Genomic DNA, 55,649 nt, shown 5'->3' with positions numbered 1-55,649 from the left:
ATAACTCAAATGTTTAACGTTTAAAATTAAATTACATTGAGTTACAAGGGAATGTAGAAAAGGGTGCAAAACACTGAAATATAATCAGTTAAACCACACTGTTACCTTTGTCAATCGGTAACGAATTAGTAACCTAACCTAGTCAATTTAAGCCCCAAAACTATCAGACACCGACTTCCGAACTAAGACTACTCTTTTTATAAAGCCTTGTATAGCAAAGGTTTTAACCGTTTTGCTTAATTTTGCTTTTTACTAATCTTTTTTCATAAAAAGATACAACTTTTCCATTCCTTTGTAGCAAATTTCAATAATGAAATTCAGAATAATTGAAGACTAACTCATATAATATTCATTTTAATATTTTCAGCACGTTAACCTAAACAGGCAGATAGATGAAATCGCCTTTAAAGGGGTAGATAACAATGAAATTTACCTTTATATTCTGTAAGAAATAATTAATAAATACTTAATATAATATTGTCTATCTCTTTTGGCTTAACATCTATTTTTGCCTCTGCAATTTGAGATAATTTAAATATAAAGCAAAATTTATGTTAAAGAAGTATTTATTTAAAATTTTCATGTTTCTTACTTTTATGTCCATTTCCTCGCAGAGCGTATGGGCACAAAGTACGCAAGTAAAAGGAACTGTATCCTCAGAAGGATTACCCTTAGTGGGTGTGAGTGTGTCTGTAAAAGGGACAACCATAGGTACAATTACAGACTTGGATGGGAAGTATACATTAGACGTTCCTAACAAACAGTCTATTATACGCTATTCATTCATTGGATATGAAACAGTGGAGCGTGTTGCCAATGCAGGAATTATTGATGTAACCCTTACTGAAAATGCCCAGTCGCTAGATCAGGTTGTAGTACTAGGTTATGGAAGCAATGCCCGCAAACAAGATTTGTCTGCTGCGGTAGGTGTTATAAGCAATGCTGATGAATTAACCGTTCGTCCCGTAAGCTCTACCGAAAATATGCTTCAAGGTCAGTTGGCCGGCGTAACCATTAGCTCAAATGGTGGAGACCCTACTTCTACTCCTAATATCGTAATTCGTGGACAAGGTTCTCAACTAGGAGATAACGTACTTTGGGTAGTAGATGGCGTTCCGGGAATGGCTATTGCTTCGATGAATGACATTGAATCGATTGTAGTGCTTAAGGATGCTGCATCGGCAGCTATTTACGGAGCTCAGGCTGGAGCTGGAGGTGTAGTCTTAGTAACCACAAAAAAAGCAAAGAAAGGCGAGCCGTCTCTTTCGTATGAGGGTATATTCGGTACACGTGAGGCTACTAATCTCCTTCAATCTTTAACTGCAGAACAGCAAATCGAAATGCGTAAAACCTCTTTCAGTAATGCAGGTCTCACATTACCTATTGGTTGGGATACTAGCCGCAACCCATATGTAGGAACCACACGAACTGATTGGATGGATGAAATTTTTAGAACAGCCGCATATCAACGTCATAATGTAACATTGAATGTAGGAACAGAAAGTTTTAAAAACCGTATATCATTTTCTTCTGACAATGATCAGGGAACATTGATCAATACTTTCAATAAGTCAATCAACCTCCGCTACAATGCAAGTATGAAGCTGAATAAGTGGGTAACAATTTCTGAAGATTTTGTTTGGAAAAATACACAAAGTCGAGGAATTGATACAGGAAGCGCTTATTCGGGAGCTATACTTTCTGCACTATATATGCCTCGTAGTGCTACAGTCTATAATCCTTTAGACGGATCTTATGGTGGAGTTACGACTGAAGACCCTGCTTATATTGCAAAATATGGTTCAAACTTTGCTGATATTCACGGAGACGCCATTAACCCTGTTCGCTTACTACTTGCTGATAATAATTACAACAAAACAAGCAATACATGGACAAATACAACTCTTGAAATTGCGAACATAATAGATGGACTAAAGTTTACCAGCCGCTTTTCATATAATTTAGAAAGTAATTATTATAAAAACTTTACACCCATCCGTGATGAGATAGGTAAACCCGATATGTCAAACACTTTGAACGAATCCACTTATCGCTCGGATCAGTGGAAAACAGAAAATACACTGACCTATGACGGAATATTTGGCAAACATTCGGTAAGCGGACTTCTTTCTACCACAGCAGACCATTATGAACAACGTGAACTTAAGGTATCAGGATCAGGATTTGCTGATGAATCAGATTTCTTACAATATCTGGCTTTTGCTGGATCTACAACAGCTCAAGATTATCTAAACGGCCCCGATGCCAATGTCTCACTGATAGCACGTTTGGCTTATTCTTACGACGATAGATACTTCATCACCGGATCGTGGCGCCGCGACTATGCCGGACGTTTACCAAAAGAAAACAATTACGGTGATTTTCCTGCAACAACACTGGCCTGGAAAATTTCGAGCGAAAAGTTCTTTAAGAAAACAGATCTTCTAAGCCTACTCAAGATACGCGCATCATGGGGACGTGTAGGTAATATTTCTTCATTAAATAGGAATTATAAATCACTGATCCTCAACAAAGAAGAAAACACAGGTAATAATTCCGGTCAATATGGTGTTCCGACAGGTGGCAAATGGGGTACAAGTGTATATAAAAATACAGCTATTAATCCGGATCTGACATGGGAAACCTCAGAGCAAATGGACTTTGGTTTAGACCTAAGTATGTTTAGAGATCGCTTAGCTCTATCGCTCGATTATTTTGACAAAAAAACTTATAATCTGATACAGGATCAAACTCTAGATTGGCCTACAACAATAGGATTAGAAGCGATGAAAATCAATCAGGGAGAAGTGCGTAATAGAGGATTTGAAGTCCAGGCCAACTGGGCTGACCATATCAACAAAGATATGTCTTACTTCGTGTCAGGCAACTTCTCGACTTTGAGAAACTGGGTATCTGATATAGGTGTGAAAAATGCAGACGGAACACCGGGGGTATGGACAGATAATACTACATTCCGGAATCTTCCTTATTTGTATCAAACTGCGCAAGGACAGCCTTTGAATTCTTATTTCTTAATAAAGACAGACGGAATTTTCCAAAGCGATGCAGAAGCTGCAGCGTATGTAGATAAAGACGGAAAACGTATTCAACCAAATGCTGTAGCGGGAGACTTGAAGTTTGTAGACTATAATAATGATGGAGTAATCAACACTGCCGACCGTCAATATTGTGGAAGTGCAATACCTAAAACAACATTTGCTTTAACATTGGGCTTCACTTACAAGAAAGTATCATTGAGTGCTATGTTTCAGGGTGTAGGAGGTGCACAATCGTTATACGTAGGTAAATACATGACTTTGAGTGATGTTGAAGGCAACTTTAACCGCTCAAACGAAATATTGAATGCATGGAGTCCGACAAACACATCATCAAATATACCTCGTTTATCAAAATCAGACCCTAACGGTAACTTTGCTACTGCGTCAGATTGGTATTTGGAAGATGCTTCGTATGTGCGCTTCAAGAACTTGACTATTTCTTATGACTTGAGCAGCATACTACGCAAATCATCTTACCTTGCCCAACGCAACAGCAATATGTCTGTTTATGTGAGTGGAGAGAATTTGTATACATTCACCAACTACTCAGGAATGGACCCTGAAACAGGAGGATGGGATGCAATTAAATACCCGGTATCCAGAGTTCTATCTTTAGGAGTAAAACTTACATATTAAAATAATATTCAATACTAATTAAATAAACCGGCAGATCATTCTAATTACAGATTTGCATTAATAATCAACGTATATGGATAGTAAAAAAATTATAATTGCATTAGTCTTATTTGTTCTGGCTTTTAGTTCCTGTTCCGACTTTTTGGATGTTCAATCGGAAGGGAATCCTACTACCACTTCTTACTTTAAGAACGACCAGCAGGCTATAGATGCAATAACAGCTTTATATAAACCTCTTCACAGAGAAACATCATATGGTCGTGACCTATTTTGGGAACAAGGCGCTGCATGCGACATTGTTTGGGGACGTACACGTGGTTTTCCTACACTGGCTACTTTTGCTTATACGGGAGACGAAAGTCCTTTGAACAATAACTTCACTCTATTTTATGAAAATATTGCTTATTCCAACTGGGTAATTCAGGAGCTATTGAAAAAGCAAAAGAGTACAACCCTAAGCAATATCGAAACACGAAGCCTGGGTGAAGCATATTTTATGCGTGGAATGTCTCATTTCGTTATGGCATACAGATATGGAACCAACGAACAGGGAGCACCATTTGTTCGCTACGAAGATTTTCCGAGTGGTTATGATAACTCTATCCCTCCGCAACAAGCATCTGTTGTAGATAACTACAAGTACATTATTGAGGATATGGACAAAGCAATCACTTATCTTCCAAAATTTGAGGCATACGCCGACGAAGACAAAGGTCGTGCACATCAGGCTGCTGCAGTGGCATACAAAGCTAAGGTTTATGCCTATTGGGCAACATGGGACGAAACCCAATGGAAGAATGTAATAGATATGGTAAATTCGTTGGAAACAAATTACGGACGTGCACTAGCTCCTACATTCGCCGAAGTATTTTCTTCCGATTTTTCTAAATTTTGGAATAGTGAATATATCTGGTCTATCCCTTCGGATGGTGGAGCAAACGGTGGTGGCAGTGAGTTTCCCGGAGTTGTTCTCGAAAACAAAGGTTGGGGTATCTTTAATGGTTGGGGACAGAACAAACCATCATACGATATTTATGAAGAAATGTTGAAAGATGGAGTAGGAAACGATCGTCTGAAACGTTCTATCCTTGAATACAATCAGGAGTTCGAATTCTGGGGTACAACTCGTAAATTCTACTCAACATCAGATATAGAAGCCGGGTTTATGATCAATAAATACATGGATCCGTTCAAATATGCAAATGCGTCTGAAGCAGGTTATGTGAATACAAGTGGAGACTGGCCTACTGCACGTATCAATTTTCCACTTATCCGCTTTGCCGAAATGCTTCTATTCCGTGCCGAGGCTTATCTGATGACCAATCAGGCGGATAAAGCCAAAACGGATATTGATGCGGTACGTCAAAGATCAAATCTTGCCCTTCTCGATCATACACCAACAATGGCTGATTTGTATCATGAGCGTCGTTGTGAGCTGGCCTTTGAATTCACAGACCACCTATTCGATTTGAAACGTTGGAATCGCTCTTCGAATGCCACTATTAAGGCTTTAGCTAACAAAGAGTTGAATTCTCATCCACGTGTACGTAAATATGCTGATCGTGCTAACCCTGAATCAACATTTGAAATCGCAGATTATCAAGATTATAAGATAAAGAATCCATATCAGGATTATATGATGGTATTTCCTTATCCGGCAGTTCAAGTTACCAAATCGAATGGTAAGCTGATACAGAATAAAGGATATCAATGATCTTTTTGAACAAGAGTAATATTATCGATTGACAAGCTCTTCAATAATTTAACAGGCAAGACAATACGAGAAAATAATATTTTCGACTATTGTCTTGTTTTATTTTAAATCCGAAACTCAATTCGGAAACACCTCTACTCTACCCTACCCAACGACATTATAGGAACTTCACAAGACTCCGCAAAATCTTTATAAAATCTTTATACCGCATCTATTTTCTTTACAAAATCCTTACAACTTTCACTATAGCTTTGTATCGTACTTAAAATGAATATAAAATATGGAAATAACTTATATCATCGGAGCAATTATAGCTATCCTCATTCTAGGATATCTCATTTATGTATTAATAAAACCCGAAAAATTTTAATGATAATTGATATGGAAATCAATGATTATATACAAATCTTCCTTTTTCTATTTTTGCTTATAGCGTTGACACCTATATTGGGTTCATTTATGGCCAAAGTATTAAATGGAGAGAAAAATATATTAACTCCGATATTTAGCAAACCGGAGAAGTTAATATACAAAATATGCGCAATAGATACAAACCTATCAATGAATTGGAAGAAATACACCATGGCATTGTTACTATTTAACCTGATAGGATTTATCTTCTTATTCTTAGTATTAGTAACTCAGCAATGGCTACCACTAAATCCTCAGCAGATAGGGAATATGAATTGGCACACAGCATTTAACACTTCGGTGAGCTTTATAACCAATACCAACTGGCAATCATACTCAGGCGAAACAGGGCTGAGCTATTTCAGCCAAATGATAGGACTTACAGTGCAAAACTTCTTAAGCGCAGCAACAGGGATTGCTGTTTTGACGGCACTAATACGTGGAATAAAGGGGAAGACAACTGATGTCCTTGGTAATTTCTGGGTAGACATTACCCGTTCTACACTCTATATCTTACTTCCTTTATCCATCCTACTTGCAGTCTTATTGGCTGGACAAGGAGTAATCCAGAATTTTGATAGTTACACCCATGTCACAACCCTGCAAGGAAATACACAAGTTATACCACAAGGTCCCGCAGCATCTCAGATTGCTATCAAACAGTTGGGAACTAATGGAGGAGGCTTCTTCGGTACAAATAGTGCCCATCCGTTTGAAAACCCGACACCTTTTTCCAACTTTCTGCAACTTTTATCCATTTTGCTTATCCCTGCAGCTTTGACATACACTTACGGAAAAATGGTCAAATCACAGAAACAAGGCTGGGCGATATTTGCAGCTATGTTTATTTTATTGGGAGCAGGCCTTTTTGTCTCTTTATATTCCGAATTTCACCAATCGGACGTCTGGCACAATATGGCTTATATGGAAGGGAAAGAAACTCGTTTTGGAATAACAAATAGTGTGCTGTGGTCAACACTCACAACTGCCGCATCCAATGGATCTGTTAATGCGATGCATGACAGCCTCACTCCTCTTTCGGGAATGGTAGCCATGATAAATATGATGTTAGGCGAGGTCATTTATGGCGGAGCTGGTGCAGGCTTATATGGTATTGTCATATTTATTATACTCACTGTATTTATTGCAGGCCTTATGGTTGGTCGTACTCCTGAGTATTTGGGTAAAAAAATAGAAGCTTTTGAAGTGAAAATGGCTCTCATAGCAATACTTAGCCCTTCTATTGTTATTCTATTATTTTCAGCTATTGCATGTTCTATTCCGCAAGGACTGTCGAGCCTGAATAATGGCGGTTCGCACGGATTATCAGAAATACTGTATGCCTTTACTTCTGCCGCAGGCAATAATGGTAGTGCCTTTGCCGGACTCAATGCATCTACCATTTTCTATAATCTCCTGATAGCTTTGGGGATGCTTATCGGACGGTTCGGTATTATCATTCCTGTGCTTGCGATAGCAGGAAGTCTTGCTGAAAAGAAAATCATCCCGGTGTCTCAAGGGACGTTCCGAACTGATAATCTATTGTTTGTTGGATTACTCATATCAATTATTATGATCGTTGGAGGTCTGACATTCTTCCCTGCTTTATCGTTAGGGCCAATTGTAGACCATATCCTAATGCAAAACGGAGTTCTATTTTAAAAACAACAGAATAATGAAAAATCAAAATAAAAGTTTCTTAGATAAAAAGATATTGATAGAGGCTATCAAAATGTCCTTTATCAAATTAAATCCGAATTTACTAATCAAAAATCCGGTTATCTTTATTGTTGCTATCGGAGCTTTGCTTACAACCATCATTGTTTTTGAAGGAACGATAGACGGAGTATTCTCTACTTTCAACTTACAAATAGCAATATGGTTATGGATAACCGTTTTATTCGCTAATTTCTCGGAAGCTATTGCCGAAGGGAGAGGCAAAGCTCAGGCAGAGAGTCTGAAAGCCAATCGTTCCCGGACTAAAGCCCGCCTTCTGAAAGATGGAAAGGAAGATATTGTGGCAGCCGAAAATTTAAAAAAAGATGATGTTGTAATCTGCGAAACCGGGGATATTATTCCATCCGATGGCGAAGTCATAGAAGGAATAGCAACTGTAGATGAGTCAGCAATAACAGGAGAATCAGCTCCTGTTATCAGAGAAAGCGGAGGTGACCGAAATGCAGTAACGGGAGGAACAAAGGTATTAAGCGATAAGATCACTATTAGAATAACCTCCGATGCCGGAAATACATTTATCGACAGGATGATCGCATTAGTGGAAGGAGCGAAACGGCAGAAAACACCAAACGAGATTGCCTTGACTATTTTACTTTCGGGACTTTCTATTGTTTTTCTTCTTGCAGTGGCCACACTACCTTCTTTTTTCGGTTATAGTCTACATGCATCAGGGCTACCGCAATCAAACAATTTGAATTTGCCTGTACTAATTGCCCTTTTGGTCTGCCTTATCCCTACCACTATCGGAGGATTGCTGAGCGCAATTGGCATAAGTGGTATGGACAGACTTATGAAGCATAATGTAATAGCCACTAGCGGACGTGCAATAGAAGCCGCAGGTGATGTGGATGTTTTACTATTGGATAAAACAGGGACAATCACTTTGGGAAATCGTATGGCGACCGATTTTATTCCCGCCGAAGGTGTAAGCTTAAATAAAATAGCCAATGTGGCACAACTATCTTCTCTGAGTGATGAAACACCGGAAGGTCGTTCGATTGTAATTCTGGCTAAAGAGAAATTTAATATTCGGGGGCGTGACCTTGCGGGAATAGAAGCGGAATTTATCCCTTTCACCGCACAAACCCGAATGAGTGGTGTAGATATAACTGTTGATGGCAAGATACAAAAAATAAGAAAAGGCTCTGTAGATGCGATACGTTCTTTCATTTTTAATAATAACGGATTCTTCCCTGAAGATATAAAACAGAAGTCAGATGAGTTGTCACAACAGGGAGCCACTCCTCTGATAGTAGCAAGAGATAACAAGGTGCTAGGCATTATACACCTGAAGGACATTGTGAAAGGGGGTATTAAAGAACGCTTTACCCAATTACGAAAAATGGGAATAAAAACAGTGATGATTACCGGAGACAACCCGTTAACCGCCGCCGCCATTGCAGCAGAAGCCGGAGTAGATGATTTTTTGGCTGAAGCAAAGCCGGAAGATAAACTTAGAAAGATAAGAGAAGAGCAATCGAACGGTCATCTGGTGGGAATGATCGGTGATGGCACAAATGATGCTCCTGCTCTTGCCCAATCGGATGTTGGCATAGCTATGAGTAGCGGCACACAAGCCGCACGGGAAGCAGGAAATATGGTCGATCTGGATAGCAACCCTACCAAGCTGATAGAGGTCGTAGAAGTAGGGAAACAATTGCTTATGACCCGCGGAGCGTTAACCACATTCAGTATCGCTAATGATGTAGCTAAATATTTTGCAATCATTCCGGCAATAGGTGTTACATTATATGCCGGAATATCAGGTAAAGGGGCATTGTCCGTATTAAATATTATGGGTTTGTCTTCTCCCGAAAATGCAATTTTAAGTGCAATTATATTCAATGCCATTATAATTATATTTCTGATACCTCTGGCTCTGAAAGGAGTAAAATACAGAGCTGAATCACCATCTAAATCTATACTCCGTAATCTTTGTATTTATGGGCTTGGTGGTATTGCAACACCATTTATTGGAATCAAACTAATAGATATGTTATTACAAATATTCTGAACAAAAATGAAAAGTCAATTAATTATATCATTAAAAATATTGGGAATAATGACTCTGCTTTTAGGCGTTATTTATCCTTTGTTCATAACCGGAATTGCTCAATTAGCTTTTCCGTCAAAGGCCAATGGATCATTAATTGAAGTCAACGGCATATTGCGAGGTAGTGAACTAATCGGTCAAAAAACAGATACAGTGATCTATTTCAATCCCCGACCATCAGCGACAGATTATAATACGCTGGCATCGGGAGGATCGAACCTCAGCCTGACAAGTAAGAAGCTATACGAACTTGTACAATTGCGAAAAACAGACATCACAACAAAGAATAAATTATCTAATGAAACCATCATCCCGGCAGATTTGTTATTCGCTTCAGCTAGTGGATTAGATCCGCATATCTCGCCCGAGGCAGCAAAGATACAAATACAACGTATATCTGAAGCCCGAGGGTTTTCGGAAGGACAAAAGCAAAAACTAAACATGCTAGTAGATAAACTGACAGAGTCACCTCAATTTGGTATATTGGGATGCAAGAGAGTAAATGTTTTTATGCTAAATTTGGAACTGGATAAGTTGAAATGAAAATGGAAGAAAATCGTCCTGATCCTGATAAGCTTTTAACTTCGATAAATCAGGAAGAGGAAACCAAGAAACGTGGGAAGTTGAAGATATTTTTCGGAATGTCACCCGGTGTAGGCAAAACCTATTCGATGCTACAAACGGCACATATAGACTTGTCTAAAGGAGTTGATGTGGTGGTAGGATATATAGAGTCTCATAACCGACCGGAAACAAGCGCCCTACTAGAAGGTCTCGAAATTATCCCCCGTACAAAAATAGAATATAAAGGAACATCTCTTGAGGAGATGGATTTGGATGCCATTATTTTGAGACATCCTTATCTGGTTTTGGTAGATGAGCTTGCACATACCAATGCAGAAGGAAGCCGCCATGCAAAACGTTATCAGGATATACAAGAGTTACTCGACAATGGTATAAATGTATACACTACTGTCAATATCCAACATCTGGAGAGTAGAAACGATACCGTAGCCCAGATAACAGGGGTGACCGTTAAAGAGACCATTCCGGACGAGCTGTTTGAAATGGCGGATGATGTGGAGTTGATAGACATTACCCCAAATGTTCTTCTCGACCGTTTGGCAGAAGGCAAGATATACGGATTACCTGAATCGAGAGAAGCCGCAAAAAACTTTTTCAGGAAAGGGAATATAACAGCATTGCGTGAGATGTCGCTTCGCCTTGTTGCCGACAGGGTAGATAAACAGCTTAAATCTTACATGCAGCAGAAACAAATAGCTGGTCCGTGGAAGTCGGGGTTGCATCTGCTGGTTCTTGTAGGGCCAAGTAAATCTTCTGCCAAGCTGATACGATGGGCAAAAAATTTATCATATACGATGGGTGCAGACCTCGTTGCTCTGCATGTGGAAAACACACAGGTATTGAATGAAGAGCAACAAGAACAATTATCTAAAAATATTGATCTTGCCCGAGAGTTTGGTGCAGAAGTAATAATAACCTCAGGAAGCGATCTTGTTTCCACAACACTGGACATTGCACATAAAGAAAACATTACACATATTATTATTGGTAAATCGGGCAAACAGAGTTTCTTTTCATCACTATTTTCTCGTGACAACTTTGTAAATCGGTTACTGAAAGAAAGTGGAGAAATAGATATTTACGTTATAGAACCAGGCTTTGAAGCAAAACAATATAAAAGAAAGTTAGTTTCTTATCCGGATTTTTCATCGTCATACAAACATTACATCATAGCTTTTCTAGCTGTATTGTCTACTGTTTTGCTTTGCTTGCCTATTGTTAGGGAGACCGGCTATCAGTCTATATCTTTTATTCTGCTATTTGTAATCCTCATCCTATCCATGTTTTTCCGCCTAGGTCCTATCATGATGGCTTCGGCTGTAAGCGCAGTAGCATGGGATTTCTTTTTCATAACACCCCAATATACATTAAAGATAACTCAACCCGAGGATTTACTCGCATTCTGTATGTTCTTTGCGGTAGCATTAGTGACGGGAACACTAACAGCAAAAGTACGTAAACAAGAACGATTGACACGCAAAAGAGCAGAGAAAACAAATGCTTTGTTTCACCTGACGAAACAACTTGCAAATGCAGAAAACACAAAAAAGATTTTAGAGGTTTCTAAAGAAGATATAAACAACTATTTTGGCGTAGATGCATATTTTCTTCTTCAAGATGGAGAAGGCAGATTAAAGAAAAAACAACAAAATGCGAAGCCGGGAGACTTTACGGAATCGGAATATAGTATTGCACAATGGGTTTTCAAACATTCGAAAAAGGCAGGAAAATACACTGACACTCTTTCTTTAAGTGAATATACCTTCTATCCTCTGAAAGGTATGAAAACGAAAGCGGGAGTTGTTGCGATAAAACCTAAAAAGAAATTTAACGGAGAGACTGAGCTATTTTGGGATACATTCCTTACACAGATATCGAATACGTTAGAGCATCATGATCTTGCTCAACAAGCAAAAAAAGCAAATCTGCTTGACGAATCAGATAAGTTGTACAAAACACTATTCAACTCTATATCGCATGAGCTAAGGATTCCGATTGCTACAATTATGGGAGCATCGGACACTCTCCTTGCCGATTCACATCCCGAGAAAGTACGGAAGGAGCTATATAACGAAATACTAACAGCATCGGGACGGCTGAACCGTCTGGTAGAGAATCTATTGAATATATCGCGTCTCGAAACAGGGAAGATAACATTGCATACCGACTGGTGCGATATGAATGATCTCTTTAACAAAGTAACAGATAATCTACGAGACGAACTGAAACCTTACCGCTTGGATATTGTTGTACCGCAAACAATGCCTTTAGTCAAACTCGATTTCGGGCTAATGGAACAGGTATTGCATAATTTAGTTTACAATTCGTGTAAATACTCAACCCCGGGAACATCAATCCGATTAAAATCTTTCTATGATAATGAATATCTGATTATTCAGGAAATGGATCGGGGACCCGGTTTTCCTCCTGACACACTACCGTTTGTCTTCAATAAGTTCTTTAAAACAGAACATAAAACAACAGGAGGGTTAGGTTTGGGATTATCTATTGCGAAAGGATTTGTGGAAGCCCATAAAGGAACAATAAGTGTAGAAAACAGGCAGAATGGAGGGGCACGTTTCACAATAAAAATACCGACAAAAATATCTTACATAAACGAATAAGCAGGATGAATACAGATACAATTCTGATTGTAGACGACGAAACTCAAATACGCCGCCTGTTGGAAATAACTCTTTCGGCAAGCGGATACAAAACGATAGAAGCAAGCACGGGTAAAGAGGGTCTTCTGATGGTGGCTTCACACCAACCCTCACTTATTATCCTCGATTTGGGCTTGCCTGATATCGACGGAATAGATGTGTTGAAAAATCTGAGAGAGTGGTTCCATAAACCAATAATTATTTTATCTGTACGCAATTCGGAAGAAGACATTGTACATGCTCTCGATAAAGGAGCAAATGATTACCTCACAAAACCTTTTAGAACAGGAGAACTGCTTGCCCGCATACGAGCATCACTAAGACAGGGACAAACAGCAAACGACACTCCTATATTTCAGATCGGAGACCTCTCTGTTGATGTAGCAAACCACATTGCGAAGAAAAAAGATGAACTATTAGACCTAACGCCAACAGAATTCTCATTACTAAGTTTATTTGTTAAAAACCAAGGGTGCGTCCTCACCCATCAGTACATACTCAAAGAAGTATGGGGATATGGTTATGTAGAGCAAACCCAATATCTGCGTGTGTTTGTTGCCCAATTGAGAAAAAAGATAGAAGACAATCCCACTAAACCTACTCTATTAGTTACCGAATCAGGTATAGGATATCGATTCGGATTATAAATATAAGCCCCGCCTTTACAACTACCACTATTCGTTATTTAAATCATATTGTAAAATATCAAAATCATATTGTGTAATTTTTTAAAATTTCTATAATCTACTTTTGTGATGAATAGAAATTTTAAAACATGAATAACACTTTCAACTTTTTAGCTTTTGACTTGGGAGCAACTAGCGGACGTTCTATACTCGGAACGTTTGATAATGGAAAATTGGAATTGCGAGAGTTGACCCGGTTTGGCAATGATATATTACAGATACAAGGAAAGTACTACTGGAATATATATTCTATATACAACTCCATAAAGGAAGGCATGCGAGCAGCATCGTCTTTGGATATAGCTATTAATGCAATAGGTATAGATACATGGGGAGTCGATTTTGTCTATGTGGCCGAAGACGGAACAATATTGAGTCTTCCTCGTTCTTACCGAGATCCATATACAAAAAGAAGTCCTGAAAAATACTTCAAACTCATCCCAAAAGAAGAATTATACAAGCTTACCGGAATACAAATCATGAACTTTAACAGTTTATTCCAACTATATGCTGCCAAGATGGAAAAATCGGCGGCATTACAATCTGCAAAAGAGATATTGTTTCTTCCCGATGCGTTATCTTATCTTTTGAGTGGGAACAAAGCCTGTGAATATACTATAGCTTCTACTTCTCAGTTTCTGAATCCGTTGACAAAAAAGATAGAAAATAAACTACTAGAAGCGATAGAAGTACATCCATCTGTCATTCCTCCACTAATAAAACCAGGGAAAGTAGTCGGATTGCTTCGAGACTCAATAGCTAAAGAGTGTGGATTAAATACAATTCCGATAATTGCAGTAGCAGGTCATGACACTGCGTCTGCCATTGTTTCAATACCTGCAAAGAACAAGAAATTTGCATATATAAGTTCCGGCACATGGTCGTTGATGGGCATAGAAGTAGATGAGCCCATTATAAATGAGCAATCATATAGAATGAACTTCACAAACGAAGGTGGGGTTGAAGGTACAATTCGTTTTCTAAAAAACATCACAGGCATGTGGCTGCTGGAGCAATGCCGTAAAGAATGGGAACAATTAGGACGTACATACACTTACGATGAGATTATAAAAATGGCAAAAACAGCAAAAGGCTTTCAATGCTTTGTTGATCCGGACGATGCCGTCTTTGCCAATCCGGAGAGTATGATAGAATCTATTATAAAATTCTGTACTGACTCCGGACAAAGTGCACCAAAAGAAGATGCTGAATTTATACGTTGTATTTTTGAAAGCCTTGCTTTAAAATATAAATATGTATTAAGTTGCCTTTGTGAATTATCTCCTCACGCTATCGAAGTTTTGCATATTATAGGTGGCGGCTCACAAAATAAATTATTAAACCAGTTTACAGCTAATGCAACAGGTCTTCCCATTGTAGCTGGCCCGTACGAAGCTACAGCCATAGGAAATATCATGATGCAGGCCAAAGGATTGGGCTTGGTAAAGTCTCTTAAGGAGATAAGAACTATAATCAACGAGTCATTTACCCTTGAATCTTATGAACCACAAGACACTGAATTGTGGAATAACGCTTACGAAAAATTTTTGAAATTAATAGAAAAATAAAGAAGTGACCATGAAAAAAAATGAATTAGTATTAAAGTCTTTTGAAATAGCAAAAGAACGCTATTCGGAAATAGGCGTTGATGTAGAAGCTGCACTTAAGACATTACAAGATGTTGCAATCTCTATTCACTGTTGGCAGGCTGACGATGTAACGGGGTTTGAGAATCTGACAAATGTAGGAGGCGGCGGTATTCAGGCTACGGGAAATTATCCCGGTAAAGCTCGTAATATTGATGAGCTGCGTTCCGATATTGAAAAAGTGTTAACCCTAGTAGGAGGAAACCATCGTTTAAACCTACATGAGATATATGGCGAATTTGGCAATAAAGCAGTAGACAGAGATCAGGTCGAACCTTCTCATTTTACGGGTTGGATGCAATGGGCTACAGAAAATTCTTTAAAACTGGATTTCAACTCTACCTCATTCGGTCATCCTAAAAGCGGAGATTTAACACTTGCGAATCCTGACAAAGCTATTCGCGACTTCTGGATTGAACATACAAAGCGTTGTCGTGCTGTGGCTGAGGAAATGGGTAAATTCCAAAATGATCCGTGTATCATGAACTTGTGGATACATGATGGTATGAAAGACCTGACAGTAAACCGCTACAAATATCGTCAGATATTGGAACAATCATTAGATGAGATCTTTGCGACAGAATATCTCAATATGAAAGATTGTCTAGAGTCTAAACTTTTTGGTATTGCACTCGAGAGTTATACAGTAGGGTCTCATGATTTCTACCTGGGTTATGGAGCAAAGAAACAAAAAATAGTAACATTGGATACAGGCCACTTCCATCTTTCCGAAAATGTGGCAGACAAAATCTCATCATTACTATTATATACTCCCGAGATAATGCTACACGTAAGTCGTCCTATTCGCTGGGATTCGGATCATGTAGTTATACTGAATGATGATGTTATCGAACTGGCAAAAGAAATTATCCGGGCAAATGCATTGAATCGTGTACATATAGGTCTCGATTTCTTCGATGCATCTATCAACCGTATAGGCGCATACGTCATCGGCATACGAGCTACACAAAAAGCTCTATTGCAAGCTTTGCTTGAGCCAATAGCAACATTACGGGACTATGAAGCCAACGGACAATATTTTGAACGTCTTGCTCTTCTTGAAGAAGCCAAAGCTCTGCCTTGGAATGCTGTTTGGGACTATTTCTGTCTTAAGAATAACATTGCTGTAGGAGAAAATTATATTAGGGAAGTACAACAGTATGAAAAAGATGTAACAGCTAAAAGGATATAAAAATATCTGTAAAGCGAAAAAAGCATTCTTAGTATGAATACAATAATAGGTTTGGTTATAATTGCAATAGGGAGCTTGGGGCAGTCCAGTTCTTATGTTCCGATCAATAAAGTGAAAAATTGGTCATGGGAGTGTTTTTGGCTGATACAAGGTATTTTTGCTTGGTTGGTTTTTCCTTTTGTCGGAGCACTCCTGGCGATGCCGGACGGACTGTCCCTTTTCGATGTTTATTTACAGGAAAGCGTCGCTGTTTATAAATCTGTCGGCTATGGAATTCTTTGGGGAATTGGAGGTTTAACATTTGGTCTGAGCATGCGTTATCTGGGAATCGCTTTAGGGCAGTCTCTCGCTTTGGGTACATGTTCGGCATTCGGAACGTTAATTCCGGCTTTGCTCAAAGGGCAAGATCTGTTTAGTGGCGAAGGATTGGTTCTACTTACCGGAGTGAGTATTGCCATTGCAGGGATAGCCGTTATCGGGTATGCCGGGGCATTGAAGTCGAGCAACATGAGTGACGATGAAAAGAAAAAGGCTGTAAAAGATTTTGCCTTAAAGAAAGGTTTACTCATTGCGATATTAGCCGGAGTAATGAGTGCCTGCTTCAATCTAGGACTCGAAGCCGGGGCACCTATTAAGGCTCACATCCTCTCATTGGGCTCAGAAAGCTTGTTGACTTTGAACCCCATTATATTACTTGTCACTATTGGAGGATTTCTTACAAATGCATGCTACTGCTTGTTTCAAAACTATAAGAATAAGAGTTTCAAAGATTATACGACAATCACAGCATCCAACTGGATTAACAATCTCCTATTCTGCGCATTGGCAGGGCTATTATGGTATTCTCAGTTTTTCGGATTAGGAGTAGGGCAAAGCTTCTTCGAGCCGGGAAGTGTTATGATGGCTTTTTCGTGGAGCATCCTGATGTCGCTCAATGTCTTGTTTAGTAATATTTGGGGTATCATACTCAAAGAATGGCAAGGTGTAAAGAAAAAGACGATTGTAATACTTGTAACAGGGTTAGCGATTTTGATATTTTCGATAATTTATCCACAACTTTAAATAATAGAAAATGATTTTTAACATTAACGATAAGCTGAAAGAACAGCTTGATGAAGTAGCCGAAATTGCGGGTTATCTGTGGCAAAAAGGATGGGCAGAACGCAATGCAGGAAATATTTCAATAAATATAACTGATATTGTCGGAGATGAAAACAAAGACATACCGCCTTTGTCTAGTTTTCAGCTTCCTAAGAATATGATAGAATTGTCCGGTGACTTTTTCTACGTAACAGGAACAGGAAAACGAATGCGAGATGTGGCAAAAGACCCATTAAAAAATGGCTCTATCGTGAGAGTTTCAAAAGATGGCAACTCTTATGATGTTATCGCAGTAGAAAACGTAAAGCCAACATCTGAGTTAGCGTCACATTTTTCTATTTTATCTTCATTCAAGAAAAAAGGGTCAAAGAACAGGCTGGTATTACATACTCATCCAACAGATCTTATTGCATTGTCCCATATTCCTGAGCTGAAAAGCAGCGAGGCTTTGAACGATCTATTGTGGGGAATGCACCCTGAAACGTTTATCGTTGTACCTCGAGGGATAGGTCTTGTGCCTTACGAAGTGCCCGGAACTACAGCTATAGCACAACTAACACTTCCTGTACTCGACAAACATGATATTGTAATTTGGGAAAAGCATGGAGTATTCGCCGTAGGTGAGAATCTAACAGATACGTTCGATTTGATCGACACACTTTCGAAATCGGCACAGATATATGCATTTGCCAAAACTTGCGGATACACACCTGAGGGATTAACCAAAGAACAAATAAAAGGTCTGATAGAACCTTTTAATATACAGATTTGATACAGCTATAAGACTAATAATGAATCCATCCGGACTTTCTTACATAACAATATGAAAAAGAAAAATCTGGATGGATTCTATTTTAAGGGATAAAGAAATGATACAAGGATTATTATGACAGGTCGAAGGCTAAAACCCATTATTCGTTTTATCTTCCCACACTCCCTGAGTAAATCTTCTATGCTCTAAGGGAGTAATATTTGTTTTCTTTTTGAATGCAGTAAAAAAATACTCTTGATTTTCAAATCCCATCAGATAAGCAATTTCTTTCACAGGAATAGCGGTATTGGTCAATAGCTCTTTCGACTTTTGTATTTTTAGTTCCTGAATATATTGCAAAGGTGCAAATCCGGTGTATTCTTTAAAAACCTTACGAAAACTGGAATAGCTCATATTCAATTCGTTTGCAATATCTTTCGGTTTTATATCTCTGAAATTTTCAAGAATCAGTATTTTTGCTTTGTTTACATGATTAATAACTTCGGAACCTTCATAGGAATAATTCTTATCTAAAGAATATGCCAACCCTAACAAGTGGTTGACTATTCCGGCCAACATTTGTTGAAACCCTGATTTTTGTTCTGCTGCTATTTCAATTGCCTGTTTGTATAAAGCTACTATCTGATCGTTTAACCCGACCTGAAAAATTGGTTTCTTTTGATTGAAAAATCCATTGGCAACCCTATTATCAATATTTATTCCGTTAAAACCAATCCAATATTCATCCCAACCGATGTTTTTGTCCGGCATATAATTATGCCACTCTCCGGGAAACAGTAAAAATATAGTTCCGTCCTTTACCGATTGGAATCTTTTTGTTTCGATGCTATTAGAAATAAATTTTCCACTCCCTTTTGTTATATATAATAACTGATATTCATCCAGAATACGCCCCCTTTCTGTTGAGAACAAGTAGCGTGTAGGATGATTTCTTGGAGGATATACCGTCTGAGGCGTAATAGACTGATATCCCACAGAATTAATTGTCAAGCCCCAAAGCTGGTCGCTTTCATTCACTATTAAATATTTCAGATGAATTGAATTTTTCATGTAATATCAAAAAAGAATAAGGCAAAGATTATAAGTACAAATTAAAAGCAAAACATTTAGATTGAGGCACATTTGAGTATGAATAATGGTAAAAATATCATTTCTTACAATCTATATATCAATTTGTCTAATGTATCAGAGACCCATGTATATAAATAAACCCTAAAAGTTGTCAACTTTTAGGGTTCTCTCAAATAATAGTGGTTTTTCAATTTACATTCAATTGCGCCTTAAATATTAACCTCCAACAACGGGCTGTTCCACCCTTTAATATCCAACTTTATATTATTGTTACTAATAGTACCTTTATTTACCTTACATTCCAGGATTTTCTTTTGTCCGGGTAATATACTTATATAATTGTCGGACCAGAAAGCAGGGGTAATCATCTCTCCTCTGTTATCCTTTAATTTCAGATTTACCATAAATGCTATTTTATCTGATGGGTTTTTTATCTCTACAGTATAAATTATATTATCCTGCTCTGCCTTTTTGTTTGTCTGAATATCTAACTTAACTGTTTTTAAAGTAGATAAACTCTTGAAATCCGCATAACTTTTAGCAGGAGTATGCACCCAGTCGGTTTTATCCCACAAATATTCATCTGGCTTAGAATATAGGCAATAGAAATTATCAGCGACCACCTCACCTTGCTGATTCAATATTTCTAAAGCAAGAAATATATTTTCTTTTAGAGATCCTAGTTGTAAAATATTGACAGATGTATTTGTTCTGATATCTAATGGTATTTCTTTTTTCTCTTTAACGGTAGAGTTTATATCAAACACCTGTACAATAGCCTTGTAACCGCTTATATCTTTTAGCTGTTCATTAACGGCATATATACTATTATTTCCATAATTATAGATTAGCTGAAGCGGTAGATTCGCTTTCTTCACAGAATAATAAGCAGCCGTAGGCACTTTGTAATAATCGTACATTTGCCAATACAAAGATGGCCATGCTGAGTTTAGCATCCATTGAACAATACCTGTGGTTTTGCCTATATTTACTCTAAATGCTTCAAACATAGCTCGAGTGCCATCGTAATTGACAAGATTAGCCTTCATCAGATAATCTTCCAGATTTTTAGCCTGTCCGTATTTATTATTTATGACAGTTGTGAGTTCTTTCAACGAGTTCATTGCAGCTGTAGAGGTCGTACAATGGAAATTCCAAGTATCATTTAACGGCCACAATTTATCTTCGGGTATAAATTTTTTAATCGATTCTAAAACGGGAAGTTGTGCTCCTATTCCTGTTTCGGTATTGTAGCCAAATGAACCACCATAAAGAGTATCAATATACCAATAGTTTGGTCCCACATATTCATAAGGTCCGGCCATTTTAGTTCCTGTTTTACCCGACAGTTCGCTTGTTCTTTCTTTTGCTGCACCTACATAGATTCTGTTATCTGATTCTTTCAAGAATGCCAAATATTTTTCTTCCAATTTTGGTATCGGAAGCATATCGCTTCCCGGCATCCAAGATATAATACTCGGATGATTGCGCAACCATAGTACTTGTGTGGCGAAGGATTCAGCTATAAGGTCGATTTCTTTATCAGTGAGTATGCAACCATACATTTCATCACATGGTTTTCCATAATATGCCTCCCACTCCCATTGGCAACTCCAACCTACAACAGCCATTATTCCGTATTTATCACACAAATCATATATATTAGAGCTTGTACCCCAAAAACTTTCGAAGCGAATCATGTTCATATTCATATCTTTGACATACTGCACCTGTATTTCGTTGCTCTCAGGAGTATCGCGCAGGAATATATCATCTGTCCATCCGGCTGCTTTTAGCAAAACGTTCTTTCCGTTTAGTTTAAAACCTCTATATCCTTCTTTTGTCAGATAAGATTCTATTTGACGTATACCAAAGGTTATATCTTCTCTGTCTGATACAGTATTATCTGTTTTAAATTTTAAGTCCAGATTGTAAAGTTCGGGGCTACCCATATTATTGCACCACCAAAGCCGAGGATTTTTGACGTGTAACATTGCCGCCTCAACCGATGTTATCTTTACTTTTTTCTTTTCGTAAGGAGCCAAAGTAAGCGAATAAGAAAATTCTTTCGAATCTATTTCTCCAACCAAATCTCCTGAAATTTCCTGATCTGTAAGATTTTCAACTTCAGTTTCTATTGTAAGCCACGCTTCCTCTAACGTTTCAGTATTTACCTCAGGTTTCACATATGTATTATTCAATCTTACATTGCCTGTTATAGATAAATATACATCCCTGTATATTCCCATACTTTCGTCAGCCGGGCGAGGATTCCAATCGGCAAATCCTGTATTAGGATCTCCGGGGCGGGCTCTAAAAACTTCTACAGCTAAAACATTATTATCTGATTTTACATGTGGAGTTACATCAAAAGAGAAATGACGGTATGTTCCATATATAGAATCTTTTGAGGCTATTAATTCTCCATTCAGCCAAATATTTGCATAATATGATATTCCATCGAAACAAAGAGATACATGCTGATTATTATTCAACTCAGGCAATGCAAATTCATTACGATACCAGAACGCTTTATCAAACTGGGTTTTATCTATATCTTTAATATTTGCTCCTACAAAAATATCAGGAAAAACTCCATTTGCAGTAAGAACACCCATCACCGTAGATGGAACTGTTGCTCTATACCAATTCTCTATCGACTGTTGAGAACTAGATACAAAGTCTCCTTTACCTTCTATGCTATCAGACGATTGAATATACCAGTTAGTAGCTAGATTAATTTTTTGATGTATATTCTCCTCTTGTTCACGGCAAGAGTTTGCCGAAAAAAGAAGACATAGTAATATAAATACTGATAATAGTTTTTTGTAAATCATGGCATTTGACTTGAGTAATTTATCTGTTTTTCTTAGTAGATGAAAATATACAGAAAATTGTAAATATGGAGAAAGATACAGGGCTAAATGAATGAATCAATCTACTCCTAAAGATTGAGTTTTCTCCAATATACTATAGAATTTAGAAAAGCGGGAGAATACGAGTCTGTTCTCCCGCTTTAGTTATAAAGAACTAAAGTTTATCAATTAGATGTACAATAGTTACTTTTCTTGGTAGCCCACCATATAGGAGAAGAGGTTTTATCTCCACCTGTAAGCTGAGCAACTCCGGCTTCATATTTAGATTTATTATTCAGAGCCTCGCTTTGTGGATAAACCATTCGAGATATAAAGTTTGATGGGTTTTTGATATTTCCATCGTTTGGATATGTTCCTGCACCCGGATCTCTATATTCTGGAATATCCATTGCCGGTAAGTTGAGACGACGCTTATCATTCCATGATTCTCTCGACAAATCTATATAATGCGATATATACTTCTGAGTGATTATTTTTTCCAATTTTGTATTACCATTTCCTGAAGCATCGTCATAATTTGCAGAAGTACCAAAAAGATTTTTGTCATTAGAAGCTAAATAATCAACAGCCTGGCTATCTGATAAGCTCCATTTTGCAAAAGAAGCCTTCACTCCTTTCTCATACCAATCTTTAGCACTTCCTGCACCTGTTACAAAACCTCTTTCTACAGCTTCAGCCATAAGGAAACAAGCCTCTGAGTATAGGAATAAATCTGTCTTGCGATTATCATTCGGAATAATCCATGTACGACTCATTGCTGATACTCTATTTCGCTCACCAGCCGGTTCTGTTTGTATTCCGGCTTTTAGTCCCGCCCAAGTGTTTGTTTCAGGACTAGGATCAAAATAACGTTCACCTCTAGGATCTACTTTCTCTGGATGTATAGCAGCAGTTCCGGCATAAGCCATGCCTCCAATGCCTGTTAATATTTTCTCCATAGTTTTCATCATCACCTGACGATCCGACCAACCAACCTGATACATATAATAAACATATTGCTGTCCCCAAACTCCACTTACTCCGGGAAGAGCGGCATCATCGCCCGAAATCATAATACCTCCATCCGCATTGTATGCAGCTTGAGCTTGAGTCTTACATAATTCGGGATTAATCTCTGACATTTTTATAGCGAGGCGTAACCGTAATGTATTTGCAAAACGTTTCCATTTAGCTATATTTCCATAATATATCTGATCTTCTACTGTGAGGAAATCTTTAGATGAATCAAATAATTTTACAGATTCATCAAGTTCCTTAAAGAAGAATTCATACTGTTTATCTAAAGACTCATAATCAGGGTTTGTATCTTCCGGTGATTTAGGGAAAGGAGCCGGTCCATAAAAATCGGTAAATTGTGATTGCATATACACACGCCAGATACGACCTAAAGCGAGTGAATTTTGACGTCCTTCGTATTTCTGAGCATTAGCAATTACGATATTCAATGAAGCAAACCAGTCTGTATAGTAATTATTCCAATAAAGAGATAGCCAACCATCGTTAGGAGTCCAGACTCTGGCTGTACTATTTCCGCCAACATATTGAGCAAAAACATCCATCCCTAGTGCCTTGATACGCTGCTGTACATCTGCATCATAGAATACCCCTCCGTTACGTAAAGCTTTACCCAGGTTACCTTTGTCAAAGTCATACATATTCTCAGTAGCATCATTCGGATTCTCATTGATTGAATCAAAATTGGTACATGCTGTTCCCAGTAACCCTATCCCCAACAGGCATGCAAATATTATCTTTTTTGTTTTCATTTGTCTGTAATTTTTAAGATTTAGAATGTTACATTAAGGTTAAATCCATAGCTGCTCATTGTTGGCATAGAGCCAAATTCGATACCCTGTGCATTACTTGTGCTATATCCGGATTCTGGATCAAAACCTTTAGTTTTACTGTAAATCATCCATAGATTCCTTCCTACCAAACTAAGCTTAATCTTTTGGAATGGAGTTTTTGATAACATCTTTCTAGGGAACGAATATCCAAGACTCATTTCTCTCAAACGTATATTTGTAGCATCATATATCCATGGTTCTGTACCAGTAGCCAATTGTGCCCAATATTTCTCAGCAGTGGTCTCAATTGCGTTTGCCTGGCCTGAAGCAGTCACTCCGGCAACAACCATTTTATCACGTCCACTTTCTGTCATTTTCAGAGTTCCTGCACCGGTTCCTGATTGAATTGATCCCATAAATACATCTCCACCAAAGCGTCCATCGATCTGGAATGAGAAATCAAAATTTCTAAAGTGGAATGCATTAGAGATCCCCCCCATCCAATCGGGATTATAATTTCCTAATTTTACAAAATCAGAACCAAATGTAGGCAACCCGTTTTCATTTATAATAAGCTCACCTTTATCATTTCGGGCATATGCCTTTCCATAAATATCACCATAAGTGCCCCCGGCTGCAGCTACAATCTTTATACCTAAGCTTCCCAAAGAAGGGTCTTGCAATTCTTGTGTTTCAATACCATCAGCTAACTCTATAATTTTACTTTTATTTTTAGAGTAGTTTAATGTAATATCCCATGAGAAATCCTTAGTTTTCACAGGTGTACCTGTTAGTAAAATTTCCACGCCATTGTTTCTCAGCTTGCCGGCATTTACATATTTAAAAGAATATCCTGTTGATGCCGGTACATTCATTTTTAATATCTGATCTGTAGCATCTTTAGTATAATAAGCAAAGTCTAATCCCAAACGGTTATTGAATGCTCTTAACTCTAAACCTGCTTCCCATGAAGTAATTGTTTCATTTTTCAAGTCAGGATTATTTAAGATATTCGATTTCTTACCATTCAATATCGTTTCTACCTGATCTGTTTCAGGATTATATACATATGTTGTTCCTAATGTCAAATAATCTAGTAATCGATATGGATCAGTATCATTCCCTACCTCTGCCCATGAAAGGCGTAATTTACCAAAGTCAAGGAAACTTGGCTTGATATTCCATTTATTCAATGATTCGGTAAAGAGCCAGCTGGTACCTACCGAAGGATAGAAATAAGAACGGTTGTCAGCACTTAAAGCAGAAGACCAGTCGTTACGAGCAGTTACATCCAAGTATAGAGTATTATCATAAGACAATGAAGCTGTAGCATACAAGGAGTTGATAGCTTTTTTAGTTAAGGCACTTCTCGCTGAAGACTTGCCGGCATTAGCCAATGTATGAAAATCAGGAATAATCATTGGGCCTGTTTCTCCATAAATACCATCCGCGCGTCTATACATCAAGTTACCTCCGGCGGTAGCTAACAATCCTACTTTTTCTGACAACTGCTTGTTGAAAGTCAATAATACATCTGCATTTGCCTCATAAGATGTTTCTTTGTTCATAATGTATTGTCCTTGAGCAAACCAATAAGGAAGCCCTGTTGCATCTCTCATTTCATATTGAGTAGAGAAGTAGTCAATTCCATAACGAGCTTGTATATTAAGCCAGTCAGTAAACTCATATTTCAAGGATCCAAATCCAAGAACACGATCCCTTCTATCTGAGTTGGTATCTTTATAAGCAGCCCAATAAGGATTTCGTATCAGCCCGCTATATTGATCTGTCCAAGAAACAGGCTTACCTGAAAGATCTGCGCCATTAGCCGGATTCTTTGTATTCTCTGGGAATTTATAATCAGGGTAACGATTCAAGTCACTAAAATGTACTGAACGTGGCATTAATAAATAATTACGGAAAATATTGTCCGGGTCTCCAGCCAGTTTTATACGGTTTTCTGTCTTCTGAGTATAATATGTTATTTTAGCATCAAAAGACAATTTGTCTGTTAAGTCTGCTGTAGCACGAAGTGTTGCCGATGTTTTATTGAAAGAACTATTTGGAACAACGCCTTTATTTCTAAGATTCATAACTCCAACACGTATAGAGTTTTTGTCGCTACTACTACTTAAATCTAGACTATTAGTCCAAGTTGTTCCAGTTCGAAGAAAATCCATCAAGTCGTTATCTCCGGAAGAATAAGTTGTTGGATTTCCGGCTAAATCGGTGATTTGCGAACCATCCATTTTAGCCCCCCAACTTCCTACCGAGTTCTGAACATATTTTCCATTTTCTCCTTGTCCGTATGTATTTTGATATTTAGGAAGTTGCATTGGTCTTTCGAATGTCAAGTTTGAATTATATGAAATACCAATTCCTTTTTGATTTTTCCCTGTTTTAGTAGTTATCATTATAACACCATTACCCGCACGTGACCCATAAAGAGCTGCTGCCGCAGGACCTTTTAGTACCGAAATCGATTCGATATCGTCAGGTGAGATATCTGCCATACTAGAACCTTTATCTACACTATGATTGCCCCAAAAGTCGTCAGTACCACCAGTTGAGCTATCAATAGGAACACCGTCAACAACAACCAATGGCTGATTATTACCAGCAATAGAGTTTCCTCCACGTAGAACAATACGGCTAGACCCAGTAACACCTGTTCCTGACTGTTTTATCTGCAACCCGGCTACTTTTCCGGCTAAAGCATTTGCAACGTTAGCATCACGTGTTTCTGTTAATTGATCACCCTTTACTTCCTGCATAGCATATCCGAGTGATTTCTTATCACGCTTAATACCCAATGCTGTTACAACAACTTCATCAAGCATCTTTGAGTCTTCTTTAAGAGTGAAATCGACTGTCTTCTGACCATTCAATGGAATCTCCTGAGAGAGATATCCTACAAAAGTGACAACTAATGTAGCATTTGCCGGAACCGTCAAGCTATAATCGCCATCTACCCCTGTCATCGTTCCATTTGTTGTGCCTTTTTCTGACACACTGGCACCAATCAAAGGTTCTCCGGCCTCATCTAGGGCAATTCCTTTTACTGTAATTTTTTGAGTTTGTTGTGTTGTCTTGGGATCCTGATTAACGTCTTTCTTTTCAGAAAGGAGGATTTTCTTATCTCTTATTTCGTAAGAGATGTTTGTTCCAGAAAAAACTTTCTGCAACACTTGAGGCAAGTCTGTGTTTGTTACCTCAATGCTTACAATTCTATCTGTATTGACTACAGGCTGGCTATATGCAAAAGTATAACCTGTCTGTTCGACAATTGTTGATAAAACTTTTTCCAGCTTCGCCTGCTGAAGATTCATAGTTACCTTTTGTGCAGACACTGTTATCGTCGTACACAGAAACATAACCAGAAAAGCTAAAATTACACGTTTCATAGTTTACATTTTTTAAGGTTAAAAAATAGGTCCTTTACATAATAGACCCACAAGGATAAAAAAAGTATGACTAGGAAGTGTATTTTTTTATAATTTTATTTTAATAGGGCTATTACATACTGACAATCACCGTATTCCCATCAAGAGTAAATTTTACAGGAGAGATCTTTTCTAAGTCTTTTAAAATTTTTTCTAATGATACATTCTCCGAAACAATGGTATATGAGTAAATATAAGCTCGCCTGTCTTCTACTGTAAAAGAAACATTATACCAACGTTCGAGATCTGCAATAACATCTTTTAGAGGTGTATCTTTAAATGCGAGAATATCTTTTTTCCATAACGAAACAAAGCCTGTATCCTCATTTTTCGTAATTCTACATTCGCCTGTTTTTCTATCATAAGCAAGTTTTTCTCCCGGCTTTATATAGTATTGTCCTTTTGTAAAAGGGATAAGGCTTATATTACCATTATCCAAAGCTAAATATATTAGGTTACTGGTAGAATATGCCTTGACATTAAACTCTGTACCATAAACCTTTACCATATCATCATCTATTTGTACAATAAAAGGTCTGTCGGGGTTTTTATCTACTGTAAAATAGGCTTCTCCGCTCAAAAAAACTTTTCTGTCAAACAAACTAAATTTTTTAGGGTAACGCAAATGAGTATCCGAATTCAAATACGCTTTTGTACCATCCTGAAACATAACCTGTAACCGCTCACCTTTAGGTACATATACATCAACATACTCTGTTTTACCAAAAAGATCTACTTTTTTATTAACCTGCCATCCCAATCCGATCAACAAAATAAATGGTATGACAATAGCAGCAGCTCGGTACATTGTACGACGCAATTTTCGTCGCCTTTCCCTAGCAAGTATTTCATTAAACATTTTATCTGATGGAATTTCATGATCAACAAAAAGCTCTTCATAGCCTTCTTTTGCATTAAAAGAACGCATATCCATCTCATGAGACAGATACATTTGTCCTTCCTCGGTAGCAAACCATTCTACTACCGTTGCAGTTTCCTCGAGTGTTGCAATACCATCAACAACTTTTCTGATCGTTTCTTCAGATGGTCTTTCCATTTTTAATACGAATTATAATATAGTATGTTAGTATTTTCATATATTATTGACACATATAGCCTATGAAAGAATGATAAATAAAATACTTATTAACATTTTTCCTAAATGAGCTCTTAAAAGTTTAATTGACTGCGCATAGTGAGTCTTTACCGTATGGATAGAAATTTGCATTTTATCCGCAATTTCTTGATTCGATAAATCACCTTCCATTTTTAATAAACAAACTTGTCTTTTCTGTAGAGGCAACATTTCCAATGCTTTTCTGAAAAGCATCATTAATTCTTTTTGCTCAATAATATCCAATAGGTTATCCTCATAAGATTCTACAGATAAAGCTATCTCATAATTCTTTTTTATAGCAGTATTATTATCTCTGATCTGGTTTAGTATATAGTTCTTTGTAATGGTATAAAGAAAATTCTTTAGGCTGACTTTAATCTTAATATCCTTACGAAACTCCCATAATTTAGAAAAAACATGCTGAATGGCATCCTCCGACAGATCTCTATCTTTCAGATATGTATATGCTAATAGATACAATTGTTTATGATATCTATTATATACGATAGTAAAAGCCTCCTTATTGCTTTTCTGTATCAAAAAGAATAAGTCTGAATCGTCCATCTGTTGATCTATACGCGCATGTAGTTTTAGAGACATACTGAATTAAGAAAGGTTAACGATACAAATCTACTAATTTTATATATTCAAGACCAAAAAGCTCAATAGCTTTTGGCTGAAAGTTTCTATAATTGATCTTTTTATCTAAATTTGCAAAAGAAGCCGCTTAAAACTGTATCAACACTTTATTTTATTTAAAATGAGGATTATATATATATCATCGTTGTCTTTATTGTTTACCTCGTGTAACTCGTCTTGGTTTGTAAATATAGGCATAATTGGCATTATGGCAATGTTTGGGATTATGTTATTATCATTTGCCTTAATGTTTTTCTTGATAGCACGTCGGAAAAAGAAAGGAGAAAAGAGCTTAGTTAAATTTAATAATGACCTATATTTTGCATTAAAAAAGGTAGACACTCCTGAACAAAAGGTAGACATGCTAAATACCCTCATCGAACGAATAAATAATGATGAAAAATATAAAAAAGATACCGAATGGCGAAACAAGGTGTTACTAAAAACATATGTACACCTTGCGACAGCATATTATCAGATGGGAGATGAAATGCGAACATTGAATGTATGCTCCGATATTATAGACCTCGATCCCAAAGACGCAATGTCATACTACAACCGAGGCTCAATATACAGCAATATGGGACTATACGATAAAGCCTTACAAGATCTGGATAAAACGATAGACTTACAGCCCGATTATGCCAGTGCCTACAACAATCGCGGGTTAGTATACGAAAAACTTGAATATTACGACAAAGCCATACTTGACTATAATAAAGCCTTAAAGCTTGAAAATTCAGCAATAGCTTATTATAATAGAGGAAATACTTACTATGAAATGGAAGAATACAATAAGGCTCTACAAGATTACCAAACTGTAATAGAAATATTAAATGATAACGATGATTCTGATCTAAGAAAAGAGGTAGAAACAAGCATTAAGATTGTAAAAAGCAAAATAGACCAATAAATAAGTATTGGCCAACAACTTACCTTCACAATTCAGATAAATAAATATAGATATAATCTTTTCTATAAGAACTAGGATTATGCTGTAGATTGGTTCTGCGCAAAAGAAAGTCCGCGAAATCACCTTCGCAGACTTCCCAACCTTAACACAAACTTTACAAAACTACACAATAGAGTTGATTGCAGCCTGATTACTTGGTTCAAATGTATTTCAGGAACCAACTCTGTGTTTCTTTATATTGTATTTTTGATTGTAAATAACAAAGCGATCCTTCATTATTGAAGCGGTAATTTCACCTGACTCGATTGTATTTATCTCAAAAACGAATATTATCTCTATTTGCTCAGCAAAGATAGTAAATTTTACACATTAACAATAGATAATATCTATTTTTTTTCAAAATTAATCCTATTTTGAGATTTTACTTGCTTATTTCCTTTCTCAAGTATTCAGAAGTAAAGCTATTACCCTTTTTTACAATATCTTCAGGTTTCCCATAAGCAACCACAGTTCCACCTCCAATTCCACCATCAGGTCCCATATCGATGATGTAATCTGCACTTTTTATTATATCTTGATTATGCTCTATAACGATTATTGTATTTCCTCTGTCAACAAGCTTATTAAGTACTCCGAGTAAAACTCGTATATCCTCAAAATGCAGGCCGGTAGTAGGTTCATCCAATATATAGATGGTATTCCCTGTATCTGTACGGGCTAGCTCAGTTGCAAGTTTCACACGTTGAGATTCCCCACCGGACAATGTGGTTGAAGGTTGTCCAAGTTTTAGATACCCAAGTCCCACTTCTTGCAATACTTTAATCTTATGTAGTATATTAGGAACATTCTCAAAGAACTCTACAGCCATATTGATGGTCATATCCAAAACGTCTGCTATTGATTTCCCCTTGAATCGCACCTCTAGCGTTTCTCTATTATAACGCTTACCATGACATTCTTCACATTGCACATATACATCCGGCAAGAAATTCATTGCAATCGTTTTATAGCCGTTACCTCCACAAACCTCACAACGACCACCTTTTACATTAAAAGAGAAACGTCCGGCTTTATAGCCTCTTATTTTGGATTCTGGAAGATTGACGAATAAATTTCTTATATCTGAAAAAACGCCCGTATAGGTTGCAGGATTCGAACGTGGTGTACGTCCTATAGGCGATTGATCTACACTTATCACCTTATCTACAAGATCTATTCCCTCAAGCATCTTATAAGGTAACGGATCAGCCAAAGAACGATACAAGTGTTGACTCAGAATAGGTAGTAATGTTCCATTTACAAGACTCGATTTTCCACTCCCCGAAACACCCGTAACACAAATAAATGTATTTAAGGGAAATGAAACATCCACTCCCTTAAGGTTATGTCCGGTTGCACCTTTCAGTGTTATCTTCTTTCCATTGCCTTTGCGTCTATTCTTAGGTATCTCAATTTCAAGCTTACCATTCAGATAATTAGCTGTCATTGTATTGGTTTTGAGCATATCGTCGGGAGTACCTGCAAAAACAACCTTCCCTCCTCGCCTACCGGCATAAGGCCCCATATCTACAATATAGTCAGCTTCCAGCATTATGTCTTTATCGTGTTCTACTACAATAACAGAGTTGCCTGTATCTCGCAATTTTTTCAACGAATCTATCAGCCTTGTATTATCTCTCTGATGGAGCCCTATACTAGGCTCGTCGAGTATATAAAGCACATTTACAAGCTGAGAACCGATCTGTGTAGCCAAGCGTATACGTTGACTTTCACCTCCCGAAAGAGATACGGATGGACGATTTAGAGATAAATAATTAAGACCGACATCTAATAAAAAAGACAAGCGGGAAACGATCTCCTTTTTTATTTCCCCTGCAATCAGCTTTTGCCTTTCTGAAATATGCACATCCATATCTTGTATCCATTCGAAGAGATGCTGAATATCCATCTCGGCAAGATCGGCAATATTCTTATCATTTATTTTGTAATGAAGAGCTTCTTTACTCAATCGTTGCCCATTACAGTCGGGACAAACATCTGTTTTGATAAACTGTTCTGCCCACTTTTGTGCCGAAGCAGAAGAATCACTATCCTGCTGCATTTCAATATATTTGGCAACACCCTCAAAAGCGACTACATAATTAGAACTACCTAAAGATTCGTTCTTAATTTGCAAACGCTCTTCTGTTCCAAACATGATTTCATCTATTGCTTCTTCAGGAACATCTTTGATTGGTGTCTTAATAGTAACACCATGCTTCTCACAGATAGCCTCTATCTGCCAGAAAAATAATGAGTTTTTATATTTTCCTAATGGGGCTATACCTCCGGCATAGATACTCAATTGTGGTTTCGGCACAATCTTTTCCATATCTATTTTATTCACTACTCCCAGCCCCTTGCAACGAGGACAAGCTCCATGTGGCGAGTTAAATGAGAATGAATGCGGAGCTGGATCACTATAAGATAACCCTGTAGACGGACACATCAATTGGCGACTAAAATGCCTTACCTCCCCTGTATCTACGTCCTGTATCATAATCAGCCCATCGCCTTGCTTCATTGCTGTGCGCAAGCTTGTTTTGAGATTATCAGCAAATTTATTGGAAACAACCAACTTATCAATCAGGATTTCTACACTATGCATCTTGTATCTATCAAGACGCATACCGGGTATAATTTCACGAATTGCACCATCCACACGTACTGTCAGATAACCTTTTTTATTTATTTGCTCAAACAACTCCTTGTAGTGACCTTTTCTGTTACGAACAACAGGGGCAAGCAAATATACTTTCTTCCCAATATAACGTTCAAGGATAAGCTCTAAGATTTGGTCTTCGGTATATTTAACCATTTTCTCTCCGGTAAGATAAGAATAGGCTTCTCCCGCACGAGCATATAATAGGCGAAGAAAGTCGTATATTTCGGTAGTTGTTCCTACTGTCGATCGTGGGTTACGATTTGTTGTTTTCTGTTCTATAGATATTACCGGACTCAGACCTGTAATTTTATCTACATCAGGTCTCTCCATACCCCCCAAGAAGTTACGCGCATAAGCCGAAAACGTTTCTATATAACGCCTTTGGCCTTCTGCAAAAATAGTATCGAATGCTAATGATGATTTGCCACTTCCACTGAGTCCTGTAATCACAACAAGTGAATCTCGTGGAATTTCTACATCAATATTTTTAAGATTATGAACACGTGCGCCATATACATTTATGACGTCTTTTTCTTCGGGTATAGTTGTCTCCATCAAATTTCCAAACGCTCCTTGTCTAATTATGCATATTTTAATTAGTCATGCGAAATCCATGCTTTATCATGGACTCTTACCTTACTACCTTTCTTGTAGTATAATGATTCCTGTGTAGGAATAAGAATTGTATATGAACTTTGGCTTTTAGCCGAAATTGTTAATTTACGATCTCTCAGCCAGCTATTAAAATCTTTCAATTGTGCATATGTCAACCCTTTTTCTTTTGCAAAAGATGCCAGATCGGGAATCGATTCTGTTACTTCAACTTTTGTAAATTCAATCGGTTTGTACAGATCTTTTTCTGTGAGGATAAATCCATATTTAGAAGGATTTTCAAATAGCAACTTTATAGCCAACATTCGAAAATAATAGCGTGAAGTCTCAGAAACGAGCCACAGGTCAAGACTTTCGTCAACCTGTTGTTTATCCAGCTCTCCGCTGATACGCCCCTGTCCGGCATTGTATGACATTGCCACGCTTGTCCAACTGCCATATTTATTGTAAGCTTCCTTCAGATATTTACATGCAGCCCGAGTTGATTTTTCTATCGAATATCTTTCATCCACTTCAGAAGAAACCTCCAATCCATATCCGGGTGCGGTTTTTGGCATAAACTGCCATAGTCCGGCAGCGCCGGCTGAAGATACTGCTCTATGGTCTAAACTACTTTCTATTACCGCCAGATATTTAAAATCTTCAGGAATTCCATTTTCTTTTAAAATCGGCTCAATAATAGGAAAATATCGATTCGCTCTTTTTATAAGTAATAACGTCGTCGAATGTAAGTATGTAAATCCGTTTATCTCTCTATCGAACCTCTCATGAAGATCGTATCGGTCAAGCTTTATCTCCTCCCCCGCAAAATCAACCTTCTCGGGAATGTCTATAGATTTCGTCATGGATAAGACATAAGGAGCTTTAGACTCTGTTTCGCTATGGCTATTATTCGACAATAACACAAAGGCTAAAACACAGACACAAACAACTGGAATAGTGAATAATAATACTCTCTTCATTTATCGCTAGTTTTGTAATATTTCATTAAAAAAATAGCTATCAAAGGTACAATTTTATTTCTGGAAGTAAAAGTCCGAAAAACAGTGCTTATCTATAATTTATCTTAAAGCACCAATTTTTGAGCATCACAGCGCTTCCTGTTTTTAGTATTCGAATTTTCCTTGTTGACAAAAACAGTCCTTATAAACAGATTCCAAGTTCTTAACTTGTTCAGTGAAAATACCATAAACGGATGAACCTGAACCCGACATTGAAGCATACAACGCACCCTGTCGGTACAAACTATTCTTTATATCGCCTATAGCCGGATATTTAGCAAACACACTTTCCTCAAAATCATTCTCCATCAAACCTCGCCATTCTGCAACAGGTAATTTTACGATTTCCTTCAGAGACTGTTTTGGTTGTTTTGGTGAAATCAAAGCGAAAGCATCTTTTGTAGGGACATGTATCTCAGGCTTTATCAGTACAAAATAATAGTTTTTAAGAGACAATTCAATCTTTTCGAAAACCTCACCTATTCCTGTGGCAAATACGGGATGATTATATATAAAAAAGGGGCAGTCGGCTCCAAGCTGGACAGCCAATCTAATTAGTTCCTCATCAGACGCATTCAACTGAAAAGTTTGATTCAACAGCTTAAGCATAAACGATGCATCAGCAGACCCTCCCCCTAAGCCTGCACCAAACGGTATTTTCTTTAATAAATGAACTTCCACAAATGGAAAATCATAATGTTTTCGCATTAAGGACAATGCCCTCATCACCAAATTTGTTCCGGGTGATGCATCAACCTTAATTCCTGATTCGAAAAAAGTATCCTTCCCTTGCCCATCTTTTACAATGACTTCAAGAGCATCTTTTATCGCTAAAGGATAAAAAACTGTTTCAAGGTTGTGATATCCATCAGGTCTCTTTGATACTATATTCAACCCTAAATTTATTTTTGCATTGGGAAAGGTTATCATATTTCTGTTTTGAATATAAGTCTAATGATTTTTGATAATCTGCCTCAGAAGCAACACTTATGTTTATATAAAATAAACGAAGTCCTTACTTTTGAGGCAGATTTTTTTGATATAATTATTACACCAGTTTTTTTATTAAAGCCTCTTTATCTCCATATATATAGTCGATAACAGGAACCTCTATCATTGTATAAGCTCCCGGCGCTTGTTTCATTGTAGCTCTTGCCGAAGCAACTAGTACCTGAGCTGTTAAAGCAGGATTGTTGATCTTCATATTAAAGTCTAAGAGCTGATTCTGTGTTGAACCCGATACACCTTTACGAACCATATTCACTCCATGTCCCATATCTTTCAAGTTGTCTACATTTTCAACCTGCATCACATGTGTTTCATCATGTGCAAAATAGTCATCACTTTTTATTGCTGCCGCTACATCAGAAAAGTTATAACCTTCTTCGACCTCAATATATACCATACGACGATGAATACTAGTACCCAGTGGAATAGTCATCGACAATGCTGCCTTTACTCCCTTAATAGCTTTTACGGCAACAGTATGTCCCATACTCATACCCGGACCGAAATTAGTATATGTTACGCCTTTGGGTGCCATAAACTCAAACATGGAACGGATCATAGAATCTGTACCGGGGTCCCATCCTGCGGATATGATAGATACCGTATTATTCGCTTTGGCCACAGCATCCAGCTCACGGCGTAAATTTACAATACCACCGTGTATATCATAACTATCTACCGTATTGATACCCAATGCCAGGCACTCTTTAGCATATTCTTCAACGCTGCGAGTGGGAGTGCAAAGCACAGCCACATTCACGTCATTTAGTTCTTTTATTGATTTTACGACCTGATACTTTTTTAGTTCATCAGGCACATTTGATGGATCACGACGGACAATACCGGCTACCTCAAAATCGGGTGAAGCAATAATTGCATCCAATACATACTGTCCAATATTTCCGTAACCTACAATAGCTGCTCTAATTTTATTCATTGATATTGATTTATATTTGTTAGATTTATAACTATAATTTCTTATTAATCAGACTATATCTGAGTGGCTTCCTTCATAAAGTTGTATAACCATTCCATAGCATGAAAATCGTCTTTTATCAAATTGGCAAAATCAGGAGAAAACAATTCCTCTCCTACAGGTTGAGTCTTACTTACCCATATCCCTTTGCGTTGTATCCATGGTTGGAAATACTCGGGTAGATCATTAGGTATAGGTCGCTTATATTCCTCGCCATTTATTACATATCCCCGATCTAATACAGAAGCTTGAGTTACTCGCTGAAACTCCTCAGCATCATAAGTAACCTCGTCTCGGAAAGCATCCATTACTTTTTTCTTTGGCTGAAACAGCCCTAAGCCAAGCGTATATCCGGTAGCCGATATCTCCATAAAGTATCCCGGATAATCTTTCCATATATCGTTTGTTACGGGGATCTGAAAAGCCATCCACATAAAATCTTTATAGGGATCTTTATTCTTCGAAAAACGTGTATCTCTATATATCCTCGATAGGCATCGGTGGGGGCGCAATTCAAAAGACTGATCGATATTATGCATTGCAGGAGACAAAGCTGTAACCAATGCCTTTAATGGATTCAACAGCTCTTGCTCATATACATGTTTATTCTCATCAAACCATTCTTTATAGTTGTTCTCTTTCAGGTCTTTGAGAAACTGAAAAGTATTTGGAGTAAAGCCTTTGAATGTTAATTCTTTCATATCTATATTAATCCTTTATATATGATAATTTTTTATTCCTAAATATAAAGGTAAAAAAATAGCAGCTTTTTACAAAACTGCTATTCTTTATTTATTCTATTTTTATTTTGCAAGTTGCATTATAACAGCCATTACCTCAGCTCCGATATCCTCTGCCTCTTTCATCGAATGAGCTTCAGAATACACCCGGATAATAGGTTCGGTATTCGACTTGCGAAGGTGCACCCATTTGTCTGGAAAATCTATTTTCACACCATCTATATCTGTTACATCATATTGAACATATTTTTCTTTAACAGCTTTCAGTATAGCATCTACATCGATACTTGGCGTTAGCTGTACCTTCTGTTTTGCAATAAAATATTCGGGATATGATGCACGTATTTCACTTACTTTTTTCTTCTCATGTGCCAAATGAGAAAGGAACAATGCAATACCTACCAAAGAGTCACGTCCATAGTGGCTTGCAGGATAGATTACACCACCATTTCCTTCTCCTCCAATCACGGCATTGGTAGCCTTCATCAGCGTAGTTACATTCACCTCTCCTACTGCAGAAGCATTATATTCACAACCGTATTTACGGGTTACATCACGCAAAGCACGGCTAGAACTCAGATTGGATACTGTATTTCCCGGAGTATGTTTCAACACATAGTCTGCAACAGCAACCAGTGTGTATTCTTCTCCAAAAAACTCTCCGTTCTCGCATACAATAGCTAAACGGTCTACATCCGGATCTACAACAAAGCCCACATCAGAAGGTGTGGTCTTTACCATTGTAAATATATCTTTAAGATGCTCTGGCAGAGGCTCAGGATTATGCGGGAAATCACCATTCGGTGTGCAGTAAAGTTCATTGACTCTATTTACTCCCAAAGCTTTTAATAGTTTAGGTAGCACAATTCCTCCCACAGAGTTTACACAATCGATAGCTACTTCAAAATCTGCGGCTTTAATGGCATCTACGTCTACAAGCTTTAAATCTAAAACCGCCTGTATATGTTTATCTGTATAGTCTCTTTCTGTAAGCGTACCAACATGATCTATATGTGCATAATCAAAATCTTCGGCCTCAGCTATACGAAGGACTTCTTCTCCTTCTTTTGCATTTAAGAATTCTCCTTTTTCATTCAGAAGCTTCAATGCATTCCATTGTTTTGGGTTATGGCTGGCTGTGAGTATAATTCCACCACATGCTTTTTCCATTGTTACGGCCAGCTCGGTAGTAGGTGTTGTGGCCAAACCAATATTTACGACATCAAAACCCATCCCCATAAGAGTTCCGGTAACAATCTGTTCCATCATCTTACCTGACATACGGGCATCGCGTCCAACAACTATTTTGTTCGAATCATTATTCTTACTTTCTCTAATGAAAGTTGCATAGGCTGATACAAATTTCACAGTATCTAAAGGGTTCAATCCATCGCCGACTCTACCGCCAATGGTTCCTCTAATTCCTGAAATAGATTTAATTAAGGTCATTTTTATTATATTAATGTAGTAACTGTCTAAGACTTATTTTGCATCAGGTACAATTGTATATTTCAGACGTCCATAATATATCGGCTCGTACGATCCTGATTGCTGATAATAAGATCCATTTGAAAAAGGAACAATTAAGCTTACCTGTGCCTGATTTCCCAGATTATAACTTAGAGGTAAAGCACATCCCGGTGAAAGGAAATAATACATATAATATTCACTAGACAAGCTATAGATATAGTTGGTGTTACTAAATAAGTACGAACTGGTATTTCCGTAATCCATGTACATATATGCAAATTCAGTAACCCCTTGAATATCATTTGTAATTAAAGTGTCGGGATTTGTTTGCAGCATTTTTGTATCATAAAATCGCATGGTCACATAGTCGCCTAATTTGATCTTGTCTTTTGTTCCCGAATCAATCACATGAATGTAAATACCTGTATTAGGGTCTTTGAAATATTCTTTATCTTTAAAAACTCTGGTTTCGGGATATTTATTAATCACCTTTATACCTGATGTATCGATAAAGCGATTGATTGTTTTCTCTTCTTTCTTTAACTTATCGGCATAAGTCTCGCTTCCACATGCAACAAATATGATAGCAAATCCGATAAAAGCAAATATAACACCAATGATTTTTTTCATTTATATTTATGTTATTTAGTAAGTATATTATTCTTTTTCAATAAGTCACCAAATTCAGGCAAGGCATTTTCAAATATTGCGATAGCCTCATCCATTGTTCCGTAAAACTCTCCTCCTGCTGCATTCAGGTGACCACCACCGTTAAAACATTTAGAAGCAAATTGATTGCTAGGAAAGTCTCCTTGTGAACGAAACGAAATTTTTATAAAATCATTGTCTTCACGAATAAAAACTGAAAAAATAATTCCTTTTATATTCAACGGCAAATTTGCAAAACCCTCAGTATCACCCTTTTTTACATTATATCGACTTTGCTCCTCATTCGTCAGCCAAATGAGAGCTGAGTTATATCCAGGATAAACCTTCATTTTCTCACTTAATGTATATCCTAACATACGATAACGATCTTCGGTATAGTTGTGATATACATTCGAATATATCTGATCTTTATTTATTCCTTTTTTCAGTAATTCTCCTATGATATAATATATTTCAATATTATTGGAGTTGTAAGTAAATGCTCCTGTATCGGTCATCATACCGGTATAAATAGCAGTAGCAGTATTATAACTCATCACTTCAAAATCGCCCATACGGCAAATCAAACGAAACACGAGTTCGCTAGTAGATGATATTTCAGGGTATGAAATCATCACATCACAGAACTCTGTTGGATCAGGGTGATGATCTATCAAGACTTTCTTTCCCTTAGCAGCCTCAATAAATGGAGCCAAATGATGTGACCGCTTTGGCACATTAAAGTCGAGACAAAAGATAAGCTCAGCCTCTGCTATAAGCTTTTGAGCATATTCAGGATATTTTTCATAATCAAAAATATCCTTCGCTCCGGGTATCCATTTCAAAAAATCAGGAAATGAATTAGGAACTATAATATTTACATCATTACCCAAGTCATTCAAATAATGGTACAAACCAAGAGAAGATCCAATAGCATCTCCATCAGGAGAGACATGGGTAACTATTACAATTTTGTCATATTGATCGAGTAGCTCTTCTACCGCTGTTATCTTCTGACTAGCTATTATTTTCGATATCATTTACAAGAACTCCTTATTCTAATTAAAATACAAACAACAAAAGTACTAAAAAATCAAACTAAATGCACCACTTTGAGTTACATCATGATAAGGAATATTTAGTTTTTGACATTCTTTAGCTAGTCGGTGCCTAGTATATCTTGATAATGAAGCATCTAAAACTACATTTTCTATCCAAAAGAGCTGAGTTAAAGAATATAAAGAGAAACTGTTACTGTGAGTAAGCACTAAATTGTTAACCTTAAATCTTTCCTCTGTAACCTTCTCTTTCCAGTTATCAGAAGACAAAATCAGCATATTGTTTGTTTGATAACCAATGTATATATAGTCACTAGTGGTATCACCCGGCAGGATATCTGTTTGAACCCCAGACTTACTCCATTTTATCTCTGAAGCCTGACTTCTATTATAAACAGTTATCACTTCTGTATTATCAACTACCTTGCTGTGAATATGACTCGTAAGCAATGCCAATATGGCGGTTAAGCCTACAATTAAAGCCTTCGATTTCTTATATATAAGGAAAACCAATATCCCGATTATCATCGTAAAGATCAACAACAAGTCGACAAAGGAAACTTTTACATTTTGCAAAAGAGCAAAGGGTAATTGTTCAAATAAATGAATTGCGTAGGTCATAAAACTAATTAATACCTGTAAAAGTTTCACCGGAAGATAGTATAAGTAATAACTAAAATCAGAGAATACAAAACTCAACACCTTTGCAAAGACAATTCCTCCCGCAGCATACATAATCAAAGAAACGACAGGGACTATAATCAGATTGGCAATAAAGAAATATGTAGGGAACGTTCCGAAATAGTAAAGGCAAATAGGAAACGTAGCCAACTGCGCAACAACTGAAAGAGCAAACATCTGCCAGATATATCTTATATACTTATTCTTTATCTTAATCAGACCCGACATCTTTGGGTGAAGATATAAAATAGAGAGTACGGACATGAAACTTAATTGCAGCCCAATATCAAACAAAGAGAAAGGGTTGACTAAAAGCATAAAGAATGTAGCGATGAACAAGGCGTGAATAGAAAAGCTTTTTCGCCTAACTATTTCCGATACACAGAACACACTTAACATTGCGCTTGCCCTAACTACCGAAGGAGGCAAACCCGTAATAAAAGCATACCCCCACAATAAAAGAATTATAAGGACTGGCTTTATCCAATAGTACTTTGAATTTCGATGAACAAAGCTGAGCAGGAAAGTCATCATTACATAAATAATACCAACATGTAACCCGCTCACGGATAAAACATGTACGGTTCCCGTCGTCCTGAATCCTTGTTTCAGATTATCACTCAATTCGTTCTGATAGCCAAGAGTCAACGCCGACAGAACAGCATACTCTGTCTCTTTCAGATCCAAAGCCTTATAGAAATCGAGAATAGCTCGCCTGCAACGTAAAGCTTGATACTTAAGGTTAGATGAGACTTCTCTTGTCCTTCTATAAGCATCTGATGAGACATAAACAGAACCTATAAAGTTCTGATTGTACATATACCTGACATAATCAAAATCATCCGGATTTCCCATATTTCGGAAGGGCTGAACCTCACCATAAAAAAGGAACTCATCCCCCGGATTCAATCGTTCGGAGATCAACGAGTCTCTTTGAAAATAACAGACTACCTGCTTATCTTCATCGGGTAAAAACACCCGATATGCGACAGTCTTAGCTTTTTCTTGAGGAGAGTCTGTTACAATACCTCTATAAAGGTTTCTTGTCCCCGAAAAAGTATATTCAGATAAGTGCTGACGATGCGCTGTAGAGAAAGCTCCTATTCCGACAGTTGCTAAAACTACGCCCAAACCAAAGAGCCAGCGTAAAGAAAATCGCCGATCTTTTGGCACAAAGTATGACAAAAGCATAGCCATAGTTCCTGACAGGAAAAAGACTATGCTTATATATTCGTTCTTAAAATAGTACTGAAACAGAATACCTACAATCAGCGAGAGCAAGAGGAAAAGGAATGGTATTTTCGACAATGGATTTCTCATTCCACAGCACCTGTTAAAATACTACATCAAGTCTATTACAGACTTTTCAGTTTATGAATCATTTCTGTCGGGTTGGCATCTGCAAATACAGCATTCCCGGCAACCAGAACATCTGCTCCGGCATCAACCAAGCGTTTTCCCGTTTCCAAATTTACACCACCATCTACTTCGATAAGAGTATGTAACCCTCGTCTTACAATCATATCTTTAAGACAAGACACTTTATCGAGTGTGCGCTCTATAAACTTCTGACCACCAAAGCCCGGATTAACAGACATAAGCAATACCATATCCAAATCCTGAAGTATATCTTCGAGTAAACTAACAGGAGTATGAGGATTTAAAGTAACGGCAGCTTTCATCCCCGCATCGTGTATTGCAGCAATAGTTCGATGCAAGTGTACACAAGCCTCGTAATGCACATTCATCAGATAAGCACCCGCATCCTTTACAACAGGAATATACTGATCGGGGTTTACAATCATCAGATGTACATCCAATGGTTTCTTTGCCATTTTACTGATCTGCTTAATTATCGGAAAACCGAACGAGATATTGGGAACAAATGTTCCGTCCATTACATCACAATGAAACCAATCGGCTTCACTATTGTTTACCATTTCTATATCGGCTTGCAAATTAAGAAAATCAGCTGACAATAATGACGGAGCTATTTTATGGTGCATACTATTGAATTATAAGTTATAAATTTGATGTTATCATCCTTCAAAGCAAAAATACGAAAAAGAGCACAAGTGACAAAAAGAAAAAAGGTACAAACATCAAATGTCTATACCCTTTATTTTTTTCTGAGATATTTATCAATTCACACAAAACTCATTTAGTGATCTTGGCAAAGATTTCTCAGCATAATATGTTCGTGCAAACTGTTTCAGAAAGTCCAGCGTACTTTTGGCAGGTGCGACAACCTCCCCTTCATTATCAACACTTTTGCACAGCTTATGAGTATAGTTTTTTTTCATAGGCAATTTCCTTAAATAAGTTAGTTCTATCTATGAAACGCCATCCTTAAACCTATATTGTTTATGATCTAATATTTAACATTCTAGCTCATACGAGTTTTATAATCCTCGTAACTAAATTCCCTGTAAATTTCCAACTGGTCAGACTTATTCCAAAGAGCAATAGCCGGATGAGATATACCATTAAACATAGTAGTCTTCACGATTGTATAATGAATCATATCTTCGAATATAATCTTATCACCTATAAGAAGAGGTTCATCAAAAGACCATTCTCCAACAAAATCACCACTCAGGCAACTACTTCCTCCCATACGATAAGTTGGCAGTCCTTCTACCGGTTCGTGATATGCACCTCTGATATGCGGTTTGTAAGGCATTTCCAAACAATCGGGCATATGGCATGCAAAAGACACATCGAGTATTGCTGTCTTAATACCCCTGTTCTCTACAATATCTACCACTGTAGAAACTAGAACTCCTGTTTGCCAAGCAAAAGCACTCCCCGGCTCCATGATAATCTCAAGATTGGGATACTTCGATTTAAAAGATTTAAGTAAGCCGATGAGATGTTCCACGTCATAATCTTTTCGAGTCATAAGGTGTCCGCCTCCCATATTAAACCACTTCACCTGCGACAATAAATGCCCAAACTTCTGCTCAATCACTTCCAGTGTTTTCTCTAAGTCATATGACGACGATTCGCACAATGTATGAAAATGCAGTCCTTCTACACCTTCGGGTAACCTGTCCCCCAACTGATCCAAAGAGATACCGAGACGTGAACCCGGAGTAGCCGGATTATATAAATCAGTCTCTACTGTAGAATATTCGGGATTGATACGTAAACCGCAAGATACTTTATGAGAATGCTTCAACGTTTCAGGATAAAACCGATCGAACTGCGATAAAGAGTTGAACGTAATATGACTGCTATAACGCATGAAAAGAGGAAAATTTTCGGGTGTATATGCAGGAGAAAAAGTATGAGCCAAGCTTCCCATTTCTTCATACGCCAATTGCGCTTCATACACAGAACTTGCTGTAGAACATGGTATGTATTCTCTTATAATAGGGAACGATTTCCACATTGCAAACGCCTTGAAAGCTAATATAATATTCACTCCTGCCCTATCTTTTACCGATTTGATAAGACTGAGATTGTTTCTAAGCAATTCTTCTTCCATCACAAAGCAAGGTGACGGTACTTTATTTATTTCTATCATTTTTATTGATTTTTTCGTCAAAAAAATTACAAGTTGCAAAGGTCGTGATTTTATTCTCGATGTTTAAATAATTTACTATAAAAAATTAACCTCGTTCTTTACTATGATTAATCTTCCCTATAAAACAGATCAGCTTTTATTTTACTTTCTTCACATCAATAAAACTTAATACTAAACTATTTACTAATTTTACCTCCTCTTATTATATGATAATTTCAGAATGAAAAAATACAATCTCCCCGATATAAACCGCCGGACAGATACTGCCATACTGGCAAATGGCAATTTCCCTTCCAATCCTTTAGCTTTATCGATACTCAACAACTGCAAGTACCTTGTATGTTGCGACGGAGCAACCAATAATCTGGCAAACACAAGCAGATTACCCGACGCAATAGTTGGCGATTGTGATTCGCTCTCGGAAGAGAACCAAATACGGTTTGCAGATATTATACATAGAATACCCGAACAGGAGACCAACGACCTTACAAAAGCCGTACGATTCTGCTTGAAACAAGGAAGAAAAGAGTTGACGATACTCGGCGCAACAGGCAAACGGGAAGATCATACCATTGCCAATATAAGCCTGCTATGCGAGTATATGAATGATGCCGACGTGGAAATGATTACCAACTACGGTGTATTTAACGGAATAGGCTCCACCTCTCTTTTCGAAAGCTATAAAGGACAGCAAGTCTCTTTGTTCTGCATAGATCAGAGCATTGTAACATCGCACAATCTTTTGTATGCTATCGAAAAGCGGACTTTTACCAACTGGTGGCAAGCCACCCTGAACGAGTCTACAAGCGATGAGTTTAGGATAGAAACAAACGGACGTATGATCGTTTACAGGGCTTTTTGATTACCCCCAAGCGTTAAGCTCCTACCTCACCGATTTCCTTCGCCTTATATGCCATCGCATAAAAACGGATTTGCTTTATCATAGACACAAGCCCGTTGGAGCGTGTAGGCGAAAGGTTTTCTTTCAACCCAATCTTCTCTATAAAGTAAAGATCGGTATTTATAATTTCATCCGGCGTACGGTTCGACAACACCTTTATCAGTAGAGCGATAATGCCTTTTACGATTACGGCATCGCTCTCCGCTTTAAGCACTATTTTACCGTCGATGTAATCTGCCTGCAACCATACACGGCTTTGGCAACCAACAATAAGATTGTCTTCTGTCTTATTCTTATCGTCTAATTTATCCAATGAATTTCCCAATTCTATCAATAATGCGTAACGATCCATCCAATCGTCAAACATCGAAAATTCTTCTATAATCTCGTCTTGAACTTCGTTTATTGTAGCCATTTATTCCCTCTGTTTATTTTTCCTTATATACAACCTCCAGCACTGTTTGTCCTACGGCCTTCAATGTTTCTTTACTGATATTGCGCATATCATCTTTTTGCGTATGCCATGAATGGAAGAACCCATGATCCATATCCTGACGATAATCGATAATATCGATACTCGGTATCTTGCGAATCTGATTTACAGGAACATGATCGTCTGTTACTCCACCCACATCTTTACCAATAAAGAACTTGCCATAACTAAGCAGTCCGGCTGTTCTCCATACTTTTTCAAGTATATCTTCTGCATATTCTTTGGATATTGCTTCTCTATAAAAGGTTGCACCTTCTGCTCCAACCATATCCAATAATATCCCGAATTTAGCTTTATAGTTTGGCACATGCGGATTATTTGCCCAGTACTGAGAGCCTAAACACCATGTTTCTCCTTTAATCAAAGATTTCTCCGCAAAAGCAGGAATGCCATAATCTTCTGCATCAAAAAAGATGATGTCTACTCCCACCTGAGGAGCTTTCGACTGAAGTACTCTTGCTACCTCCATCAATACTCCTACTCCACTGGCGCCGTCATTAGCACCCAGCAGCGGTTTCTTAAGATTAGCCGGATCAGGATCCTGATCTGAGTACGGACGTGTGTCCCAATGGGCAAAAAGTAGCACCCTGTTTTTCTTATCTAAGCCATAAGAGGCTATTATATTGCGGGCATTAAGCTTTGTGCCATCGTATGCCGTTACAACCATCTTCTGCTCCTGCACTTGTGCTCCGAAACGCTTCATTTCAGCTACCAGATAATCGCCGCAAGCAACGTGTTCTTTAGTGTTCGGAACACGGTATCCGAATGCAACTTGTCTGTCTACATAAGCGTATGCGCTATCGGCGTTGAAGTCCGGCGATACTTTCTGATACGAGTCAGCCATCGTATTCGCATTTTGAGTTGTTTTACCACAAGAGCATGCTATAAAAATCAAAGACATGCATGTAATGTATATGTTCTTAATTGCCATCTTATACTAGTTTATTTTACAGAATACAATCTACAAATATAGAGATTTGTTGTGAGGTAGAGGTTTCATTTAAGAGTTTTTTCGATTAGTACCCTCACTACACTAAAACAAGCAAGGCGTCTAACTCCAAAAAGTGACAAAAGTAACACATATCATACTGTTTATATATTGTCACCTTCTGTAAAGATATCCGGGAGGTAAGACTTCGCCACTACTCTCAACCTTAACGAATTTCGGTTTAAGCTCAACTTCCGTGTTTTCATTACTTGCTTCATCACTCTCTACTGTAGAACAATCTGCTATATTTTGTGGCTTGGAGGATATACCGTCTTTTTGCGGATGTAAATCCTTATCTTTTTTGGGGGTGTTTCCTTTCCTTAAATTCTCACGCAACAGATTTAGATTCTCTGCTGTTTTCGGATCACGAACAATAATGGTTAAAGCAGACTGGGAGTTCTCCTCTTCTTTATTGGCTTTACTATCTTGACGAGAAAGTGTAAGTTTTATCGCATGGGTATCAGGGGCATATTCTTTTTGTTTTACGATCTGCGATTTTAGCACCAACTCATCCGGGTTATTTTTATCGGGAACGTATATCGTCTTTGTCTCTGTAAGGGTATAACCTTCCAGTTTCCTTTTTAGTGACTTGCGAGCCAGCATCAGTAGTTTATCATCACGACGGTCTATCGCTTTTTCTATTGCTTCTCTGAATTCGGGCTTTGTATCTTTCCATTCATAAAAAGACTTTCTGCTGATTTTTAATATGCTGCATATCTCCGAGATAGAATAAGTGTCTGCTTCTATCAGTGTAACAATCTTCTCTACTAGTTTTTCTGTGTACTTTGCCATATCTATTATAATAAGTTGTTTATAATAGATAATTATTTAGGAAAGTGATAAATATGTTTTAGATGGATATCTTTTCAATTTTTCTTTTGCCTCCATATAGCATCAGCAATAGATCTGTATCTTCCCCAGAATTTATAATGAGTAAGAGAGAAAAATGAAATTAGCCGTCCGGTGTATTTATTCAAAAGAAAAAGATGTTGAATCCGATAGAAAACAATGAGAAGAATAAAAAAGACGATAAAAGAAAAGACTTTTTCGACAAAAGGATAATGCAAAAAATCGGAAGATAATTTGTTTAACAGATAAGTTGCAAGTGTAGAATAGAATATACTTATAATAACAAAGAGTCCGTGAGCACTTTCTATTGCTCTTTTAGGACAAAGAGACATACATCGCATACAGCTCTCACACTTCAAGAGCCAAAAAGGACGCTTGTTTAAAATTTTAATTGCTTTCACAGGACATTGTTTCACACACAGCTGGCATCCATCACAAGCAGTTGAAGCATAGAATGATTTTGCAAAGGCAAAACGCCCTGCAATATAATATCCTAAAGATATAGGGGATATCAGTATATCTTGAACAATATCCCTGTATGATACAAAAACAGAATTTCCTTCAAATATTCTGTCACAATATTTCTTTACTTTATAAAAATTAGCTTCATGCAAAAATGCCACAGCGTTCTCACTCAATGCGGGATGGATCGACATCCAATTAGACGGCATATCGAAAGGTATTTGTCCTTTAATCTTATACCCTTTCATTTTTAGCATTATTGTTGATACAAAAAATGCGATTCCGGTCAAACCCGGTGTTACTGTTTTACCAATCTTTAGTCCGGCTCTTGTATTCATCAATATAATATCGTTAAAGCCTTTTGGAAATCGGCGAATAAAGTCGAGGGTTATTGGGGGATAGTTGAATCCATGTATTGGTGAAATAATAATTACCAAAGTGTCAGGGTCTATGTCAATACTGTTGTGTCTTGCTGTATCTATATTCTCTAAATTGCATATTATATTCTTCTCGGCAGCAAATTCTCGAATCCAATAGGAAATCCTTTTTGCATTCCCTGTTCCCGAAAAATAATAAATCCTTATTTTTTTATATACAAGCATTCAGTATATCAGATAAGATTATAATTCAAAGATAGTTACAAAAATAATTTTCGCTTCATTTTTCGATATAAATCAATAAAAAAAATAAGGTGACTACTTATGACAATACCCTAAATGAGATTGTCTTATTTACTAATAACAGAGCTCTTAAACTCTGCAAGGGAAACGATATTTAGTCCTATCGTCTTTTCGGATTTGCAATCCGAAAGCTTTTGTATCAAAGGATTTTAAATCCTACAATAAATATTTTCGGATTGCAAATCCGAAAGAACGAAGATTCGAAAGGACGAAGTAATTATACACAAAAAAGCCGTAATTTGAATCAAATTACGGCTTTTTCTATTTTGTAATATCCTACTTATGCATCAATCTTAGCATAAGTTGCATTTTCTTCGATAAACTCACGGCGTGGAGCTACATCTTCACCCATCAGCATAGAGAAAACATGATCGGCTTCAGCAGCATTTTCGATCGTCACCTGACGCAATGTACGGTGCTCAGGATTCATTGTAGTATCCCAAAGCTGCTCGGCATTCATTTCTCCAAGACCTTTATATCGCTGTGTGTGAATAGCATTTTCGTCACCATCCGCATATTTCTCGATAAATGCACGGCGTTGGCGATCGTCCCAGCAATACTCTTCATTTTTACCCTTGCGGCAAAGATAAAGCGGAGGCGTTGCAATATAGATATACCCTTTCTCCAACAGTGCTTTCATATGGCGAAAGAAGAAAGTAAGAATCAGCGTTGCAATGTGGCTTCCGTCCACATCGGCATCGGTCATGATCACCACTTTTTGATAACGAAGCTTTTGGAGGTTCAACTCTTTAGAGTCTTCGTCCGTTCCTATCGTTACGCCCAGTGCTGTATATATATTTTTTATCTCATCACTTTCGAGAACTTTGTGAGGCATAGCTTTCTCCACATTCAGAATCTTACCCCTAAGAGGAAGAATTGCTTGGAACCCACGGTCACGACCTTGTTTTGCTGTACCACCCGCAGAGTCTCCTTCGACAAGGAAAATCTCACATATCGAAGCATCTTTACTCGAACAGTCAGCCAGTTTTCCCGGCAAACCACCACCTGTAAGCGGAGATTTACGTTGTACCAACTCACGGGCTTTACGAGCCGCAGCACGTGCCGTTGCTGCAAGAATAACTTTTTCTACAATGATTTTTGCTTCTTTCGGATGCTCTTCAAGATAAATACCCAAAGCCTCTCCAACAGCCTGATCAACAGCTCCAATAACCTCATTGTTACCAAGCTTAGTCTTTGTCTGTCCTTCAAACTGAGGCTCAGCAACTTTGATAGAAACAACAGCAGTAAGTCCTTCACGGAAGTCATCACCATTAATTTCCACCTTCACTTTCTCAAGCATCTTCGAGTCATCAGCATACTTCTTCAGCGTACGAGACAACCCACGGCGAAATCCCGTAAGGTGTGTACCACCTTCTATGGTGTGTATATTATTTACATACGAATATACGTTCTCATTATAAGATGTATTATATGTCATCGCCACTTCTACCGGTACTCCTTGCTTTTCGGTAACAATGTGTATTACATCTTCTATTAATGCTTCTTTCGACGCATCTATATATCGTACAAATTCTTCCAGCCCTTTTTCAGAGAAGAAAGTATCTGTCTTGAATGTTCCATCTTGTTTTACCTGACGATGATCGACCAACGATAAACGAACTCCGGCATTAAGAAAAGCCAGTTCGCGAAGACGTGACGCCAATGTATCATATTTGTACTCTGTTACTACAAATATAGAATCATCCGGCTTGAAAGTTATAATTGTACCTGTATGATCTGTAGTTCCTATTTTTTCTACACCAGTCAAGGGTTTTCCACAAGAATATTCCTGTACATATACATTCCCTTGTTTGTGTACTTCAGCTTTTAGGTATGTAGACAATGCGTTGACACACGACACCCCTACACCGTGAAGACCTCCTGAAACTTTGTAAGTTCCTTTGTCGAATTTACCTCCGGCATGCAAGACTGTAAGAACGACCTCTAGAGCCGATTTTTTCTCTTTAGCCATTATATCCACCGGGATACCACGACCATTGTCTTGTACTGTTATCGAATTATCCTCGTGTATAGTGACTTTGATATCATCACAATATCCGGCCAATGCCTCGTCAATAGAGTTGTCTACAACTTCATACACAAGATGGTGTAATCCTTTTTCGCTTATATCACCGATATACATCGCGGGTCTTTTCCTTACAGCTTCAAGGCCTTCCAGCACTTGAATATTTTGTGCGGAATAAGATTCGCTTGCAATTTTTTGGTTCTCAGTCATATTTATATTTTGCTATTAAATAGGCGAATAATCGCCTGAGGTTTTGCGTTTGAAAAATCTAACAAATATACAGATTTTTATCCACATAAGCAAGAATAGAAGCCATCGTTTTGCTTGCTTATAAATAAAGAAAAGAATGAAAAAATTAACAATTTTATTTATATAAAAACATGCAAAAGCCAATAAAATTCTGATTGCTTTTGTTTTCTTTGTATTCTTCGATATGTCCAATAAATAAATTTAACCGAATACGATGAAAAAACAATTCGCATTTCTATTTTTTATTTTAAGCATCCTCTTTTCTATAACAAGTTGCTCTGATAAAGACAATGAAATAGAAGAGACACTCAGTCTATCAAAAAGTCAATTATTTTTTAAAGTTTCAACTGAAAAACAAAGCATTACGATCAAATCAAATACCAAGTGGGAAATTGACAAGAATATTCCCTTATGGTGTACTGTGAGCCCCATGTCGGGAAAGGGAGATGTAACGATCACTGTAGAAGCCAAAGAAAATACACAAGAGGTTACGCTTACAACACAGTTACTTATAAAAACCAAAACAAAAATACAAAAAGTAAGTATACAACAAGAAGCTGCTCCGCCGGCACCTCTCGAAGGGTACTATTTCCCGCTACTGACTATCAATACTAAAAACGGCACACCAATTATATCGAAGGATGACTATATGGACGCAACCATAAAGATAGAATCAAGGGATAATAAAGGGGTTATAAAAGAGAAGCTAATGGAAGCTGACACCGAAATAAAAGGTCGTGGAAACAGTACGTGGGGAATGGAAAAGAAACCTTACAAACTGAAACTAAAAGAATCGGCGCAAGTATTGGGCATGCCTAAAAACAAACATTGGGTGTTGCTTGCCAATTACTCGGATAAGACATTGATGCGAAACGAGCTAGCGTTCGAAATCAGCCGTCGTATGGGATTTGCTTGGACTCCACGCATGCAGTATGTGGATGTTTTGCTTAATGGAGAATATATTGGAAATTACATGCTTGGAGAACATATACGCGTAGACAAAAACAGGGTTAATATCCCCGAATTGAAAGCAACAGATACAGATATTACAGGAGGATATCTGCTCGAAATAGATGAGCGAAAAGGAGAACCTGTATGGTTTGAAACACTAGAAGCAAAAATGACATTCTGTGTAAACACGCCGGAAGACATACCCGCTGATCAAAAAGAATATATATCAAGCTATATCCAAAATATAGAAAACATCATATACGGAAAAGATGATGTAAACCCTGTAGAAGAATTACCGAAGTATTTGGATATGCAATCATTCATTGATTATTTATTACTAAACGAATTATCGAAAAACGTTGATGGCAACCTACGCCTAAGTACATTCGTCTATAAAAACAGAGGCGACGATAAGCTATATTTCGGACCGGTATGGGATTATGATATTGCTTTTGGGAATGTAAATTATGACAACTGTGATATGATATCAGAATGGCACGCACGTACAAGAGCTCCTTGGTATCAACAATTTTTCTCTCATCCCGAATTTGAAAATATGGTAAAAGACAGATGGAACGAATTACGCGGAAATGAATTAAGTGACGCAAATATAAATACGTTTATTGATAACATGGCTGGAAAAATAAATGTATCTCAATATTATAATTTTCAGAAATGGCCAATACTTAATATGCAGGTCTGGCCTAACCCTATTGTGACTGGAAGTTATCAAGGTGAAGTCAATTATCTTAAAACATGGATAAAAAACAGATTAAGTTGGATGGATCCACAGTTAAAGTAATTAATACGGCATATTATAAACTAAAAAAGAGAAGAGGGAATCCCTTTTCTCTTTTTAGTTGGATATTGATTAGCAAGCGTCTACCATTTTTTCATAAACCTGTTTATGATTTTCTTCAAACTAAGGATGCATTTATATTCCTTGTATTTTTTATCTGATATAAAGCCATATTTATGCTGTATCATATAATAATCGGAATAAAAATCGAAATAAGAAGACGATATGCCACCTAATCTGAAGTTAGAAATCACGACATCCACTTCTTCGAGCTTTACACCTTTACTTACACATCTACAAATAAAGTCATAATCAGCCAAGACCTTTATAGAAAGATCAAATGCTCCGTATTTATTGTAAACTTCTTTAGATACAAAAAATGTAGAGTGAGGCAGTACACTCTCCGATATAAACGAAGCTCCACGGCGTTGTACATTAAAAATCTTATCGTCTTTCCACACGCGCTCTATACCGTATATCATAGAATTGCTCTGATCTACCACTCCGTCAGAAAACTTGTTCCACATAACTTCGAGGGTATTATCCTCATACCAATCATCAGAGTTGGTTATCCCTATCAACTTTCCAGTAGCAAGAGATATTCCTTTATTCATCGCATCATAAACACCTTTGTCGGGTTCACTAACGATGCGTACAGTAACTCCTTTCTTTCCGAAGGCTGGGATATAACTCTCTATTTTATCCAGAGTTTGGTCTTTAGATACCGCATCGATGATGATATATTCAAAGTCAGAGAAGGTTTGTCTTAACAAGGCTTCAATTGTTCCTTGTAATGTATTTTCAGAATTGTATGTTGGTGTTATTATAGATATTCTTGGCATATCTAAATTATTTTATTTAAATCTACGGGCAAAGATACATTTTTTATAAGTGCATTCATTTTTCTATATATAAAAAGAGAATTTGAAATTCTTAAAAAATCTTTAGCCCCTATTCTTTTAACATTACAAAAAAAACAATTGTGTCACAAAGACGTTTTAAGTATACAATAAGAATATGTTTGTATACATCATGTGGATAATAAATGCTCTATTTATATTTTAAGTTTCAATAGAATTAGCAAACTTGCTAAAACATGAATAATGAAAAACAAATTATTTGTATACACCAGTATACTACTCTTCATTGCCCTGATATCTAAAGCATGCAATGAGAACCAAAATGGAACAGGTACTTGCCTTACAATATCTGCTAAAAACATTAACAATAAATCACTTATAAGTGGTGGACAATATCAGATTCTAAATGTTAATAATCAAGTTGTAGGCACATATATACTTACATCCGGAACAATGAATATCACAAATCTAGCTATAGGGAAATATGTGATAGAAGAAATAAGTTCTCCAGATAACTATGATGCCAGCCAAAAACGAATAGAAATTATTCTAAAGTACTCTTGTATCGAAGCTACATTCTCGTATATAGATTCTAAATTGAAAGAAATACCGGAAGAGCAGACCTTGCAATTCATAAATTATCAAGGGCTTATAAACTTAGGGGAATATAATGCTGTGCGTATTGGAGAATATTACTGGATCGATAGGAATTTTACTCATACAATAAAAAAAGGGAATGGCTTCGAAAATGACGTACCTATCACTCAAAATATCTTAAATAGATATCTTGAACGTGTGCGCATCGATCCCCAATATTATCAATTATCGAATATAACCAATTTTGAAAAATACTATGGAAGATATTACAGCTATCCGAGTATAGAATATATGAATAAGTACTGCTTTATGGCTGACGAGAATGGCAATAAGATTGAAGGTTGGAGGTTACCTTTTCCTGCCGATTACAGGCAATTATTTGCTATGTCGCCATTTAATACATCGCATGATGCTACTCATACAAATCTTAACGAAAGAGATGTACGTTTCGCATTAAGTAGCATGAATGGAGAGAATCCATTAGCCTTTAATATCTATCAAGGAAATAATAGCCCATATAAAGTTTATTGGTTCGAAAAATCAACAAATATATATGGTTTCAATATGATGCCCGGAGGAGCCCGTCTAAATGGAAATGGTAGATGGTGTAATGGCTTGGGACCTAATGGCGGCTGCTATGATGATGGTCTAAGAGGTGATATCTATCATCTATTTTATACTGTATATTTATCTGTACAAAACACAAATAATACTCTTGGGTATGTAGGCATACATGATTATATAACTAGCAAAGAGTATGAATCATATCACTATCTCAATGTACGTTGGTGCAGGCCATTAACAGATATAGAGCTAGGATATAAATTGTATATCAATAAGGACAAAACAGACATAAAAAAATTAGGACTTAAAGACTCGCCACCGGAAGGATATATAGAATTACCTCGCGGTTATACTCGTGGATTTTATGTACAATATATATTGAACGATCCTAATACCAAATTAACGGTATCTGATATTATCAACTACGCAAAAAGTGTTCAGGACAATTATATTTACGAAAACCGTAACAATCTGAATGTGATTTTGTAAAAAAGACATATTGTATACATCATTTTATCTTTTGTAAACAAAAAAGGAGAGCTATGATAGGCTCTCCTTTTCTTATGCTGTCTGATATGTATTTGTATCTTCCTATTATCCTTTTTATGCTTGGATTGTATCAATAGCAAAAGTCCGTATACAATTAGATGTATACGGACTTTGCGTTTAAAACGGCGGTAACCTACTCTCCCACTTTTACGC

Annotated in this window: 40 protein-coding genes; 16 read left to right on the top strand and 24 right to left on the bottom strand. The window is 37.3% G+C overall.

Translation table 11 applies throughout. The features are described 5' to 3' along the window. The first annotated feature begins 581 nt into the window (after nucleotides 1-581). The 12 genes from BGO84_RS16880 (at nucleotide 582) to rhaD (ending at nucleotide 18,255) form a co-directional block, all read left to right on the top strand. Nucleotides 582-3,695 (top strand): TonB-dependent receptor, encoded by a 3,114-nt coding sequence (locus BGO84_RS16880; RefSeq protein ID WP_291030960.1) that lies wholly within the window; start codon nucleotides 582-584, stop codon nucleotides 3,693-3,695. Nucleotides 3,696-3,768: 73 nt separating this feature from the next. Next, entirely contained in the window at nucleotides 3,769-5,409 is a 1,641-nt protein-coding gene (locus BGO84_RS16875; RefSeq protein WP_291030956.1) for a RagB/SusD family nutrient uptake outer membrane protein, read from the top strand. 280 nt (nucleotides 5,410-5,689) lie between these two features. Next, a complete protein-coding gene (gene kdpF, locus BGO84_RS16870; RefSeq protein WP_006844131.1) occupies nucleotides 5,690-5,779 on the top strand; it encodes a K(+)-transporting ATPase subunit F in 90 nt (29 codons plus the stop codon). A gap of 11 nt (nucleotides 5,780-5,790) precedes the next feature. Then, nucleotides 5,791-7,482 carry a potassium-transporting ATPase subunit KdpA gene (gene kdpA / locus BGO84_RS16865; RefSeq protein WP_291030954.1) on the top strand — a complete coding sequence of 564 codons (1,692 nt, stop codon included), beginning with the start codon at nucleotides 5,791-5,793 and terminating at the stop codon, nucleotides 7,480-7,482. A 10-nt stretch (nucleotides 7,483-7,492) separates the two neighbouring features. Next, on the top strand, nucleotides 7,493-9,571 hold the full coding sequence (gene kdpB, locus BGO84_RS16860; protein WP_291030958.1) for a potassium-transporting ATPase subunit KdpB: 2,079 nt from the start codon (nucleotides 7,493-7,495) through the stop codon (nucleotides 9,569-9,571). Between the two features lie 6 nt (nucleotides 9,572-9,577). Further along, nucleotides 9,578-10,153 carry a potassium-transporting ATPase subunit KdpC gene (gene kdpC / locus BGO84_RS16855; protein ID WP_291030951.1) on the top strand — a complete coding sequence of 192 codons (576 nt, stop codon included), beginning with the start codon at nucleotides 9,578-9,580 and terminating at the stop codon, nucleotides 10,151-10,153. Nucleotides 10,154-10,155: 2 nt separating this feature from the next. Then, on the top strand, nucleotides 10,156-12,819 hold the full coding sequence (locus tag BGO84_RS16850) for a sensor histidine kinase KdpD (protein WP_291030949.1): 2,664 nt from the start codon (nucleotides 10,156-10,158) through the stop codon (nucleotides 12,817-12,819). 5 nt (nucleotides 12,820-12,824) lie between these two features. Further along, nucleotides 12,825-13,505, top strand: a complete 681-nt coding sequence (locus tag BGO84_RS16845) for a response regulator (RefSeq protein ID WP_291030947.1) — start codon at nucleotides 12,825-12,827, stop codon at nucleotides 13,503-13,505. 128 nt (nucleotides 13,506-13,633) lie between these two features. Continuing rightward, entirely contained in the window at nucleotides 13,634-15,112 is a 1,479-nt protein-coding gene (locus BGO84_RS16840; protein ID WP_291030945.1) for an FGGY-family carbohydrate kinase, read from the top strand. A 10-nt stretch (nucleotides 15,113-15,122) separates the two neighbouring features. After that, nucleotides 15,123-16,382 (top strand): L-rhamnose isomerase, encoded by a 1,260-nt coding sequence (locus BGO84_RS16835; protein ID WP_291030943.1) that lies wholly within the window; start codon nucleotides 15,123-15,125, stop codon nucleotides 16,380-16,382. A 33-nt stretch (nucleotides 16,383-16,415) separates the two neighbouring features. Beyond that, nucleotides 16,416-17,444, top strand: a complete 1,029-nt coding sequence (gene rhaT / locus BGO84_RS16830; protein ID WP_291030941.1) for an L-rhamnose/proton symporter RhaT — start codon at nucleotides 16,416-16,418, stop codon at nucleotides 17,442-17,444. A gap of 10 nt (nucleotides 17,445-17,454) precedes the next feature. Beyond that, entirely contained in the window at nucleotides 17,455-18,255 is an 801-nt protein-coding gene (gene rhaD, locus BGO84_RS16825; protein ID WP_135107321.1) for a rhamnulose-1-phosphate aldolase, read from the top strand. 129 nt (nucleotides 18,256-18,384) lie between these two features. Here the strand turns inward: rhaD and BGO84_RS16820 are convergent, their stop codons facing one another. The 6 genes from BGO84_RS16820 to BGO84_RS16795 all read right to left on the bottom strand — a co-directional run bounded on the left by BGO84_RS16820 (nucleotide 18,385) and on the right by BGO84_RS16795 (nucleotide 29,149). Beyond that, complete coding sequence (locus BGO84_RS16820; RefSeq protein WP_252639112.1) at nucleotides 18,385-19,305, bottom strand: AraC family transcriptional regulator; 921 nt, start codon at nucleotides 19,303-19,305, stop codon at nucleotides 18,385-18,387. A 230-nt stretch (nucleotides 19,306-19,535) separates the two neighbouring features. Continuing rightward, the gene (locus tag BGO84_RS16815) at nucleotides 19,536-22,163 is read right to left on the bottom strand and encodes a sugar-binding domain-containing protein (protein WP_291030939.1); all 2,628 of its coding nucleotides are present in this window, start codon (nucleotides 22,161-22,163) and stop codon (nucleotides 19,536-19,538) included. Between the two features lie 203 nt (nucleotides 22,164-22,366). After that, nucleotides 22,367-23,968, bottom strand: a complete 1,602-nt coding sequence (locus tag BGO84_RS16810; RefSeq protein ID WP_291030937.1) for a SusD/RagB family nutrient-binding outer membrane lipoprotein — start codon at nucleotides 23,966-23,968, stop codon at nucleotides 22,367-22,369. Between the two features lie 20 nt (nucleotides 23,969-23,988). After that, a complete protein-coding gene (locus tag BGO84_RS16805) occupies nucleotides 23,989-27,393 on the bottom strand; it encodes a TonB-dependent receptor (protein ID WP_291030935.1) in 3,405 nt (1,134 codons plus the stop codon). Nucleotides 27,394-27,505: 112 nt separating this feature from the next. After that, complete coding sequence (locus BGO84_RS16800) at nucleotides 27,506-28,489, bottom strand: FecR family protein (RefSeq protein ID WP_291030933.1); 984 nt, start codon at nucleotides 28,487-28,489, stop codon at nucleotides 27,506-27,508. A 60-nt stretch (nucleotides 28,490-28,549) separates the two neighbouring features. Then, nucleotides 28,550-29,149, bottom strand: coding sequence for a sigma-70 family RNA polymerase sigma factor (locus BGO84_RS16795; protein WP_291030931.1), 600 nt, complete (start codon nucleotides 29,147-29,149; stop codon nucleotides 28,550-28,552). A 160-nt stretch (nucleotides 29,150-29,309) separates the two neighbouring features. Here BGO84_RS16795 and BGO84_RS16790 point away from each other — a divergent pair, with 160 nt between their 5' ends. Next, nucleotides 29,310-30,101: a tetratricopeptide repeat protein gene (locus BGO84_RS16790; RefSeq protein WP_291030929.1), complete on the top strand. Its 792-nt coding sequence runs from the start codon at nucleotides 29,310-29,312 to the stop codon at nucleotides 30,099-30,101. 421 nt (nucleotides 30,102-30,522) lie between these two features. Here the strand turns inward: BGO84_RS16790 and uvrA are convergent, their stop codons facing one another. The 12 genes from uvrA to nspC form a co-directional block, all read right to left on the bottom strand. Beyond that, a complete protein-coding gene (uvrA, locus tag BGO84_RS16785) occupies nucleotides 30,523-33,360 on the bottom strand; it encodes an excinuclease ABC subunit UvrA (RefSeq protein ID WP_291030927.1) in 2,838 nt (945 codons plus the stop codon). Nucleotides 33,361-33,401: 41 nt separating this feature from the next. Further along, the gene (locus tag BGO84_RS16780; RefSeq protein ID WP_291030925.1) at nucleotides 33,402-34,379 is read right to left on the bottom strand and encodes a lytic transglycosylase domain-containing protein; all 978 of its coding nucleotides are present in this window, start codon (nucleotides 34,377-34,379) and stop codon (nucleotides 33,402-33,404) included. A 144-nt stretch (nucleotides 34,380-34,523) separates the two neighbouring features. After that, entirely contained in the window at nucleotides 34,524-35,348 is an 825-nt protein-coding gene (ispE, locus tag BGO84_RS16775; RefSeq protein ID WP_291030923.1) for a 4-(cytidine 5'-diphospho)-2-C-methyl-D-erythritol kinase, read from the bottom strand. A gap of 118 nt (nucleotides 35,349-35,466) precedes the next feature. Beyond that, complete coding sequence (locus tag BGO84_RS16770) at nucleotides 35,467-36,363, bottom strand: diaminopimelate dehydrogenase (RefSeq protein WP_291030922.1); 897 nt, start codon at nucleotides 36,361-36,363, stop codon at nucleotides 35,467-35,469. A 53-nt stretch (nucleotides 36,364-36,416) separates the two neighbouring features. Further along, nucleotides 36,417-37,103, bottom strand: coding sequence for a DUF2461 domain-containing protein (locus BGO84_RS16765; protein WP_291030921.1), 687 nt, complete (start codon nucleotides 37,101-37,103; stop codon nucleotides 36,417-36,419). A 102-nt stretch (nucleotides 37,104-37,205) separates the two neighbouring features. After that, on the bottom strand, nucleotides 37,206-38,591 hold the full coding sequence (gene glmM / locus BGO84_RS16760) for a phosphoglucosamine mutase (RefSeq protein ID WP_291030920.1): 1,386 nt from the start codon (nucleotides 38,589-38,591) through the stop codon (nucleotides 37,206-37,208). A gap of 33 nt (nucleotides 38,592-38,624) precedes the next feature. Further along, on the bottom strand, nucleotides 38,625-39,242 hold the full coding sequence (locus BGO84_RS16755) for a DUF4827 family protein (RefSeq protein WP_291030918.1): 618 nt from the start codon (nucleotides 39,240-39,242) through the stop codon (nucleotides 38,625-38,627). Nucleotides 39,243-39,253: 11 nt separating this feature from the next. Continuing rightward, entirely contained in the window at nucleotides 39,254-40,300 is a 1,047-nt protein-coding gene (locus BGO84_RS16750) for a bifunctional oligoribonuclease/PAP phosphatase NrnA (protein ID WP_291030916.1), read from the bottom strand. A 45-nt stretch (nucleotides 40,301-40,345) separates the two neighbouring features. Continuing rightward, nucleotides 40,346-42,319 (bottom strand): ComEC/Rec2 family competence protein, encoded by a 1,974-nt coding sequence (locus BGO84_RS16745; protein ID WP_291030914.1) that lies wholly within the window; start codon nucleotides 42,317-42,319, stop codon nucleotides 40,346-40,348. A gap of 35 nt (nucleotides 42,320-42,354) precedes the next feature. Further along, nucleotides 42,355-43,005 carry a ribulose-phosphate 3-epimerase gene (gene rpe, locus BGO84_RS16740; RefSeq protein ID WP_135107349.1) on the bottom strand — a complete coding sequence of 217 codons (651 nt, stop codon included), beginning with the start codon at nucleotides 43,003-43,005 and terminating at the stop codon, nucleotides 42,355-42,357. A gap of 135 nt (nucleotides 43,006-43,140) precedes the next feature. Then, a complete protein-coding gene (locus BGO84_RS16735; RefSeq protein ID WP_006844154.1) occupies nucleotides 43,141-43,302 on the bottom strand; it encodes a hypothetical protein in 162 nt (53 codons plus the stop codon). Between the two features lie 83 nt (nucleotides 43,303-43,385). After that, on the bottom strand, nucleotides 43,386-44,528 hold the full coding sequence (nspC, locus tag BGO84_RS16730; protein ID WP_291030912.1) for a carboxynorspermidine decarboxylase: 1,143 nt from the start codon (nucleotides 44,526-44,528) through the stop codon (nucleotides 43,386-43,388). Nucleotides 44,529-44,748: 220 nt separating this feature from the next. On the opposite strand from nspC, the gene BGO84_RS16725 reads away from it, so the two are divergent. Further along, nucleotides 44,749-45,390: a thiamine diphosphokinase gene (locus tag BGO84_RS16725; protein WP_291030910.1), complete on the top strand. Its 642-nt coding sequence runs from the start codon at nucleotides 44,749-44,751 to the stop codon at nucleotides 45,388-45,390. Between the two features lie 13 nt (nucleotides 45,391-45,403). Here the strand turns inward: BGO84_RS16725 and BGO84_RS16720 are convergent, their stop codons facing one another. The 5 genes from BGO84_RS16720 to gyrB form a co-directional block, all read right to left on the bottom strand. Next, the gene (locus BGO84_RS16720) at nucleotides 45,404-45,844 is read right to left on the bottom strand and encodes a SufE family protein (protein WP_006844157.1); all 441 of its coding nucleotides are present in this window, start codon (nucleotides 45,842-45,844) and stop codon (nucleotides 45,404-45,406) included. A gap of 13 nt (nucleotides 45,845-45,857) precedes the next feature. After that, on the bottom strand, nucleotides 45,858-46,853 hold the full coding sequence (locus tag BGO84_RS16715) for a M28 family peptidase (protein WP_291030908.1): 996 nt from the start codon (nucleotides 46,851-46,853) through the stop codon (nucleotides 45,858-45,860). 171 nt (nucleotides 46,854-47,024) lie between these two features. Next, complete coding sequence (locus tag BGO84_RS16710; protein ID WP_291030906.1) at nucleotides 47,025-47,702, bottom strand: bacteriophage terminase small subunit; 678 nt, start codon at nucleotides 47,700-47,702, stop codon at nucleotides 47,025-47,027. A 74-nt stretch (nucleotides 47,703-47,776) separates the two neighbouring features. Next, entirely contained in the window at nucleotides 47,777-48,823 is a 1,047-nt protein-coding gene (locus tag BGO84_RS16705; protein ID WP_291030904.1) for an EFR1 family ferrodoxin, read from the bottom strand. A gap of 358 nt (nucleotides 48,824-49,181) precedes the next feature. Continuing rightward, on the bottom strand, nucleotides 49,182-51,137 hold the full coding sequence (gyrB, locus tag BGO84_RS16700; protein WP_283687749.1) for a DNA topoisomerase (ATP-hydrolyzing) subunit B: 1,956 nt from the start codon (nucleotides 51,135-51,137) through the stop codon (nucleotides 49,182-49,184). Nucleotides 51,138-51,390: 253 nt separating this feature from the next. Between gyrB and BGO84_RS16695 the strand changes: the two genes are divergently transcribed. After that, the gene (locus tag BGO84_RS16695) at nucleotides 51,391-52,929 is read left to right on the top strand and encodes a CotH kinase family protein (RefSeq protein ID WP_291030902.1); all 1,539 of its coding nucleotides are present in this window, start codon (nucleotides 51,391-51,393) and stop codon (nucleotides 52,927-52,929) included. A gap of 80 nt (nucleotides 52,930-53,009) precedes the next feature. On the opposite strand, the gene BGO84_RS16690 is transcribed toward BGO84_RS16695, so the two are convergent. Then, complete coding sequence (locus tag BGO84_RS16690) at nucleotides 53,010-53,768, bottom strand: glycosyltransferase family 2 protein (RefSeq protein WP_291030900.1); 759 nt, start codon at nucleotides 53,766-53,768, stop codon at nucleotides 53,010-53,012. 261 nt (nucleotides 53,769-54,029) lie between these two features. Between BGO84_RS16690 and BGO84_RS16685 the strand changes: the two genes are divergently transcribed. Then, complete coding sequence (locus BGO84_RS16685; protein ID WP_291030898.1) at nucleotides 54,030-55,436, top strand: prealbumin-like fold domain-containing protein; 1,407 nt, start codon at nucleotides 54,030-54,032, stop codon at nucleotides 55,434-55,436. The last annotated feature ends 213 nt before the right edge of the window (nucleotides 55,437-55,649 follow it).

The organism is Dysgonomonas sp. 37-18 (assembly GCF_001899125.1).
Classification (GTDB): domain Bacteria; phylum Bacteroidota; class Bacteroidia; order Bacteroidales; family Dysgonomonadaceae; genus Dysgonomonas.
Note: the sequence above shows the minus strand (reverse complement) of the source record. Positions and strands in the feature narration are given on the sequence as shown.

Coding starts and splice junctions, on each gene's coding strand:
- rhaD (WP_135107321.1), top strand. CDS start 17,455: ATGATTTTTAACATTAACGATAAGCTGAAAGAACAGCTTGATGAAGTA.
- kdpA (WP_291030954.1), top strand. CDS start 5,791: ATGGAAATCAATGATTATATACAAATCTTCCTTTTTCTATTTTTGCTT.
- ispE (WP_291030923.1), bottom strand. CDS start 35,348: ATGATAACCTTTCCCAATGCAAAAATAAATTTAGGGTTGAATATAGTA.
- BGO84_RS16685 (WP_291030898.1), top strand. CDS start 54,030: ATGAAAAACAAATTATTTGTATACACCAGTATACTACTCTTCATTGCC.
- uvrA (WP_291030927.1), bottom strand. CDS start 33,360: ATGGAGACAACTATACCCGAAGAAAAAGACGTCATAAATGTATATGGC.
- BGO84_RS16695 (WP_291030902.1), top strand. CDS start 51,391: ATGAAAAAACAATTCGCATTTCTATTTTTTATTTTAAGCATCCTCTTT.
- BGO84_RS16715 (WP_291030908.1), bottom strand. CDS start 46,853: ATGGCAATTAAGAACATATACATTACATGCATGTCTTTGATTTTTATA.
- BGO84_RS16835 (WP_291030943.1), top strand. CDS start 15,123: ATGAAAAAAAATGAATTAGTATTAAAGTCTTTTGAAATAGCAAAAGAA.
- BGO84_RS16710 (WP_291030906.1), bottom strand. CDS start 47,702: ATGGCAAAGTACACAGAAAAACTAGTAGAGAAGATTGTTACACTGATA.
- gyrB (WP_283687749.1), bottom strand. CDS start 51,137: ATGACTGAGAACCAAAAAATTGCAAGCGAATCTTATTCCGCACAAAAT.
- rhaT (WP_291030941.1), top strand. CDS start 16,416: ATGAATACAATAATAGGTTTGGTTATAATTGCAATAGGGAGCTTGGGG.
- BGO84_RS16795 (WP_291030931.1), bottom strand. CDS start 29,149: ATGTCTCTAAAACTACATGCGCGTATAGATCAACAGATGGACGATTCA.
- BGO84_RS16815 (WP_291030939.1), bottom strand. CDS start 22,163: ATGATTTACAAAAAACTATTATCAGTATTTATATTACTATGTCTTCTT.
- BGO84_RS16720 (WP_006844157.1), bottom strand. CDS start 45,844: ATGGCTACAATAAACGAAGTTCAAGACGAGATTATAGAAGAATTTTCG.
- glmM (WP_291030920.1), bottom strand. CDS start 38,591: ATGACCTTAATTAAATCTATTTCAGGAATTAGAGGAACCATTGGCGGT.
- BGO84_RS16755 (WP_291030918.1), bottom strand. CDS start 39,242: ATGAAAAAAATCATTGGTGTTATATTTGCTTTTATCGGATTTGCTATC.
- rpe (WP_135107349.1), bottom strand. CDS start 43,005: ATGCACCATAAAATAGCTCCGTCATTATTGTCAGCTGATTTTCTTAAT.
- BGO84_RS16725 (WP_291030910.1), top strand. CDS start 44,749: ATGAAAAAATACAATCTCCCCGATATAAACCGCCGGACAGATACTGCC.
- BGO84_RS16810 (WP_291030937.1), bottom strand. CDS start 23,968: ATGAAAACAAAAAAGATAATATTTGCATGCCTGTTGGGGATAGGGTTA.
- kdpF (WP_006844131.1), top strand. CDS start 5,690: ATGGAAATAACTTATATCATCGGAGCAATTATAGCTATCCTCATTCTA.
- BGO84_RS16690 (WP_291030900.1), bottom strand. CDS start 53,768: ATGCCAAGAATATCTATAATAACACCAACATACAATTCTGAAAATACA.
- BGO84_RS16845 (WP_291030947.1), top strand. CDS start 12,825: ATGAATACAGATACAATTCTGATTGTAGACGACGAAACTCAAATACGC.
- BGO84_RS16840 (WP_291030945.1), top strand. CDS start 13,634: ATGAATAACACTTTCAACTTTTTAGCTTTTGACTTGGGAGCAACTAGC.
- BGO84_RS16745 (WP_291030914.1), bottom strand. CDS start 42,319: ATGAGAAATCCATTGTCGAAAATACCATTCCTTTTCCTCTTGCTCTCG.
- BGO84_RS16770 (WP_291030922.1), bottom strand. CDS start 36,363: ATGAATAAAATTAGAGCAGCTATTGTAGGTTACGGAAATATTGGACAG.
- BGO84_RS16735 (WP_006844154.1), bottom strand. CDS start 43,302: ATGAAAAAAAACTATACTCATAAGCTGTGCAAAAGTGTTGATAATGAA.
- kdpC (WP_291030951.1), top strand. CDS start 9,578: ATGAAAAGTCAATTAATTATATCATTAAAAATATTGGGAATAATGACT.
- BGO84_RS16880 (WP_291030960.1), top strand. CDS start 582: ATGTTTCTTACTTTTATGTCCATTTCCTCGCAGAGCGTATGGGCACAA.
- BGO84_RS16800 (WP_291030933.1), bottom strand. CDS start 28,489: ATGGAAAGACCATCTGAAGAAACGATCAGAAAAGTTGTTGATGGTATT.
- BGO84_RS16875 (WP_291030956.1), top strand. CDS start 3,769: ATGGATAGTAAAAAAATTATAATTGCATTAGTCTTATTTGTTCTGGCT.
- BGO84_RS16780 (WP_291030925.1), bottom strand. CDS start 34,379: ATGAAGAGAGTATTATTATTCACTATTCCAGTTGTTTGTGTCTGTGTT.
- BGO84_RS16705 (WP_291030904.1), bottom strand. CDS start 48,823: ATGCTTGTATATAAAAAAATAAGGATTTATTATTTTTCGGGAACAGGG.
- BGO84_RS16765 (WP_291030921.1), bottom strand. CDS start 37,103: ATGAAAGAATTAACATTCAAAGGCTTTACTCCAAATACTTTTCAGTTT.
- BGO84_RS16805 (WP_291030935.1), bottom strand. CDS start 27,393: ATGAAACGTGTAATTTTAGCTTTTCTGGTTATGTTTCTGTGTACGACG.
- BGO84_RS16850 (WP_291030949.1), top strand. CDS start 10,156: ATGGAAGAAAATCGTCCTGATCCTGATAAGCTTTTAACTTCGATAAAT.
- BGO84_RS16750 (WP_291030916.1), bottom strand. CDS start 40,300: ATGATATCGAAAATAATAGCTAGTCAGAAGATAACAGCGGTAGAAGAG.
- BGO84_RS16790 (WP_291030929.1), top strand. CDS start 29,310: ATGAGGATTATATATATATCATCGTTGTCTTTATTGTTTACCTCGTGT.
- BGO84_RS16820 (WP_252639112.1), bottom strand. CDS start 19,305: ATGAAAAATTCAATTCATCTGAAATATTTAATAGTGAATGAAAGCGAC.
- nspC (WP_291030912.1), bottom strand. CDS start 44,528: ATGATAGAAATAAATAAAGTACCGTCACCTTGCTTTGTGATGGAAGAA.